Below are 56,386 nucleotides of genomic sequence, written 5' to 3'. Positions count from 1 at the left end.
CGGCCGGACGCGGTGCGCGGTGTCCACGCCCACCACCACGTCCTCCTGCCCGGTGTAGCGGTGCAGCAGCACCTGGAAGCCCGCGAGCAGCGCCACGAAGGGCGTGGTGCCTTCACGCGATGCGAGCGCCTTCACCCGCTCCCAGGCGGCCTTCTCCAGCCGGTGGGTCCGCTGCGCGCCCCGGTAGGACTGCACGCGGGGACGGCGACGGTCGCCGGGAAACTCCAGCACGGGCGGTGCTCCGGCCAGCTTCCGACGCCACCAGCCGAGCAGGTCTTCCTGGCGCTCACCGCGCAGCCACGAGCGCTGCCACGCCGCATGGTCGGCGTACTGGAGCGGCAGCTCCGGCAGGGTGGGGACGCGCCCGGTGGACAGCGCCGCGTAGGCCTCCGCCAGCTCGCGCAGCAGCACGCGCAGGGACCAGCCGTCCGCGACCAGGTGGTGCACCGTGAGCAGCAGCCAGTGCCGCGCGGGGTCCAGGCGCAGCAGCGTCACCCGGAGCAGGGGGCCCCGGACGAGGTCGAAGGGCCGTCGTGCCTCTTCGTCCGCGAGCCGCCGTGCCTCGGCTTCGCGCGCTTCGGCGGGTGTTGACGCGAGGTCCACCACGGGCAGTGACAGCGTGAGGTCCGGGAGGATGCGCTGGCCGGGCTCACCGCGCGTCTCCACGAACACCGTGCGCAGGGCTTCATGGCGCCGCACGAGGAACTGGAGGCCCTGCTCCAGCGCCGCCACGTCGAGCGTCCCGTCCAGCCGGGACACGATGGGGACGTTGTAGAAGGCGCTGCCCGGCTCCAGGCGGTCCAGGAACCACAGGCGCTCCTGCGCGAAGGACAGCGGCATGGATTCGGTGCGCGGCACGCGGACCGGCGCGGAGCGGGGAGCCGGCACGGAAGCCGTGGCCTCGCGCACCAGCTCCGCGACGCTCGCGCCGCGCAGCAGCGCCTCCATGGGGACGGGCGCGCCCAGGGTCTGCTCCAGCGCGTGCGCCAGCTCCACCGCCGCCAGCGAGTCCAGCCCGTAGCGCGTCAGCGGCGCATGGACATCCAGGTCCTCGACGCGGGCGCCCACCCGCGCCGCCACCCGCGCGAGCACGCGGGACTCCAGCTCCGAAGCGGGTGCCCCGGTCTTCTCCTCCTGCGCTTCCCGTCGCGAGGCCTCGACGCGCGGCTCCGGAGCCCTCACGTCGGAGGCCCGTCCCGGCGCAGGGGCGTGCGGCTCCGCGGGGGCCGTCTCGGGAGCACGCCACGCATGCAGCTCGCGCAGGCCGCCCGCGAGGAACGCCGTGCGCGTGGCCCGCCGCTGCACCTTGCCGCTGGACGTCTTCGGCAGGCTCCCGGGCTCGATGAGCACCACCGCGTGGGGCATCACCTCGTGCGCCTCCGCCAGCCGCTGCCGGATGGCGCCCAGCAAGCCCGCTGGCTCGCCATCCCACTTGCGCGGATCCACCTCCTGCACCACGACGAGCCGCTCCTCGCCGTCTACCTGGACGCCGAACGCCACGCCGCAGCCGGGCCGCAGCGCGGGGTGGCTCTCCTCCACCACGGCTTCCAGGTCCTGCGGATACAGGTTGCGGCCGCGCAGGATGATGAGGTCCTTGGCGCGGCCCGTGACGTACAGCTCCCCCGCGTCCAGGAACCCCAGGTCCCCGGTGCGCAGGAACGGCCCCTCTCCCGTGGCGATGCGCGCGCCGAAGACCCGCGCGGACTCCTCCGGCTGACGCCAGTAGCCCTGGGCCACGCTGGGCCCCTTCACCCAGACCTCCCCCACCTCGCCCGGCTCCATCACCCGGCCGGAGTCCGGCTCCACCACGAGCAGCTTCTGCGCCGCCACCGTCGTGCCGCAGCCCACCAGCGTCCGGGCCTGCCGTGACGGCTCCCGCGCGTGGCCTGCCTCCAGCGCGGAGGCGTCCACGTCGCGCAGGATGGGCGCGGCCTCCTTCGCGCCGCCGGAGACGATGAGCGTCGCCTCCGCCAGCCCGTAGCAGGGATAGAACGCCTCGCGGCGGAACCCCTGCGGCGCGAAGGCCTCCGCGAAGCGCGCCAGCGTGTCCGGGCGGATGGGCTCCGCGCCGCAGAACGCCACCTCCCAGCGGCTCAGGTCCAGGCCCTGCCGCTCCGCGGGGGGGATGCGCCGCACGCACAGCTCGAACGCGAAGTTGGGGCCGCCGCTGATGGTGCCGCCAAAGCGCGTCAGCGCCTCCAGCCAGGCGCGCGGACGCTTGAGGAACGACAGCGGTGACATCAGCGCCGTGTGGAAGCCCTGGGCCAGCGGCACCAGCACGCCGCCGATGAGCCCCATGTCGTGGTAGGGCGGCAGCCAGATGACGCCCACGCTGTCGTCACGCGTCTGGAAGGCGTGGCGGATGGCGTCCAGGTTGTGCAGCAGGTTGCCGTGGCTGAGCATCACGCCCCGGGGCGTGCCGGTGCTGCCCGACGTGTATTGCAGGAAGGCCAGCGTGTCGGCCGTCACGTCCGGGCGCTTCCACGCGGCCTCTGCGCCCGCCTCCAGCGCGTCCGTCGCCACCCACTTCAGCGCGCGCAGCTCCGGCGCGTCCGTGAAGAGGAACTCCGCCATCGACAGGATGACGGAGGTGGTGAGCACCACCGTGGCCCCCGAGTCCGCGATGAGCGCGCGCAGGCGGGGCAGGGTGCGCTCCAGCCGGGACGGATCCGGCGGGTACGCCGGCACCGCCACCAACCCTGAACACACGCAGCCGAAGAAGCCCGCGAGGTAGTCCGCACCCGGCGGGTAGAGCAGGACCGCGCGCGCGCCCTGGGGGGCGAGTGACTGGAGCGCGGCGGCGATGCGGTGGGCTCGCGAGGCCAGGTCGCCCCGCGTGAGGGGCACCTCCGCGTCGTCCTCCAGGAAGGTGTAGAGGCGCTGGTCCGGACGACGCGTGCTTCGCTCTTCGAGGAGATCGATCAGGGTCACGGGCATGGGAGCGGAGATGCGGGCGCATCGGGGGGAGCCCGCACCTGCTCGGACGATACCTCAAGACCTCCGGGCCTCCGCGAAGCCGGCCGCGGTCGTCAGGCCCTTCAGTAGCTGCCTCCAATGTGCAGCGTTCCCTGGTAGCGACCGTCCCCGGCGCCCAGGTCCTGCGCCCTCGCGAAGTCCTGCCCGAAGAGGAAGCTGTAGCTGCCGCGCAGCTCCGCCGTGAGCCGTGGGCTGAGCTGGTAGCGAAGGCCCGCGCCTACAGGTGCGTAGCCGCCCGTGTCGTCGAAGAACTGGAAGAAGTTTCCCATGCGCACGGAGTAGCGCTCCACGCCAATGCCCGCGAGCACGAAGGGCTGGAGCCGCGTGGAGGTGAACCCCAACGTGAGGGCCGCCTGCGCGCCGTTGCGCACGATGTCCGGGTTGCCGATGGACGGACTCTCGGAGACGGTGAGGCTGCTGGCGCCGCCGCTGTAGCCCACCTCCACGCCCAGGAAGTCGTTGGGGCGGTAGCCCAGGGTGACGCCGTAGGCCGGCCCCGGCTCCAGGTTGGGCGCGAGCTTCCCCGTGTAGCCCTCCACGCCCAGACCCAGCAGGAAGTAGGGACCCTTCCACTCCACCTGCCGCGACCGCAGCGGCGCGTCATCAGGAGGTGCCTGGGCCGCCGCGGCCCCACCCGTCAACCCCACCAGGCAGAGCGCCAGTCCAATGCCTCGCCTCATGTCCGCTCCCTTCGTTGTTGTCCGCGCGTCTTCAAGGTGGCCCTCCAGGGATGGGCGGACAACGAACGGGCAGGCGGTACCTTGAAGGCCCACGGCGCCCCCTGGGGCCGGGCGTGCGCCCTGCTCCCGCGAGCCCTCGCCCGCCTCCCTGCCCGGCACCTGTGTGGCGCCTCCGGGACTTCCACCTTGAGGACTGGCCGGCGCCATTTCCCCCACGTCTTCCCGGCCACGGAGCGCAAGCCATGGACGACACCGCCATCTCCCCATCTTCCGGACACGAAGCCTGGAGCGAGCACCCATCACCCGACCTGAAGGCCCGTGCCCGCCACGTCCTCCAGCACCTGGACGCGGTGCTGCCGGACGTGGACGCGCTCTACGGAGACCTGCATGAGCACCCGGAGCTGTCCGGCGACGAAGCCCGCACGGCGGACGAGGTGGCGCGGCGGCTGGAGGCCGTGGGCTACGAGGTGAGCCGGGGCGTCGGAGGCCACGGCGTGGTGGGGCTGCTGCGCAACGGAGAGGGGCCCACGGTGCTGCTGCGCGGGGACATGGACGCGCTGCCCGTGGAGGAGAAGACGGGGCTGCCGTACGCGAGCCGCGTGAGGACGGAGGACGGGCGGCCGGTGATGCACGCGTGCGGCCACGACGTCCACACCGCGTGCCTCGTGGGCACGGCGGCGCTGCTGGCCCGCTCGCGCGACGCCTGGCGCGGCACGGTGCTGGTGGTGGGACAGCCGGCGGAGGAGGCGTTGAGCGGTGCCCGCGCGATGCTGGAGGACGGGCTGTATGCGCGCTTCGGCACGCCGGACGCCGTGCTGGGCCAGCACACCGCCCCGCTGCCGGTGGGCACGTTCATGCACCGCGAGGGCGTGGCGATGATGGGGGCGGCGAGCGTGCGCATCCGCCTCTTCGGCAAGGGGGCCCACGGGGCGCAGCCCGAGCTGTCGGTGGATCCGGTGGTGCTGGGGGCCAGCGTGGTGATGCGGCTGCAGACCATCGTGTCGCGCGAGCTGTCGCCCCTGGAGGCGGCGGTGGTCACGGTGGGACACTTCCAGGCCGGCTCGCGCAGCAACGTGATTTCGGACGAAGCGCTGCTGGAGGTGACGGTGCGCACGGAGGACGACGCGGCGAAGGCCCGCGTCCTCGCCGCCATCGAGCGCATCGCGAAGGGCGAGTCCCTGGCCTCGGGCTCGCCGAAGCCGCCCCAGGTGGAGGTCATGGCGAGCACGCCGGTGAACCGCAACGACCCGGCCCTGCTGAGGCGCATCCGGGCCGCGCACGCGGAGTGGTTTGGACCGGATGCGCTGTTGCCCGGCGTGCTCGGCACCGCGAGCGAGGACTTCCCCTACTTCGCGCAGGGGCCGGAGCACCCGGTGCCCACGGCGTACTGGTTCGTGGGCGTCACGCCGCTGGAGACCTGGGCGCGGGCTCCCGGTACGACGCCGCTGGAGAAGGTGACGCACGTGCCAGGGCCGCACTCGGGGTTCTACGCGCCGGACCGGCAGGGCTCGCTGCGCAAGGGGTGCGAGTCGCTGACCGTGGCGGCCCTGGCCTGCCTGCCCGGGGGCACGACCTCCACCGACCATTGACCCGTGGGCGCAGGGGCACGTCCTGGAGCGGGGCCGCTGGCCCGGCCCCTTCCTGTCGCTTGCCCCCGCCATGAGGACCTCCACCTTGAGAGGCGGACGACACTTCTGGAGGAACCCCCGATGAAGCTTCCGCTCATGGCCACGCTGACCGCCCTCCTGCTCGGAGGCTGTGCGCACGAGGGCGCCTCTCGCGCAGCGGAGGACGCCGGTGGCACCGGAGGGTCGGGTTCGCAGGCGCAGCGCACGGAGCCTCCGGTGGGGGCCAGTGACGAGCTGTCCTGGGACGCGGAGGCCTCCCCGCGCACGCTGGCGATGCTCCGCGACCACGGGATGAACTTCTACGGGGACACCGCCCCCGACAGCGCCACGGGCGGCTCTGGCGCGCCGGGGCAGTCCCAGGCGTCCCCTCCGGACGAGTACGAGTGCGTGGACGTCGACCAGCCTGGCACGGGCGGCTCGGGTGAGGCCGCCACGGACGCGGTGCGCGCGACGCCGCTCATCCCGCTCGTCCCCTCGCAGAACCCCGGGGCGCGGTTCGACATCACCCCGGACGCCTGGAAGAAGAACAAGGGCATCGGTTCGAGCCCCGCCGCGCCCTCGACGGGCACGCCCCCGGTGGAGGGCAGCGGCGGCGCGAGCGGCCGGTAGGGCCTCGCTTCAGCCCTGCTGCTTCACCAGCCGGCTGAGCTCCCGGTCCAGCGTGGCGGCGAACTGCTGGCGGTCCTGCTGCGAGAAGCTGCTGGGGCCGCCGGTGGTGACGCCGCTGTCGCGCAGGTCCTGCATGAAGTTGCGCACCGACAACCGCTCATCAATGTTCTCCGGCGTGAAGAGCTCTCCGCGCGGGTCCATCACCACCACGCCCTTGGGCACGAGCAGCGCCGCCAGCGGGATGTCCTGCGTGACGGCCAGGTCGCCCGGTTGCGCGGAGGTGGCGATGTGCCGGTCCGCCACGTCCAGCCCCGCGCCCACCTGCACCGTGGAGACATAGGCCAGGCGGGGCAGGGCCAGCGGCTTGTTCGCCACGAAGACGATGGGGACCTTCAGGCGCTGCACGGCGCGCAGCAGGATGTCCCGCACGGGACCGGGGCAGGCATCGGCGTCGACCCAGATTTGCATGGGGCCCATCCTCGTTGATTCCAAGGCCAGGGGAAGGCGGATGTGCTTCACGGCCCCGCCAGCGCCCGGACGCCCCCGAAGCCGCGGGCGGCCTTCGCCTTGCGAGGACCGGGGTGCAGGCGCCAGGGGAGTCGGGGCGGAGGGGTTGTTTGCTGCTTTCCGGTCACGCGGCAGGCCTGCGGGACAGGGGGTGTCGGGCGCTTCGGGGGCGACCCTGTCCCCGGGGACAATGTGGTTTGATGCCGGGCACCCCATGTTCCCGCGCGTGACGACCCAGACCCCGGAAGTGGATGGAGAACTCGACGCCCCCCGGCTCGCCCGCGACGGCTTCGACGCGGCCAGCTTCCGGGGGCTGCTCGCCCGCTACCAGCGCGGGGAGCTGACGGAGTCCCGGTCGCTCACGGGCTCTCTTGAACCGCCGCGCCCTGGGGACGTCCAGCCCCTGCCCCGCGAGGGCACGCCTGCCCACGAGGCTTGCCGTGCGTTGGGTGAGCAGGCGTTCCGCGACGGCGCGGTGGCCGCCCTGGTGGTGGCCGGTGGGGCGGGGACGCGCTTTGGCGGGGGCGTGAAGGGGCTGGTCCCCGTCCTGGGCGAGCACACCTTCCTGGACCTCAAGCTCGCCGAGGCGCGCCGCCTGGGCGCGCGGCTGGGCCGCCCGGTGCCGGTGGCGGTGATGACGTCCTTCCTCACGCACGAGGCCATCGCCGCGCACCTGGAGGCGCGGGGGACGGGCCAGGACGTGTTCCTCTTCCGGCAGCAGATGCTCCCCCGGCTCACGCCGGACGGCGCCTTGTTCCGGGAGGCGGACGGGAAGCCGTCCTTCGCCCCGTCCGGCCACGGGGACGTGTTCCGGGCCCTGCGCGAGAGCGGGGTGGGGCAGACGCTGCGCCAGCGCGGCGTGCGCTGCGTGTACTTCTCCAACGTGGACAACCTGGCGGCGACGCTCGACCCGGTCGTCATCGGGATGCACCTGCAACGGGGCTGCGCGATGACGGTGGAGGTGACGCCCCGGGCCAATCCCAGTGGAGCGCTGGACGCGGGCGCCGCGCCGGTGCGCCTGGACGGCCAGCTCCAGCTCGTGGAGAAGGTGGACCCCACGCGGCATGCCCTCATCTCCACCAACAACATCACCTTCTCGCTGGAGGCGATGCTGGACGGAGCGCTCCCCATTCCCTACCGGGTGGTCCCCAAGAAGGTGGAGGGCGCGCCCGTACTCCAGTTCGAGCAGGTGACGGCGGAGGCCAGCAGCCTCACCCGGCCGGATGGCCAGCCGCTCCTGTCGGTCGCCTTCATCGAGGTGGGCCGCACGGACCCCGCGACGAGCCGCTTCGAGCCGGTGAAGGCCCCGGACGACCTCCCCCGGGTGGCGGAGCGCCTGCGGCCGCGGCTGGAGGCATTGCGTTAGGTTCTGCCCGCGCATCCACCGCGGGGATCCGCTAGAAGCGGCCCTGTGCAGACACCCTCTCTTCCGTCCCACCGTGACTTCGCTGCCTCCCGGCTCGCGCTCTGGCTGACGTGTCTGGCCTTGTTCGTCGTCTACTCCGGCAGCAAGGTAAAGATGCAGACGGACTCGCTGTGGTCCATTCCGTCCGCGGCCAGCATCCTCCATGAAGGCAACACCGACCTGGACGAGTTCCAACCCACGTTCTCGTCGGCGACGGACTACGCGCGCAACGAGGTCGGGGGGCGCACGTATTATGTCTATCCGCCGGGAGTGATGGTCTCGGCGCTGCCGCTCCTGGCCGCCGCCGAAGGCCTCTTCACCCTGCTGCGGCCGGTGCTGCCCTACCTGGGGGCCCCTGGCGCCGCGGCGCTGTCCTGGCTGCGGATGTTCCAGAGCACCGGGAAGATAGACCTGGGGGCCTACAACCGCACCGAGCAGCTCATCGCGTCGTTCTACGTCTGCGCGGCGGCGGGGGTGCTGCTGCTGCTGCTGCGCAAGCGGGTGTCTCCGCGCGCGGCGCTCATCACGGTCCTGCTCTTCGGGCTGTGCACCACGGCGTACTCCACCGCCAGCCGGGTGCTCTGGCAGCACGGCCCCGGCCTGCTCGCCATCGCCTGCCTCATGTTGCTGCTGGCCCGGCCCGCGCAGACCGCGCGCACCGCGTTCCTGCTGGGCCTCTCCGTCGCGGTCGCCTATGCCTGCCGGCCCACGCACTCCCTCAGCGTGCTCGTCGTCACCGGGTTCATGGCCCTGCGCTACCGGCGTCAGCTCCCGGCCTACTTCGCGGGCGCGGCGGTCATCGCGATTCCCTTCTGCGCGTACAACCTGTCCGTCTACGGCGCGCTGCTGTCGCCCTACTACCGGCACGCGTTGGATCCGCTCGCCAGCCGCTTCTTCATGGCCCTGGCCGCGAACCTCGTCAGCCCGTCACGGGGCCTGCTCATCTTCTCGCCATTCCTGGTGTTCAGCGTCGTGGGCTTCGTCCAGTTGTGGCGCGGCAAGCGCCTGGAGCCCTACGAGGTCGTCTTCGCCCTCATCCCGGTGCTGCACTGGGTGGCCATCTCCGCCTTCCCCATCTGGTGGGCCGGGCACTCCATTGGCCCGCGCTTCTTCACCGACGTGCTGCCGTACCTGGTCTATTTCCTCGCGTTCCCGGTGCAGACCGCGCTGGAGGCCCCCGCGAAGCACCGCGCCCTCATCGGCGTGTTCTCGGTGATGGCCGTGTTCAGCCTGTTCGTCCACTGGCGCTCCTCCGTCTCCTTCGACGTCCACTACTGGAACTCCTATCCGGTCAACGTGGACGGCGCCGCCACCGAGCGCGTCTGGGATTGGAAGGACGCGCAGTTCCTGCGGGCCATCCCCGCCCGCTTCCGCTGAGCGACATTCCCGGGCGGCAGGGGGCCAGTCCGCCCGCCTGCCCTCCGGATGCCCGCGCCTCCCCGCCCGCGCCGAACGCTTGGCGCCACGCCGCGTCGCCTCCAGCTTCAGGCGAAGGGAATATCCGACTGGGAGGCATCGCCATGGCGAAGTTGAAGCACAAGCTGCCGCGTGCATTGGGCTGGTTGAGCGTGGGATTGGGACTCACGGAGCTGCTGGGCGCGAAGCCGCTGCTGCGCTCCCTGGGCCTTTCCCGGGGGCACGGCCTGGTCCGGGGGTACGGTGTCCGCGAGCTGGCCGCGGGCGTGGGTCTGCTGGGCCCCGCGCGCAAGCGTCCCTGGCTCTGGGCCCGGGTGGCCGGTGACGTGCTGGACCTGGCCACGCTGGGCCGCGGCTTCCGCGAGCCGGGGGTGCGCAGGGGGCGCCTGATGGCCGCCACCGGCTTCGTCGCGGGCGCCACGCTGCTGGACGTCTACGCCGCCGCGCGCGCGTAGGCCGGGGCGGGACGTGCGATAGGCTTTGCCCGCCGCGCGCGGTGTCCCTCGCGGCGAAGAAGGAAGCCGCCCGTGCGCCCCGTCCTGCTCTGCCTGCTGCTGCTGTCCCCCTTCACCGCCGCCGCCGCGCCCAAGGCGGAAGACCCCTTCACCTTCCAGGGCGTGGAGCGCGTCGTCGCCGTCGGAGACGTGCACGGCGACGTGGAGGCGTTCAAGGAGGTGCTGCGGCTTGCGGGCCTCATCGACGCGAAGGACCGCTGGGTGGGCGGCAAGGCGCACCTGGTGCAGACCGGGGACATCCCGGACCGGGGCGACCACACCCGGGCGGCGCTGGAGCTGCTCATGCGGCTGGAGACGGAGGCGCGCAAGGCCGGTGGCCGCGTGCACGCGCTCCTGGGCAACCACGAGTGCATGAACATGCGCGGCGACCTGCGCTACGTCACGCCCGGGGAGCTGGCCTCCTTCGCCGACCAGTCCTCCACCGCCGACGGCCCCGGGCAGCCCAGGGGCCTCCACGGCCATTCCGCCGCCTACGCCCCGGACGGCCGCTATGGCAAGTGGCTGCGCACGCACCCCGCCGTCATCCGCGTCAACGACACGCTCTTCATGCACGGAGGGCTGGCGCCGGGCGTCCCGGGCGCGACGCTGGAGGCCGTCAACCGTTGGGTGTGGCAGGACCTGACGCCGGGCCAGCCGCCGGGCGGCGCCGTGGCCCAGGACGGCCCGGTGTGGTTTCGCGGCTACGCCCTGGACGACGAGGCGAAGTGGGACGCGGGCCTCACCCAGGTGCTGGAGCGCTTCGGCGCCCGGCGCATGGTGATGGGCCACACCCCCTCCAAGGATGGCCGCTTCTCCGTGCGCTTCGGCGGCCGGGTCATCGTCATCGACACCGGGCTCAGCACCCACTACGGCCGCCACCTGTCCGCGCTGGAGCTTCGCGGCGAGCGCGCCACCGCCCTCTACCCCGAAGGCCGCGTGCCCCTGCTGCCCGTCCCCCGGGACACCGCCGCCCCCCGACCCGCGGTGAAGACGGGCACGAAGTAGGCGCCACCCTTCAAGAACGCCGCCTTGCGGTGTTCACCGGAAGTCTTTTGACTTTGATAGTCAGTATCAATATCGTCTGGCCCCATCGAACGCAGGGAGCCGCGATGCACGAGGGATGCGGGCCGCAGGGAAGTGCCGGGGAGCTGCGCTGCATGTGCGGCAGCCTGCTGGCGCGGCTGGTGCCGGGCGGCGTGGAGCTGAAGTGCCGCCGGTGTCACCGGACGCAGGTGGTGCCGCTGGAGGGCGCCAGTCCGTCCCGCGACGTCCGCGGGGGCCGGGTGGTGCCCCGGGGCAAGGGCGGCTGAGGCGGTGGGCAGTGTCCGGCTCCGCGTGAGGGCCGGGGTGGTGGTGTGTTTCCTGCGGCCCGAGGCCCCTGAGCCCAGCGCCCGACAGGCTTCCCGTTCGCGGGAGGCCCCCGGCTTTCGTGCCGGGAGGACGTTGGATGTCCGGGCGTGGATGGCTTTGCGCACTGCTTTGCATGGGCCTGGCCGGCGTGGCCCGGGCGGAGGACGTGCCGTCCGTGGACGGAGGCGTGGCGGAGGAAGCGCCCGCGCTCCAGACGGTGGTGACGGGCTCGCGCAGCCAGGAGCGCGTGCGCGAATCCCCGGTGACGACGGAGGTCATCACCCGCGCTGAGATTGTCGCAAGCGGGGCGCGGGACGCCTCGGAGCTGCTCTCCGCGCGCCCGGGCCTCGTGGTGCAGCAGGGCTTCTCCGGCGCGGGGCTGTCCATGCAGGGCCTGGCGCCGGAGTACGTGCTGGTGCTGGTGGACGGCGAGCGCGTCACCGGCAAGGTGGACGGTGACGTGGACCTGTCACGCCTGTCGATGGAGGACATCGAACAGGTGGAGATCGTGAAGGGCCCCGGGTCGGTGATGTACGGCAGCGACGCGGTGGCGGGCGTGGTGAACTTCATCACCCGCAGGGCGCAGCGCCCCCTGGGCGCGGACCTGCGCGCCGCCTACGGCACGCTCAACCGGCTGGACCTGGACGCGACGGGCGAGACGCGCGGGGACGCGTGGGGGCTGCGCATGAGCGGGGGGCTCCAGCGCCGCGCCGCGTATGACCTGGACCCGACGGACATGGGCACCTCCGGCAGCAGCCTGGATGGGTACGACCTGTCCGCGCGCGGCGACTGGCGCGGCTCGGACACGCTGGCGCTGGAGGGCACGGCGTCCTTCTCCCACCGCGTCCAGCGCGGCGTGGACCTGGGCGCGGGCAACGCCGTGTTCGACCGCGCGACCCGCGACAACACCTTCGCCTCGCGCCTGTCGCCGTCCTGGAAGCTGGGGGGGAAGGCGACGCTGCGCACGGACCTGTCCTACGGGCACTACGAGCGGCGCTACCTGCGCGACCAGCGCAACGCCTCCGCGCTGGACTCCGTGGAGGACACGCGCGACCAGCAGGCCCGCCTGGGCGTGCAGCTGGACGCGCGGCCCGGCTCGCACGCGTTCGTGGTGGGCACGGAGTACCTGGGCGAGTGGCTGCGCTCGGACCGGCTGGAGGGCGGCAAGGGCCAACGCGGGCGCGGCTCCTTCTATGCGCAGGACACCTGGACGATCTGGGAGAAGCTGGGGCTGGTGGTGGTGCGGGGCGGACGGGTGGACCTGGATTCGCAGTTCGGGTTCGCGGTGACGCCCCGGGCGGCCTTGAAGGTGGACCCCCTGTCATGGCTCACGCTGCGGGGCGGCTACGGCTGGGGCTACCGCGCGCCCAGCTTCCAGGACCTGCTCATCGACTTCGAGAACCCCTCGGTGGGCTACACCGTGCGCGGCAACCCGGACCTGAAGCCGGAGCGCTCCCGCAGCTACAACATCAACGTGGAGGTGCGGCCCCTTCGCGACTCCCTGGTGTGGGCGGGCGTCTTCCAGCACTCGCTGCGCGACATGATCGCCGCGTCGCTCCAGGCCGAGGGCGAGGCGCTGCGCTACTCGTACATCAACATCGCCCGGGCGCGGGTGCGCGGCGGCGAGCTGGGCGTGCGTCAGTCGCTGCCCGGCCGCGTCCAGGTGGAGCTGGGCTACACGCTCACCGAAGGCACGGACCAGGACCTGGAGCGCGCGCTGGAAGGCCAGGCGCGCCACCGGCTCACCGCGCAGGCCACCTGGCGTCACCGCGCGTGGGGCCTGGAGGCCCTGGTGCGTGGCGCGCTCACGGGCGAGCGACCTTTCTATCCAGATACCAACGGAGACGGTGTGGCGGATTCCTACCGTGCCAGTCGCACCGTCTCCCTGGATGCCCGCGTCGCCTGGCTCATGCCAGCGGGTGGGCTCCAGCTTTTCGTCGTCGGCAGCAACCTCACCGACGCGGGCAATCCCAACGACCTGCCCATTTCACCCCGCACGCTCCAGGCCGGTGTGTCCACCCGGTTCTGAGCCTCCCCTTCCACCGTCTGTCCCTTCCGAAGGAGTCCGCATGTCCTCCATTCCGTTGCGCCCTGGTTTCCTGGGCCGCGCCTGCGCGGCGCTGCTCGTCGCGGGCCTGAGCTCCGCCTGCGGTGACGACCTCCAGCCCCAGCCGGGCCCCGGGGAAGAGGAGGACCCCATCATCCATCCGGAGGACAGCGCCAACCTCAAGCACCAGGACCACGGCGACGGGTCCTTCACGTCCGTCGTCAACGCCATGGAGCCCACGCTCTGGGTGGGCCTGGATTTGGATACGGGCAAGGAGGCGAGCGCGACCGAGGACGCGGCCTGGGACCTGGCCTTCCAGCGCTTCGTGGTGATGTCGCGTGGGGGCGTCAGCGGGACGGGCGACGTGCAGGTGGCCGTCCTCACGGACACGACCTTCGAACAGCTCACCCAGGCGCCGACGACGGGCTGGGCCTCGGATGCCGCGGACGGCGATGACGTGGACACCACCCCGGACACGGTCTTCAACGCGGCGGGGGGCTGGTACGCCTACGACATGAAGTTCCACACGCTCACGCCGCGCCCGCAGCTCTACGTCGTGCGCTCCGACCAGGGGGCGTACTTCAAGGTGGAGCTGCTGTCGTACTACGACGACGCCGGCACGCCCGCGAACGTGAAGCTGCGGTGGGCGAAGGTCACCGCGCCGGCCGGGGGGCAGCCGTGATGACGACCCCGGTGGAGGCGTCCGCGAGCACGACCGCCGCGCTGCGAGAGCGCTGGCGGGCCCTGAAGGAATCCCAGCCCCGCGTGCGCATCCGCGACGCGGCGGAGCACCTGGGGGTGAGCGAGGCGGAGCTGCTCGTCACCGGCCTGGGCGGCGAGGTGGTGCGGCTGGAGCCGCGCTTCGACGTGCTCCTGCCCCGGCTGGAGTCGCTGGGCCGGGTGATGGCCCTGACGCGCAACGCGTCCGCAGTGCACGAGAAGAAGGGCGTCTACCACAAGGTGGAGGTGCACGGCGCGATGGCGCTGGTGCTGGACGAGGACATCGACCTGCGGCTGTTCCTGTCGCGCTGGTGCTTCGTGTTCGCGCTGCGCGAGGACGTCTCCGGCGAGGTGCGCCGCAGCCTCCAGGTGTTCGACGCGGCGGGCACCGCCGTGCACAAGATCTACCTCCAGCCCGAAGCCGACGTCGCCGCCTACGAGGCGCTGGTGCGGGAGCTGACGCACGCGGACCCGTCGCCCGTGTTGAGCGTGGCGCCGGTGGCCGCGCCGCCCGCGCCGCTGCCGGATTCGGAGATCGACGCCGCGGGCCTGGTGGACGGCTGGCGCGCGCTCCAGGACACGCACGAGTTCTTCGCGCTGCTCAAGCGCTTCAAGGTGGCGCGCACGCAGGCGCTGCGGCTCGCGGGCCCGGAGCTGGCGCTGCCGGTGGCGCCGGACGCGCTGGGCTGGACGCTGGAGCGCGCCGCGTCGTCGGCGCTGCCCATCATGATCTTCGTGGGCAACCCGGGGGCCATCCAGATCCACACCGGGCCGGTGCGCACGGTGCGGCCCATGGGGCCATGGATGAACGTGCTGGACCCGGGCTTCAACCTCCACGTCCGCGCGGATCACGTCCACTCCGCCTGGGTGGTGCGCAAGCCCACGCGCGACGGCACCGTCACCTCGCTGGAGCTGTTCGACCGGGCGGGGGAGAACATCGGGTTGCTGTTCGGCAAGCGCAAGCCGGGGGAGCTGGAGTCGCCCGCGTGGCGGGCGCTGATGGAAGAGCTGGGCCGGGCGCTGCCCGCGGTGGAGGTGGCGTCATGAGGCCGCTGGCTTCGAAGTGGGGGCTGTTCGCGGCCCTGTTCGCCCTGGCCTCGCACGCGGCGCCGCCCGCTCCGAAGGCCGCGCCGAAGCTCGTCACGGTGGGGCCGGCCGTGACGCAGACGGTGTTCGCGCTGGGCGCGGGCGACCGGGTGGTGGGCGTGGACGACTCCAGCGCGGCGCTGCCGGAGGCGGCGAAGGTGCGCACGGTGGGCTACCAGCGGGCGCTGTCGGCCGAAGGGGTGCTGTCGCTGGGGGCGGGCCTGTTGCTGGGGTCGGCGGAGGCCGGGCCTCCGGCGGTGCTGGAGCAGTTGAAGCAGACGGGCATGCGCGTGGAGACGTTCGCCAACGAGCCCACGGTGGAGGCGGCGCGCGCGCGCATCCAGGCCATCGCGGAGCGGCTGGGCACGCCCGACCAGGGGCGGGCGCTGGTGGCGAAGCTGGATGAGGACCTCGCGAAGGCGGCCGGACGCGCGGCCTCCGTGAAGGGCACGAAGCCGCCGCGCATCCTCGCGGTGTACGCGCGGGGCGCGGGCGCGATGATGGTGGCGGGGACGGGCACCGTGGCGGACACGCTCATCCGCCTGTCGGGCGCGGTGAACGCCGTGGCGGGCCTGCAGGGCTACAAGCCGCTCAGCTCGGAGGCGGTGGTGGCGGCGGCGCCGGACTTCGTGCTGCTGCCCGCGGGCTCCGTGGCGACGGTGGGTGGCGCGGAGGGGCTGGCGAAGCAGCCCGGCCTGTCGCAGGTGAAGGGCTGGCGCCTCGTCACCGTGGACGACGTGGACTTCATGGGCCTGGGGCCGGGCCTGGGCCGGGCCGTGGGGCGCCTCCAGGACGGGGCGGCGCCGGCGGGGAAGGGCGGCGCCAAATGAGCGCGTCGGAGGCCGTGCGCGTGCCCGCCGCGCGTCCGGCGCCCGTGCGGCTTCCGGGCGCGGGGCCCTGGGTGACGCTGGGGCTGGTGCTGGCGCTGGCGGCGCTCGCGTCCCTGGCCATCGGCACCGTGTCGGTGCCGCCGTCCGCCATCCTCGGCAGCCTCTGGGAGGCGCTGGGGCTGGGCGAGGCCTCCCAGCGGCTGGAGCCGATGCAGCGCGCGGTGCTGCTCAACCTCCGCCTGCCGCGCGTGGTGCTGGGCGTGATGGTGGGCGCGGTGCTGGCGACGACGGGGGCCGCGCTCCAGGCGCTCTTCCGCAATCCGCTGGTGGAGCCGGGCCTGCTGGGCACCTCCAGCGGCGCGGCGCTGGGCGCGGTGCTGGCCATCGTGCTGGACGTGACGCTGGGCACGCACGCGGGGCCGCTGCGCATGCTGGTGGTGCCGGGCGCGGCCTTCCTGGGCGCGCTGGGCGCGACGCTCCTGGCCCAGCGGCTGGGCACGGGCGGAGGCCGCACGGACACGCCGCGCATGCTGCTGGCGGGCGTGGCGGTGAGCGCGGGGGCGTTCGCGGGCATGGGCCTGCTGACGCACGCGGCGTCGGACGCGCAGCTGCGCTCCATCACCTTCTGGAGCCTGGGCAGCCTGGGCGGCGCGTCGTGGGAGACGGTGGGCGTCGCGACGGCGCCGCTGCTGTTGACGCTGGGCCTGCTGCTGCGCGAGGCGCGCGCGCTCAACCTGATGCTCCTGGGCGAGCGCGAGGCGTGGCACCTGGGCGTGGACGTGGAGCGGCTCAAGCGCAGGCTCATCCTCGCCGCCGCGCTGGGAGTGGGGGCGGCGGTGTCCTTCACGGGCATGATTGGCTTCGTGGGCCTGATGGTGCCCGCGTTGCTGCGCATCGCGCTGGGGCCGGACCACCGGCGGCTGCTGGCGGCGTCCGCGCTCACGGGCGCGTCGCTGTTGCTGGTGGCGGACCTGCTCGCGCGCACCCTGACGCCTCCTTCGGAGCTGCCGATAGGGGCGCTCACCTCCGTGCTGGGCGTGCCGGCCTTCATCGCGCTCCTGGCGCGCAAGGGGGCGGCATGAGCCTGGAGGCGCGCGACGTGGAGGTGTGGCGCGGGCGTGGGCGCGTGGCGGGCCCCCTGTCGCTGGAGGTGCGGCCCGGCGAAGTGCTGGCCGTGGTGGGCCCCAACGGCGCGGGCAAGTCGTCGCTGGTGGCCGCGCTGTCGGGCGAGCTTCGCTGCAAGACGGGAGACGTGTTCCTGGAGGGCCGCGCGCTGCATGCGTGGCCCCTGGTGGAGCGCGCGCAGCGGCTGGGCGTGCTGCCCCAGGAGTCCTCGCTGGGCTTCGGCTTCACCGCGCTGGAGGTGGCGCTGCTGGGGCGCAGTCCGCACGCGCGGCGCGGCGGCGCGGAGTCCGACCTGGAGGTGGCCCGCGCCGCGCTGGATGCCACCGACACGCAGCACCTGGCCTCGCGCGCGTACACCACGCTGTCGGGCGGCGAGCGGCAGCGCGTGCAACTGGCGCGCGTGCTGGCCCAGCTGTGGACGCCCCCCGCGCAGGGGCACCGCTACCTGCTCCTGGACGAACCCACGGCGAGCCTGGACCTGTCTCACCAGCACCTGGTGCTGGAGCGGGCGCACGCCTTCGCGCGTGAGGGCGGCGCGGTGCTCGCGGTGTTGCACGACCTGAACCTGGCCGCGCGCTACGCGGATCGCATCGCGGTGCTGGACCAGGGCCGCTGCGTGGAGCTGGGCACCCCCACGGGCGTCCTCACCCCGGACCTCATCGCCAACACCTTCGGGTTGCGCGTGGAGGTGCTGTCGCGGCCGGACCTGCCCGGACCGCTGGTGATTCCCATGGGCCGCGCGTCGCCGCCGCCCTGAAAGCCCAGGCATTCCCGTGAACGCCCCTCCAAGGCCGCGCGTCGGACCCTCCTCGCGGCGGGGTGTTGCTCTCCGCTCACGTCCGGATGCTGGCGGACACCTGCCACCTGTTGCTGCCGGACATGGCGACGATGAAGCCGCCCGCGGCGTCAGGCATGAAGGCGGCGTCGTCGCGGGCTCAGGGGGCCGGGCGCCGGGGCACCGGCGGCGTGGGCGAATCCAGCGCGGCGGCGATCTGCTCGTCGGTGAGCTGGAAGAACACGGCGCCGCGCGGGGCCCACTCGCCGGTGAAGACGAAGTTGGGACGCGTCGTGGGGGCTGGCTGCGGCACCTTGCCGCCCTGCGAGGTGAAGGGCGGCGGACGGACGAAGCCCTCCAGCTCCGCGGGGGTGATGCCGCAGAAGGCGACCACGGCCGGGTCGATCCACTGCTCCACGTCGATGGCGCCTTCGGCGGTGGCGAACTCCAGGATGAGCCCTTCCGGGGCCTGGACGTACATCGACTTGCACATGTTGTGATTGACGGGTCCCGCGACCCAGTACCCGTGCGAGCGCAGCCGGTCGCGCAGCGCCAGCAGCTCCGCTTCCGTGGGCACGCTCAGCGCCAGGTGCTGCATCGCGCCGGGGGCCACCGAACCCGCGCTGAAGCCCGGGTGCGAGACGCCAATCACCGGCTCGATGGTCGCCATGTCCGGCGCCTGCACGAAGCTCAGGGAGCAGGTGTCGCCCAGGCGCAGGAACGCGTGCACGGTGTTCTCCACGCCGTGCATCCAGTACAGCGCCTCCAACTCCATGCCGACGACCTGGGTGAAGAACGCAAGCTGCGCCTTCATGTCCCGGGTCGCGAGTGCCAGATGATGCACGCCAGTGGGAAGACCCATCGAATGCCTCCACGGTGGAGAAAGGGGCCGTCCCGGAACGGAACGGCGAGCCGGATTTCTATCCCTTTTCCCACGCGCGGGCACCCGCCGCCCGCCGCCCTGCCCGCCGTGGGGGAGGGCCCCGCTGCTCAAGGCGTGGGCGCGAAGTGCAGGCGCAGCACCTGGGGGGACAGCGAGCGGTAGATGTTGTCGTGGCGCAGGTCCGGCCGGGGCTCGTACCGCCACTTCAATCCGGCGGGCGCGTTGGCGCGGAGGACCTCCGCCAGGCGCGCGGACTGCGGGGCGATGTTGCCCTCCTCGGCGGACGCCACATACAGCGTGGCGCGCAGGTCCGGCCGTGCCTGGAGGCGCTCCGCGGCCTTGCGCACCAGCTCCTCGTCGTTCCACCAGAGGCTGGGGCTCAGGGCGATGGACGTGGTGAACAGCTCCGGTTGCAGGAAGAACGTCTCCACGATGAACAGGCCCGCCAGGGACTCGCCGATGATGGCCGTCTCATCCGTGACGCGGTAGCGACGGCGCACCTCGGGCATCAGCTCATCCCGGATGAAGGCGAGGAACGCGGCCGAGCCTCCGACGCGCGCGGCGATCTTCCGGTCCTCGTCCACCTGCGTCGGGCCGGTCATGTCGCGCCGCCGCTCCGTGTTCTCGATGCCCACCAGGATGAAGGGCCGCACCTCTCCGGCGCGGATCGCGGTGTCCAGCGTCGCGGCGACGTGCGGGAAGTCCTCCTGTTCGCCGCCGTCAGGCATGTACAGCACGGGGTAGCGCATGGCCTCCGCCGTGTCGTAGCCCGGGGGCGTGTAGACGTTGAGCCGCCGGGTCTCCTGGAGCGCGGCGGACGCGAGCGTGAAGGACGCGCGCACGGGCCCCGCCTCCGGGGGCACGGTGTTCCCGTGGCCCCTGCAAGCCGCCAGGAGCGCCACGAACAGGCACAGGCTGAGTCGCGTCATCGAGCGGCGCATGCGCTCAACCCCGCCCCGGACGCTTGCCCGAGCGGGACGGGACCGAGGCCGGACCCTTGCCGATGCGCTGCGCGAAGAAGAGCGTGTGGCGCGAACCCTTCGTCCCGTGCGCGGCGGCATGGATGAGCTGGACGGTGAAGCCCACCTCCTCCAGGCGCTTCACGAACGCGGGCGATGGGCCGGCGCTCCACACCACCAGCGTGCCCTTGGGGCGCAGGGCGCTGTAGGCGGCGGACACGCCGGCGTAGTCGTAGAGGCTCTCGTTGTCCGGGTGGGTGAGGGCGGAGGGGCCGTTGTCCACGTCGAGCAGGATGGCGTCGAACGCGCCGCTCTGCTTGCGCATCAGCCGGCCCACGTCACCCTCCACCACGGTGACGCGCTTGTCCTCCAGCGGGGCCTTGGCCAGGGGCGCGAGGATGCCCCGGTTCCACGCCACCACGGAAGGCAGCAGCTCCGCCACGACGACGCGCGCGGAGGGCTCCATGCGGTCCAGCACCGCGCGCAGCGTGAAGCCGAAGCCCAGGCCGCCCACCAATATCCGGGCCTTCTCCACGCCCACCAGGTGCGCGCAGCCCGCCTCGGCCATGACCGCTTCGGAGCCGTGCTGCCGGCTGGACATCAGCGTCTGGCCGCGCACGCGCAGCACGTATTCACTGTCACGCCGGGCAAGGACGACCTCTCCCACCTCCGGCACCTGCTCGCGCTCGACTGTCTCCCAGGGCTTCATGTCGCGCTCTTCGCGCGACCGGGGCCGCAGGTCAAGGGGGCGCCCACCCTGCCTTGACACCCCGGGACGTGCCTGCGAAATCGCCGCGAGGCGCCCTGCGGCTCCCAGCCCCGAGGACGCGGCCCCCACCCATGGAACGCAACGGACGTCAGGCGTGGCCCCCGGAGTTGTCCGAACCGCTCCGCGAGGTGGACCGCCTGCGCCGGGGGGGCCGCTACACGTCGGCCCTGGCGCTGGCCAGGGAGCTGGCGGACGCCCACCCGGAGCAGGTGCGCGTGCTCGTGGAGGTGGGCCTGACGCTGGGCGTGTGGGGCCGGCAGCCGGAGCAGGCGCTGCCGTGGTTCGACCGCGTGCTCGCGCTGGCCCCGGGCCACGTGGCCACGCGCTACCACCGCTCGCTGGCGCTGGCGCGGCTGGGGCGTCACGCGGAGGCGGTGGAGGGCTTCACGCAGGTGGAGGCCGCGGGCTTCCGCAAGGCGCTGGTGGTGCACATGAAGCGCGCGGAGTCGCTCATCGCCCTGGGCCGCTGGACGGAGGCCGAAGCGGACTGGACGGCCGCGCTGGCGGAGGACCCCGGCAACCCGTGGCTGCTCGAACAGCGCGCCCGGACCCGGGTGCGCGCGGGGCGGACGGACGCGGCCGAGCAGGACCTCACGACCGCGCTGGATGCCCAGGTGGGCGAAGCGGTGGACCCGGAGCTGCTCCACGCGCGGGGCGTGCTGCGGCTGGCGCGGGGAGACGTGCCGGGCGCGCGCGCGGACTTCGACGCGGGGCTCGCGGCGTTGCGCGTGGGAGATCCCCCAGCGTTGCTGGAGGCGCTCCGCCAGGGGCTCCGGGACGCGCGCTAGCGTTCGCGGGGGATGGGCTCGAACTCGACGGTCTTGCCCTTGGGCCGCGCGAAGTAGAGGTGGATGCGCAGGTGCGGGTACGCGGTCTGGAGCTCCTTCGCGCCGAAGTGCAGGTCCCGCATCTGCTGCTCCGCCATGATGTCCGGGCCCAGGGCGCTGTGCCGGGACTGGTAGTAACCGCAGCCCGCGTGCGCCAGCAGCAGCACGTCCTCGATGTGGTGGCCCTCGATGAGGAACTTCGCGGCGCGGGTGATGCCCTCGCTCTCCAGGTAGTCGGACGCCCAGCGGTTGAGGAGGGCGGGGCCGCCGGGCAGCGTGAGCGTGTCGATGCGCTCATGGCCCAGGTGGTGGGCCAGGTCCTCCACGGCTTCGGTGAAGCGCCCGTCCGAGCAGTACACGGCCAGGGCCTTCGGGTGGGTGGACTCGAAGGGGACGCGGGAGACGAAGGGCGCGGGGTCGGACATGGACCCCAGGTTAACGGCTCCCGTCTCCCGCGAAAGTGACTTCGCGTCTTTCAGCCCTGTCGTGCGTGGGTCAGTTGTGCTCGGGGAACGCTGCGGGCTGGCCCGTGCCGCCGTTGCCTTCGGGCTTCGGCCCCGCGTGCTTGTCCGCTTCGGCCTCGCGACCGCCCCCCTTGTGACGGAGGTCCTCGTTCTCGCTCGCGCCCTGGTGAACGACCTGCTTCTCCTCGGGTTTCTTCGCGGCCATGTCGTGCCCCCTGTCGTTGGAAGTGATGCCTTCCAATCTGGGGCCGGGTTCGGGGAGTGCCAGTGGAGGCGGCCTTCCGGGGCTTGCCCGGTCGGTCGCTGACCCACGGGCAATGCTGCCCAGGCGCTTCAGCCTTCGTGACGGGCGCGGGCTTCGAGCACCGCGCGGGCCTCTTCCGCGAGGCGCAGGCTGTCGGGAAGCGCTTGGCCCAGCAGGTGGGGCACGCCCACGGCCAGCGCCACCGCGTTGCTGAAGAAGCACGCCTGGGCCCGTGAGAGTTCCGCGAGCGGGAGGGGCCGCTCCGCCACCGGTAGCCCGCCCACGTGGCCCGCGTCCAGCAGCACCGCGCGCGCGATGCCTGGCAGGCACGGGGCCGCGAGCGGCGGGGTGACGAGCGCGCCGCCCAACTGGACGAAGACGTTCGCGGTGGGTAGCTCGCAGACCTCGTCCGCCTCGTTGGTGATCAGCGGCAGTCGCGGCAGGAGCGCATGCTGGCGGAACCACGCGAGCCCCTTGTGGTTCACCGTGCGCTCCGCGCGCCGGTACGCCCCGGGCTCCACGCTGTCGAGCACTCGGCCATCAAGGCGCAGGGACTCGAAGTCCGGGGCGAGCGGGCGGAAGGTGCAGAGCACCCGGCCATCGCTGACCGCGAGCTTGCCCACGCCGGTGAAGCTCTGCCCGAGTAGCGGATCCGCCTCCAGACACCGGCGAAGCGAGTCGCGCACGGCGTCCTCCTGGAGGATCGACGGCGGCGGAGCGCGCACGGCGGTGGGGAACGCGGCGAGGCTTCCGCGCAGGCGCGCGAGGTGCCGGGCGAGGAACAGCGGCCGGCCAGCATCAATGCGGAACGTGGTGAAGAAGCCCGCGCCAAAGAAGAAGCCCTGGGCGAAGTCCTGGAGCCGCAGGTCCTCCCAACGTTGGACGACGCCATCGACGGAGACGATGGGGATGCTCACGGAGATGTGGGAGGCGACGCGGCTATGGGCGTTCCATGACTTGGAGGAACACGCCCCTGGCGGCGCAGTTCCCGTGCAAGGAACGGCGCACGGCGCTCAAGATATGAGAATGGAATCGGCTGGCCGCTCTTGGGGCGGAAAAACTCGTTGAACCAATTTTCATGCGTCTTGCTGATGTCTCGCGAATCCAGCTGCAGGCGGGAAATGGTGGCCTGCACCCGTGAGCGCAAAGGCTCGTCAAGTCCCGGGGCGGGCTCGACCTTGAATGTCGCCAAGTTGAGGGTGAACCAGCCGTCACGAATGAGGAACGGGTCGAGCACGTCCGCGTATTTGTTCTTGAGCGTGTTCATGAGGGAGCACGCCAAGCGGTAGTTGTTCCAGTCGTAGGCCTTGTCGAACCCTGGCGCCGCCAATGCGACGAAATGATCGACTGTGGGCCCGCAGATAGGCTCGATATAGAAACAGGAGTATGCGCAAATGCCATCGTAGGCTTCGTGGAGCGCATCCAAAGCCCGCGTCCAGTAGTCGTAGTCGCGGAGGACCGCAGGTGTGAGGTCTTCGATGCGAGTCGCCCTCGGCTGGATACGACGTCCCGAGCGTGTCAAAGTCGCAGGGTTTCCCGTCAGTTCAGCGAGTGCGCTGAGCCCAGGCTGGCGGACCCTCTGGTCGAAGTCGAAATCAGGAGGACGGGGCTCCGGCCTTTCCACGACTGGGATCATTTATTGAATCCAGATTCCTGTGCCCAGAAGCCCCAGCGGAGCCAGAAGGAGTCGACGTCAGGAAGACTGCTACGTAGGTCTCGTTGAACGCGCAGGAACTCAGCGGGCTGCACGTCCTTTCGATTCATGAGGGCCTCCGCGCTCTGGATGGCCTGCTCGGCTTCCAGGGAGCGGGGCTCCGCGAGATCGAAGACATCCGACGTCAGCCATGCGTTCGCATCTCCCCTCCTGCGCCACGCTTCGCGCCGGAGTTCAACCTGCTGCCCGATGAGGTCAAGGTTCCAGAGCGCGTCCTTCTTCTCGTCGAAGAGTGGCTCTACCGAGGCCAGCAGGAGCGGCGAGTGCGTGACCGTGAGGAGCTGGACGTCGACCTGCTGGCCCGTCAGCGCCGCCATGACGTCCAGGATCGAGCGGAGGATGGTTCGCTGCCAGCGTGGATGGAGATGCGCTTCGATTTCATCAATCAGGAAGATGATCTGGTTTGTCGTGCCCTGATTGAGGAGGCGACTGGCTTGGACATGCTCCTGCCAGGTCCAGACAAGCAGATATGCGAGCGAGATGATGCGTTTGACACCAGCAGAGGCGTGGATGACAGCGACCTGCTGCCCATAAGGTGCCTTGATCGTTGGCATGTCACGGACGTCCTCAATGCTGATCCGGGTTAGCTCACCAGGAACGAGAGGTTCATCCTTGGAGGGCGACAGCGTCTGAAGTGCCAAGAGCAGTTGATGGAAGGCTTCGCCATTCCGGCCCTGCCAGGTGGCCCAGTCACGGATGAGACCGTTGCAGTAGATCTTCCCCTGAGGCTCCAGCCCGTTCCAGACGTCTTGCGGCGCGAACTGGTAGGCCACGGGCCGGTCCGGTTCATCGATTCCGAGAGAGGGTGCCTGTCTCCAGTAGTTCCTCGCCGGGTCCCAGACGGAGAACGAGCCATCGATGCGGGCATAGAGGACCATCCCAGGGTTGGCGGGACGCCCCCCTCTGCGAGTCCAGGACTGACTGGGGAAGTCGTAGGTGCTGGTGTACTCGATAGAACTGCTCTTGCCGCTGAACTTGAAGTCAATGGTGGGTTCAACGCTCGCACCCCGTTGCGGCATGGCCGGAGCATCGGGCCATGAACGGGTCAGGACCCACCATGCGACGTCCAGGATGAAGGTCTTCCCCAGCCCGTTGTCGCCCGTCAGAAGGTTCAGGCGTGGAGCGAAGTCGAACGCGAGCTGCGGGGCAGGTCCGACATCCTTGAGCGCCAGTTTTTCGAGCATGTTCTTCCGAAGGGGGAGGCCTGTTCGTGGGTATAGGTCAGGTCTGTAGCAGGGCCAAGATGTTGGAGCCCTGGAGTGTCCTGCCCACGCGCTTCAGTGTTCCAGGAAGTTCGCGAGCAGGCGGGGGCCTTCGCGCGTGAGGAAGGATTCGGGGTGGAACTGCACGCCCTCCAGGCCCGGCAGCTCGCGATGGCGCAGGCCCATCACCAGGTCGCCGGACCAGGCCGTCACCTCCAGACACGCGGGCAGGCTGTCGCGGTCCACCACCAGCGAATGGTAGCGCGCGGCGGTGAAGGGCTGGGGCAGGCCGCGAAAGACGCCCTGTCCCCGGTGTTGGACGTCGGCCGTCTTGCCGTGCACCGGCACGGGGGCGCGCACCACCTTCGCGCCGAACACCTGCCCGATGCCCTGGTGTCCCAGGCACACGCCCAGCAGGGGCACGCGGCCCGCGAAGGCGCGGATGACGTCCAGGGACACGCCGGCCGCGTCGGGTGTCTTCGGCCCGGGCGAGATGACCACATGGCTGGGCCGGAGCGCCTCCGCCTGCGCGACGGTGATGGCGTCGTTGCGCACGACGTGGAGCGTGGCCCCGAGCGCACCCAGGGCCTGGACCAGGTTGAAGGTGAACGAGTCGAAGTTGTCGATGAGGAGGATCATCGCGGCCTCGTGCTCGCGGCCAGGGCGAGCAGCTGGGAGCGGGCCTTGTTGAGCGTTTCCTTGTATTCGCGCCGGGGCTCCGAGTCGTGGACGATGCCGCCGCCGACCTGCGCGTACGCGCGGCCGTCCTTCACCACCACGGTGCGGATGACGATGTTCAGGTCCAGCCCTCCCGCGAAGCTGAAGTAGCCGAGCGAGCCCGTGTAGAGCCCGCGCGGGTGGGGCTCCAACTCGGTGATGATCTCCATGGTGCGCAGCTTCGGCACGCCGGTGATGGTGCCGCCCGGGAACAGCGCCCCCACCACGTCGAGCGGCTCCACGCCGGGCGCGAGCTGCCCGACGACCTCCGACTCGATGTGGAGGACGTGCGCGTATTCGATGATCTCCATCAACCGGGTGACCTCCACGGTGCCGTACGCGCAGACGCGGCCCAGGTCGTTGCGCTCCAGGTCCACGAGCATGGCGTGCTCGGCCTGCTCCTTCTCGCTGGTGCGCAGCTCGTGCACGAAGCGCGCGTCCTCCTCGGGCGTGCCCCGGCGGCGGGTGCCGGCGATGGGGCGCGTGGTGGCGCGGCCGTCCTCCACGCGCACCAGCCGCTCTGGCGAAGCGCTGACGACCTGGAAGCCCTCCGCTTCGAAGTAGCTGGCGAAGTGGACGGGGCTCGTCGCGGACAGCGTCTCGTAGAGGGCCAGCGGGTCGCCCGGGAAGTCCACCTCCAGGCGCTGGGAGAGGTTGACCTGATACGTGTCGCCCGCGCGGATGTACTCGCGCACGCGCTCCACCGCGAGCAGGTAGGCCTCCTGCGTGAAGTTGGAGCGCCAGGCCGGAAGCGGCAGGTCCGGAGGCGGGGGCGCGGGGGGCGGCGTGACGACGGCGGCGCGCACCTGCGACGCCAGGAGGTCCAGGCGGCGTGAGCAGTCCTCCCAGTCCGCCCCCGTGGCCACGGCGTGCACGGTGTGCTCCAGGTGATCCACCACGAGGAACGTGTCCACGAAGTGCAGCGCGATGTCGGGCACGCGCAGGTCGTCGTGGGGGTGGTGGGGGAGGGCTTCGAAGAGGTGGCTGGCCTCGTAGGAGAAGAAGCCCACCGCGCCGCCGCAGAACAGGGGCAGGCCCGGGAGGCGGAGGCCCTTCCACCGGCGGAGCAGGCCGCGCAGGACGGTGAGGGGCGCGCCGTCCTGGAGAACGCCGTCGACCTGGCACTGCGCTCCCCGGGCGGTGAAGCGCAGGAAGGGACGGGCGCCGAGGAGGGAGTAGCGGCCCTCGCTGCTCGTGCGGGTGCTCTCCAGGAGGAAGCGGTCGCCCGCGGGCAGGGCGCGCAGCAGGTCCACGGGCCGCGCTGCGCCCACGTCCAGGGGCCGCGCCAGGGGCACCTGGGTGTAGCCCTGGGCCACGAGCGCGTCGAAGCGGGCGCGGTCCAGCGGGGGGAGGGGGGAAGCGGGAACGGCCATGCGAAATCCGTTCCTAGCAGGAACCGCTCCCGTCCCGAACTACAGCGCCTCGTCCTTGCAGAGCTCGTCCTGTAGCTCGGTCAGGGCCTTCCGGGCGCGCATGGGCTGGCAGGTGTTCGCCAGGAAGTACGACGACGCGCCCACGGTGGCCGCCTTGAGCTTCGGGCCCAGCGCGGACCAGCACCCCTCGAAGGCCACCTTGCTCGCCTGGACCGCGCGAGGGTCCTCCTTGGGAAGGCCGAGCGCCGCGATGACCGCCTCGGCGAGCGCCGCGTCCTTGCAGGCGCTGACGTCCCTTCCACCCCCCACCGCCATCGCGAAGAGCGGCATCGCCACGTAGGCGAAGTGCCCCTGCTTCACGAGGTGCGCGGCCTGGAGCGCCGCTTCGGGCCCCATGTCCGGTGTCAGCTCCAGGAAGGTGTCGATGCAACCGCGCCGGTCGAGTCCGAGGCAGCGCTGGAGATCCTTGCGCGCACCCTGGTCGCGAGCGGTAGCGAAGCGCGGCGCCTTGGAGAGGAAGGCATACCGCTGGCCCAGCGCGCGCGCCCGCCGGGAGGCGGCGAACGGCTCCTTGTCGTCAGGAGGAAGGGCCTCGACGTCGGCCGCCGCCGCGTCGGTGACCAGGGCCCGCCACGCGTCGGTGCGCTGGGGGGCGGGGAGGCCCTCCGCGCGCTCCAGCAGCTCCGCCCAGGCCTTCTGTGAAGCCAGGGTCTGGAGCTCCTCCAGCGTCACCGGCTCCCGGGCCCCCGCCTCCGCCGCGAAGAGACAGGCGGCCACCACGAGTCGACGGATCATCGGGAGAGGTTCCTGTCCAGGAACGCCGGCCCTTCGGCCGCGCCCTTCTGGGTGGTGGTGAAGGTGAGCGTGTCGCCGCCGCGCTCCAGCCCGAGCGTCGGACCGAAGCGGCAGACCAGCGCCGTGACGGTCTTCACCGAGGCGCAGCGGGCCTGGGCGCGGCTCACGAGCGGAGCACAGGCTGCCCACACGTCCAGCTCCGCCATCACCTCGTCGCTGAAGCTCTTCCAGTCGAACGCGAAGGTGGACGCGGTGCCGCAGGCCTTGTTCAACGCGGTGACGGCGTCGCCAGCGCGGGCCGTGTATTTCTTCTCCAGGTGGGGCCAGGCCTTCTTCTGGAAGGCGGCGATCCGTCCCGACTCCAGCTGCTGCTGGTGCGCGGCGAGCACCTCCGCGGTGGAGGCCTTGTCCGTCGCGTCCTGGTTGAACTTGACGGGGAACGCCTGCGCTCCGGGCAGGACGGCCTCGTAGCGACCGTCGCGCTGGAGGAGGAGCACGTAGTCGCCTCCCCGGTGGCGCGTCACGTAGTCCGCGCCGCGCGAGTGCTTCTTCAGGGTGGCGCGCAGGGCGATGCCGTCCTCTTCGGAGTCGGTGCCGCGCACGCGGATCAAGACCTCTGATGCCGTGCGCGGCTCCAACGTGACGACCTCCACGCTCTGGCCGTCGGTGCCCCGGTAGACCTTGCCCGCCACCGCTTCCAGGGAGTGCGCCGCCGTCGTCGCGAGGATCGCCGCCAGCATGAGCGCGGGTGCAAGGGGCCGGGGCATGCTCAGTTGAACGCCTTCTCGAGCGTGGCCTTGGTGTTGTCGCCGAGGTTCGCGTGGTCCTTGGCGGACATGTGGTACGTGAACACGCCCTTGTCGAGCGACATGTTGCGCAGCGTCGCGTCGTTGGAGCCGTCCTTCTTCTCGGCGGGCTTCACGCCGCCGAACAGGCACGCCACGCCGGTCACCTTCTTGGCGATGGCCTTCTTGTACGCGGGGCGTTCACACATGGACTCGATGCCCTGGATGACCGACTCACAGTAGGAGCTGAAGCTCGTACCGGACCAGTCGTCGGCCTTGAAGTTCTGGAAGTCGGTCTTCACCGCGAGCTTGGTGCCGCACTTGTCGTTGGCCGCCTTCAGGGCGTCCTCGATCTCTGCCTCCAGCTTGGCCTTGGCTTCTTCCTGGGCGGGCTTGAGGTCTTCTTCGGCGAAGGCGGACGTCGACAGCAGGGTCACGATCGCGAACACATGCTTCAGGGACATGGAGGACTTCCTCATGGAATGGACGGCAATCCTGGAGTCTCCAGGTGGGCAGCTCTTGAAGCAAGGCGGCGCGGTATGCTGGCCTGCGTCAAACAGACCTCCGAAATCCGCATGGGCGGTCCGTGAACCGGTTAGACCTCCGGTGCGATGTCCTTTCCCACGCGCTTCCAGGGCCACTTCCGTCTCATCGTGGGCGTCGTCGTCACGGTCGTCCAACTGCCCACGGTGCTCTGGCTTTGCGTCTGGACGCGCACGCTGCTCCCCGTGCTCGTCGCGCTGGGGCTCTCCTGGCCGTACCTGAAGCGGCTCACGACGCCGTGGAACACCCCCGCGCCCTCCCGGTCCACCTTCCTGGCGCTGGGATGGTGGTCCTCCTGCATGGTGTTCGACCTGCTCATGCTCCCCGCCGTGCTGGCCGTCCGGGCAGGTCTGCCGGACGCGGCGGCGTGGGGGCTGGCGGCGGTGGTCGCGCTGGCGGTGGGGGCTGACGCGGCGCTGGCCCGGCCCAGGCTGCGCAGGCGGACGGTGCGCATCGCGGGGCTGGCGCCAGCGCTGGACGGCTACCGCATCGGGCAGCTCTCCGACGTGCACTGCGGCCCCCAGGTGCCGGAGGCGCGCGTGGCCGCCTGGGTGAAGCGCTTCAATGGGCTCGACCTGGACCTGATGACGGTGACGGGCGACCTCATCACCCAGGGCTCCTCCCACGTGGAGGCCATCGCGCGGGCGCTCGGGGGCCTGCGCGCGAAGGACGGCGCCTTCGTCAGCCTGGGCAACCACGACTACTACACGGATGCCGAGCACCTGGTCCGCGAACTGGAGCGCCACGGCCTGGGCGTGCTGCGCAACCGGGGCGTGGTGGCGGAGCGGGGCGGGGCCCGCCTCTACGTCGCGGGCGTCGATGACACCTGGACGTCGCGCGCGGACCTGAAGCGGGCGCTCGCGGCGCGGCCGGAGGGGGTTCCCACGGTGCTGCTCGCGCATGACCCCGACCTGTTTCCCCAGGCACGGGCGCGCGGCGTGGAGCTGACGCTCTCGGGGCACACCCACGGCGGGCAGCTTGGGGTTCCGGGCGTGCGCCGCCTGTCGCTGGCGCGGTTCCTCACGCAGTGGACCGCCGGGCTGTATCGGGAGGGCCGCTCCTGGCTGTATGTGAACCGGGGCGCTGGCACCACCGGCCCTCCCGTGCGGCTGGGCGCCCCCGCGGAGCTGGCCGTCATCACGCTGCGGCGGGAGTGATTCCACGCAACCTGAAGGCTTCAGGGTTGCCGGGGGCCCTCCACGGCTCCGGACGCTACGGTGAGCGCGGGCAGCGTGAAGAAGAACGCGGCGCCCCGCCCCGGTGGGCTCTCCACCCAGACGCGGCCCCCGTGCGCATCCACCACGCCCTTGACGATGGCGAGCCCCAGCCCGACGCCCGCCTTGTGCGCGTGGATCGCCTGCCAGAAGCGATTGAACACGTGGGGCAGCGCTGTCGCGTCGATGCCCGGCCCCGTGTCCTCCACGCAGAAGCACACCTCAGCCTCCCGGCGCTCCGCCTTCAGGAGGATGCGTCCCCCCGGGGGCGTGAACTTGATGGCGTTGCCCACCAGGTTCTGGAAGACGCGCAGCACCCTCGCGCGGTCCGCGCACACCCGCGGCAGGTCCGGCCCGAGCGACACCTCCAGCCGCAGGGACTTGTCCGCCGCCAGCGGCTCGTTGAAGCCCTGCACCTGCCCGAGCAGCGCGGGCGCGTCCAGCGTCTCCAGGTCCAACCCCGGCTGCCCCGACTCCACCCGCGCCACCTCCAGGAGGTCGTCGATGAGCCGGTCCATGTTGCCCACCACGAGGCGCACCTTGCGCAGCGCCTCCGTGACGCCAGGGCCGTTGTCTCCGCGGGCCAGCCGCCGCTCCGCGCCATTGCACAGCAGGGAGATGGTGTTCAGCGGCGCGCGCAGGTCGTGCGAGACGATGCCCAGGGTCTCGTCGCGCGTGGTGACGGCCTGCCGCGCGGTGCGGTACAGCCGCGCGTTCTCGAGCACCAGCGCCGCCCGCCGCGCCAGCTCCTGCACCAGGGACAGGTCCTGCGCTTCGTAGCGCAGGTCCGGACGCAGGGACACCAGCACCAGCACGCCCAGGGGACGCGCCTGGGTCATCAGGGGTACGGCCACCGCGGATTGCACGCAAGGCGCGTCCCGGGAAGGCCCATGCAGGTGCACCACCGCCTCCGTGCGCAGGGCCTCCTCCACCATCCGCCCCAGCGCGCTCGCGGATCCCGCGCGGAACACCGCGTGCAGTGCGCCCTCCAGGTAGGGCGTCACCGCGGCGACCACGGTGGAGGGCTCCTCCCCATGGGGCCCGACCGGCGTGGCGATGGCGCAGCCGTCCGCGAGCGTGGGCACCGTGAGCTTCGCCACGGCGCGCGACACGTCCCCCCAGTCCAGGGAGCTCGCGCTGGCGGCGCTCACCTCGGAGAGGAAGTGGCTCCACAGCTCGGACCTGCGCTGCTCGGTGACGTCGCGGAAGTAGACGGTGAGCCCCTCGGGTGAGGGGTACGCGACGACGCGCAGCCACCGGTCCGCCAGGGCCGACGGCTGGTCCTCCTCCACCGGGGTGCCTGCCTGCGTCGCCCGGAGCAGCAGGGACTCCATCACCGCGCCGCGGGACTCGGAGAGGACCTCCGCCGGGCGCCAGCCCAGCAGGGCCTCGCGCATCCGCCCGAAGTGCGCCTCCGCGTGCCGGTTCACGTAGGTGAACCGGCCGTCCCGGTCGAACGCGGCGAAGCCGTCGGTGATGCGCTCGAGCACCGCGTTCAGCCGCTCGCGCGCGGTCTCCGCCTGCTCGCGCGCCGCCTCCTCGCGCGCCAGTCGCCACAGGGCCTCGCCGGCTTCATGGCGCCCGGTGATGTCCTCGTGGGCCACCACCAGGCGCAGCGGACCCTGGCCGACGAAGCGGGTGACGCGCATCAGGAACCAGCGCCGCCTGCCCCCGGGCTCATGGCACGGGTACTCCTGCAGGAACGACTCCGCGCGGCCGGTGATGATGTCGCGGATGCCCGCCGCGACGAAGGCGGCCTCCTCGGAGAACGCGCCCCGCGCGGCGTCCGTCACGCCCAGGTAGTCCGCGCCCACGCCGCACGTGCCCGAGTCCTCCGGGCAGCCGTTCTCCCGCGCGAAGCGCCGCCACGCGGCGTTGACGGCGAGGATGGTGCCCTGTCCGTCGAGGATGGCGATGTGCGTGGACAGCGAGTCGAGCGTGGAGCGCAGGAACTGCTCCGACTCATGCAGTGCCTGTTCAGCCTGCTTGCGCGCGCTGATGTCCCGGCAGAAGACGAGGAGCCCCTGCTTGGAGGGGTAGGCCCGCACGCCCACCCAGGCCTCGAGCGGCGCGTAGAACGCCTCGAACGCGACGTCGACCCGCTTCGCGAGCGCCCGCTGGTACTCCTGCTCGAACACGGTGCCGCGCGCCTGGGGGAACTCCTTCCAGACCTTGCGTCCGATGAGCTCCGAGCGCGGGCGCTTGAGCAGCCACTCGGCCCGCGTGTTGACGTAGGTGAAGCGCCAGGTGCGGTCGAGCGAGAAGACCGCATCCGAAATGTGCTCCAGGATGTCGAGGGCGTGGCTGGGCCCTTCCTCGATGGCCGCCGTCCCCCTGCCCGAAATACGTCCCTGGCCCGGTCGCAAGATCATCCACCACCCCGTCCATCCACCACCCTGGCCGACGGCGGGCACCGTGCCCGCTTCCCCATGAGGACCTCCCGAGAGAAGACGTCCTGATGAAGTATGCGCCCTGTGGCTTCAGTGCAGCCCCGCCTGAGCGCCCCCGCTGACCCCTCGGCTGGAGGGTCGGCCCGGGATGCGCCGCCACATCGCTCCGCAGGCCGTGACTCCAGGGGGCCCGGAAGGGGAGCGGAAGCAGGGCTGGCGCGCGGTGGGCACCTCCGGGGAGCTCAGCCCCGGAGCGCCTCCGCGAACGGCCGGCTCCACGAAGCGGCCGAAGCCGCGCGGGCGGCCTTCAATGCGGCGAGCTGCTGGGGCATGAACGCGCGGGTCGGCACCTGGACCGCGCCCCGGCTGCGCAGCGCCAGCTCCAGGGCCAGCGCATGGCGTCGCCGCATGGGCGAGGTGAGGAGCGCCTCAAGCAGGGCCTGGACGGTGAAGGGCTGACCGGAGAGGTAGCGCTGCTTCGCGTCCATCCGCTTGCGTGCCTCGCTCCACCACTCCGACACGGCCTGGGGCTGGGGCAGGGGCAGGGCATCCTCGGGCTTCGACGTCAGGTCCGCGTCGAGGTCCTCCTCCTCGATGGGAGGAAGCGCCGTGTCCTCTTCGTCGCGTGCGACCGCGTACTGCTCCGTGAGGCCCAGCCCGGTGATGGCGCTGAAGGCCTCGCCCGCGAGCGCCGCGACGGGCGGATGCCGCATCAACTCCACACAGGCATCGGCGGCGGCGACGCGGCCGGAGAAGCCGAGCGCCCACAGCACGTCCGGCTGGCGCTTCGTGTCGGAGAGCAACTCCAGCAGTCGCTTCGTGTCCCGCTCCTCCCCGCTCATGCCCAGGAGCAGGAGGGGCAGCCGGTCGCCGGGCGCGCGCGCGCTGGCCAGGGTCTGACAGGCGGCCCAGGCGCCGCGATGGCCTTCCATCAGCCCCGCGACGAGGGCGGCCTCCCGCAGCGCGGGCTCGCTGGAGTCGAGCGAGCGCTGGAGCACCGCGGGCTCCAGCGGCAGCCGGGCGCGGCTGGCGGCGCGCAGGGCGGCGGCGGCAACCCCAGGCTCCGGGTGCGTGAGGAACGGCGTGCACAGCGGGGCCGTGGCGAGCCCCTGGGCGCCCAGCGTGTCGAGCACCAGGGCGAGCCGCACGGGGACGGCGTCCTCCTTCAGGAGCGAAGGCAGGGCGGCGGGAATGCACGCGGCGGGGGACAGCTCCAGGGCGCGCTGGAGGGCCGCGAGCGCCGGGGGCTCCGCCGAGGACAGGGCGGCGAGCATCGCGGCGGGGCCGTCCGTTGTTTCGGCCAGGAGCAGCGCCAGGGCCGCCGCGACGATGTGCTCGTGCTCTCCGCTCAGCGCGGGCACCAGGAGGCGTGTCGCGACGGGCCCACCGCCCAGCACCAGCCCGTCGACGTGCGCGGCGACGGGCTCCTCCAGCTCCGCGACCTCCTCCAGCGTGAAGTCGGGTGCGTCGAGCGCCTTCTCCCACTGGCTCCACCGGAACGCGGCTTCGTCGAGGTGGGTCTCGTAGATGTCCCAGCGCATGGGTCTAGTTGATCTCCACGGAGCCGCCCTTGATGCGGTGGGTGCCGGTGGCGCGGGACTCCAGGTAGGTGCCCTTCACGATGACCTTGCCGTTGCGCCGCAGGGTGATGCTGGCCTCGCCGCACTTGAGGACGATCTCGTCCTGCCCTTCGATGACCACGCGCTTGCCGTCCACATGGGCCTCGGTGGGAACCCGGGCTGGCTCGGGAGCGGCCGGGGCCTCCAGCAGCGCATCCAGCAGGGGCGTGGCGCTGGGCTCCTGGATGAGCCCCATGATGAAGGGCAGCCCCGGGTCGCCGTTCTCGAAGAGGAGGACGACCTTCTGCTTCCGGGCCACGGCCTCCCGCAGTGCCTGGGCGTCCACCACCACGGCGAGCCGGGCGGGCACGGGGCCGGCGGTGTTGCCCGGGAAGTCGACGAGGACGGCGCCCGAGGCCTCCAGCCCGGAGAGCTGACCCGCGCGGCTGCCAAGGATGGGCGCGGGGGCGTCCCGCTCCGGGGGGAGGGGCTTCCTGTCAGGCGGCGTGCTCATGGGGTGGCCTCCGGCGGGGGACTAGATGTCGTGATCGCAGACGAGGCACTTGGGTGGGGCTTCGCTGCCCGCCATGGCCATGACAGGCCCTTGCATGACGGGGAAGGGAGGCGTGTTCTTGTCGTTGTGGAGCATGAGGTCGAAGGCGCGCGCCACGTTCTTGCCTTCGAACTTCACGTCGAAGGAGTAGTTGACGAACTCGGCCTTGCCCTTGGTCTTGTTGGAAGCCACGCCGCCGCCGGCGGTCCCTGCCTCGTCGCCGGTGCTCATCTTGAAGTTGGAGTCCTTCACGCACACCGGGTTGCCGGCCACGGACACCTTCTTGGTGCCCTTGTCGGTGTCGGAGGACTTCGCCACGTTGGGGTAGGGAATGGGCACGGGCCCGGCGGGGCTGGGCGTCTTGCACACGTCCGGGAAGGCCATGGTGACACCGCCACTGTCCTTGGTGACGACAGACATCTTGTTCACACCGGTATTGACGGGCATGGCCAATTCCTCCAGGGCGCATGATAGCGCGTGGAAGGGCTGAACGCTCACGGGGCGTGGATTTGGCTGGCACGGGGGCCACATTCAGCGTTGGCCACATCCAACCACCCTGCATTGCGTGGGCTGGGCATCGAGAAGCAGGTGTCCAGGAAGGTCATGGACAGGACGCCAGAGGAGGCCCAGACTTCGCCGGGGGCCAGGGGCCTTGAATGGGCTTCCAGGGAACGTTGAACGCGAACCGCCATGGCCTGATGAAGGATGGACGCGTTGGACCTCGTCATCACCAGCCTGGGGATGGTCTCGTCTGTGGGACGGGATGTCGTGATGGCCTGCGCGGCCATTCGTGCTGGAATTGCCTGTGCCCAACCGCTCACCTACTTCGAGGTGCTCGACGAAGCCTCAGAGGAGATGGAGCCAGTCACCGGCCATCCCATACGTGGGCTCACCGAGGGCTTCACCCTCATCGGCCGCTGGCTGCTGCTCGCCCGTGCTTGTGTGGCCGACTTGATCCATCAGGGCGCGCTTCCGGATGCCACCCATGCCTCCTTCTGGCACGCGACGGGAATACGAGTCGTCACGCCGTACCATGGGGATGAGCGGTTTGGCGTCGAAGCAAGCGATGCTGCCCCCTCCAGGGAGCCCATCCGGAGGGCCTACCTTCAGCCGCTTCTCGAAGCACTGCGGCTGCCCATTGACGAGCGCAACGCCGACCTCCTCTGTCAAGGTCCCTCGGGGGCGATCCAGTCCATCCATGAGGCCAGCGGATGGATGGAGGCGCGTGGGCTGGAGCGGATGCTCGTCATCGCAGCCGATTCCTATTGTGACCCACTGACGCTGGAGTGGCTCGCAGGATACCGAAGGCTCAAGGCGCCGGAAAATCCTCAGGGCCTGATGCCAGGTGAGGCAGGTGCCTGCTTCCTGCTGGAATCGGCAGCGAGTGCTCGTCGGAGGAGTCCCTCAATGTGTTTTGCCATCGCCAGCGCGGCGATTCGGGTGGAACAGAATCACTTCTTCAGCCGAAAACCCAATACCGGAATCGCGCTGGCGGAGGCCCTGGAGGAGACCCTGGCTGGCGCCATGCCCAGGGCGCCCTTCGCGGGCTGCATGGTGTCAGACCTGAATGGCGAGAACTGGCGTGCGAATGAGTGGGGCTACGCCCGGATTCGGCTGGCTCAGTGGTTCGCGGAGGGACCTTCTTTGATGCTACCAGCGGTTTCCCTGGGGGATACGGGGGCGGCCAGCGGTGCTGGCAGCGTGTGCGTGGCCGCCAGGGCCCTCGCGCGAGGATATGCGAGAGGTGCGCAGATCCTGGTGGTTTCCAGTTCGGAGCGTGGGCACGTCGGCGCGATGTGCCTGTCCATGAAAGGATGAACCGTGTCGGATCCTTCCGCGCAGCAGCATGAAGAGGACGTAGCACACAGGATTCATGTCAGCGTCAAGAACACGACCGAAGGCGGAAGATGTCTCAACCGCCACATCGCCGCGTGGGAGCCCATGACCTGCTCCCACCGCTGGCAGGCCTTCAAGCATGCCCTGGAGGACGCCCACCTCTACAACTGGCCGGCCTACAAGAAGCTCGCTCGGGGCAAGGAGATCCGCACAGACGCGATGCGGAATCACACCAGCAAGAGCGGGACCCTCTACCCCATCTTTCCCGAAGGGTATCGGTTCCTGCTCAAAGCTCCGAAACAAGGTGACTGGGACGTCTCCGAGTCCGTGACCAGCAAGAATTTCAAGTGGGACTACCGGAATCCATACATCCACAATGGCCACCATGTCGTCACCAACAGCCAACTCCGAGGTGCCGCCAACAAGCTTGAGAAGAAGTTCCCGAACGCCACCCTCATCGTTCGCCGAGGGCTGGCAAGGGCCGGCTACAATTTGAACCACAAGCTCAACATGGTCATCCTGCCAATGGATAGGAAGGTGGCGGGTGCGCTGAATCTTCCTCGTCACCTCATCACGTTCCTGTATCGGGATCACCGCTCGTACAGCGACTTCGTGGGGAAGCGCCTGGACAAGATCATGCGCTCCTACGAAGGCGAGCTGCGCAAGTATGTTCGCAAGGACAAGGAACACACGAAGCTGGCCCATGAACTGGCCAAGGAGCAACTCGAGATGCTCTCCGCGGAACTCTATTCGCAGATTGTCGCACGCCAGAACAAGGAGGAGCGCGAGGGAGGTACTCCAGGATATACGGGGACGCTGGATACCCTCATCAATGGGGTGCCATGAAATTCTTCGAGCTGGAGACACTGGGCGATCTCAACGACGCCGAGTTGCTGTTCTTGGACCAGGAGCCGGAGGTGATGGGGCTGGACGGGTATTGCCTGGCTGCGGGTGAGCGCCTTGGGGACAGCTATCCCGAGGAGGTGAAGCTCCAGTCAGGCGAGGATCGCCCAGGTATCCAACTCTCCTCGGTGCTGGGAAACAACTTCAACTACCTCATCGTGTGCAGCGCGATGAAGGACGTCATCGCCGCGACCTGTCCGAAGGATACCCTCGAATGCCTGCCCTTCACCCTCCTGGACCCCCGGGGGCGCGTTCGCAGTCAGGAGTACTTCTTCATCAATCCAATCGGCGGCGTGGACGGCGTGGATGCCAAGGCCAGTGACATCAAGTACCACCGTAGCGGTGCCATCGTCGGCATCCGTAAGCTGGTTCTGGATCCGGAGAAACTACGCGGCGCTCCCTCGCTCTTCCGCCTCCAGCAAGACCTGCAACTCTACGTGGTGAGTGAACCTCTGGCCCGGACGTTCCAGGAGCGGGGCTTCAGCAACGTGGTGCTGCGGGAACTGGCGGTTTCCACGACATCCTGAATGCACTGCCTGGAAGGGGATCCCGTGGCGTCGAAGTTCCTATCTGTCTTCATTGACAATGCGCTTGGCGAAAACGAAGAGCTGCTTCCGGCCTTTCTTGCAGGCAAGGGCGGAATGAAGGAGGCCCTCCGATTCAGCCAGAACTTTCGGGTCGCGGGCATTGGCTCGTTATTGATGTCTGGCAGCCCTACTCACTTTCATGAGTGTCTGCATGCCAGCGCACGCGCCTTCGCTCACTTCGCCCGTTCCTCCCCCGGAGCAAACCTGACCAGCCGTTCGCAGCCGTTCTTCGACGCGGTCGCCTGTGGAGACACCGAAGCTGCGCGTGTGATCGCACGCCTCGCTCCTCGGGCTTGCGATAGGAATCGCGAGTACGAGGAGGACTTCCTCTTCGTCCGCTTCCTCATGGACCATTGCTTCTTGGATATGGATTGGCGTGATGGGAAGGCCCAGCTTGAGCGCTACGAGGAGGTCCTTGCAGGCTCGCTGGATGTGCGGCTCGATGTGTGTCAAGCCCTGGCGGCGGCGGATGGAGCCCGTTTCGACGAAGCACTCACACGGATGATGAAGGCGCGGGAGCTCCGTTTCCAGAGGTTCGGTGAGAAGCAAACGGTCGCCGAGGAGGTGCTCGCGACGGAGGGCTACGTCTCCGTGGAGGGGCTCGCGCTGGTCCGTCTTGCTTTTTCGAAGGGGCTGCATCCGCAGGAGGACTTCCTGTTCATTCCCTCTGTGGCGCTCGACGAGGTTCACCTTCGCTACCGCCCAGACTCCTGGAAGCACTTCTTTACATAGGAGATGCCGGTAGGCCGGAGCCAATGTATCCCAATGCTTGCCCCAAGATGCGCAAGCGCCTCCGCGGGCACGGGGCTGTCCCCGCGCCCAGAAGGCCGCGAGAACGCTCCGTGCATGGAAGACCCGCTTCAGTGCCCCTGTTCGCGTGAGCGGTGCGCGAGCTGGAGGATTTCATCCTCGGAGAGTTGATCCGTCTTGATGATGTTCCGGTCCGCCTTGAGCTGTTCCACCTGTCCGTCGCGCAGGACGTGGAACTGCCCTTGCTTCTGCGCAGGGAGCTTCGCGGCGGCATCGACGCGTGCATCCGCGAACATGGGCCGGAGCTTCCGGATGGCCGTATCTTCCTTCACCCGACCGACGCACCAGGTGCGCACGTTGTCCCTGCACTTGTAGTCCAGGTCTCCCGGGCTCTGGGTCGCGAGCATCACCCCGATGCCCGCCGAGCGGGCGCGCTTCAGCAGGTTCTCCATGGGCTGCTTGGTGGCGGGCATGCTCATCGCGGGGAGGTACAGGTCGGCCTCGTCGAACAGGAGCACCGCCTGGAGCCGGGACGAGGGGTGTTGGCTTGCCCAGCGATTGGCTTCCACGAGCAGCTGCGACACCCAGAAGAGCGAGCCCTGCGTTCCGCCCAGGAACTTGGTGCTGATGATGCTCAGCCGGGTCCGTCCGGGAACCTTCGCGGTTCCGCGACCCAGCAGTTCTTCCATGTCCAGCTTCTCCCCCTGGGCTGCCAGCAGGTTGCGTGCGTTGAGCCGCAGCGTCGCCAGGTCCTGCGCGAGCCTGGGGAACACCCTGAGGTCCAGGCCGCTCACCTCCTGGACGAGCGTGATGTCCTGGGAGGCGATGAACTTCTGGAGCAGGTCCAGGGTCAACTCCTGCCCCAAGGGACGTTCCACCAGGAGGCGCAATGCCTGGGCCAGCAGCGCCTTCGCCGCCTTGTCCTTGGGACTGTTCTTGTACTCCAGCATGCTCGCGATGGCCTCCGCGGCCTGCTGCACGCTCTGGTCGCGCTCTTCGGGCGGCAGGGCCTCCAGCCCCCGCGGCACGAGCGGGATGGCCAGCGGCCGTCCGTCAGAGCGTCCCGGGGTGTAGAGCGCCACGTCCACGCGCTCGCGCAGCAGGCGACGGCGCTCGTTCAGGACGGGGTCCTTCAGCTCCTCCTCCCAGGCCTCGTCACGCGCATACGCCGCGAGGTCTCCCTTGCGGTCGACGAGCAGCGCCGGGATGCCCTGCAGGAGCAATTGCTCGATGATGTTCAGCGCGAGCGTCGTCTTGCCGCTTCCGGAGCCGCCGAGGAACGCGCTGTGCTTCGTCAACTCCTCCGCCTGGATGAAGACAGGCTGGGTGAAGACGCTCTCGGAGATGCCCAGGCGCATCGCTTCCGGCTTCGTGTCGATCGCGGGCCTGGAGGGGATGCCCTTCTGCTGCGAAACCTCCACGGGGGTCTTCGTGCGCCCAGGCACCTTGCTTACCAACGGTGGACCGAGGGCGGTGAGTTGATGCCCGTCCAGCCCGGTCTCCTCGGTGCGCGAGTCCGCCCTGGACGGCGTGGGCTCCCGTGCCGCTGCCGGCTCCTCGTCGGCCCGGGTGTCCACTCGACGTGGGCTCTCAGAGGAGGCTCCGCGAAGCTCCCCCTGGACTGGCTTCGTGACACTCGAAGTGGAGCTTCCCCCTGGGGAGGCTGACGCCGCAGGTTGCTCGCGCGTGGGCTCCGGAGGCGGAGGGCTCTTCTCCAATGCCAGCAGGTCCGAGATGGCCTTGAGCCGGGTGATGGGGTGCGTGGAGCGACTCCACTCGATGAACGCGGAGGCCGGGTGCTCCTTCTGGAAGGACTGCAAGGCCACGAGCTCTCGCAGGTCGCTGTTGCCGAGGACCGCCCGGCGACCGCCCTTCTTCAGCAGCAGCGTGGTCTGGTCCGCGACCAGCGTTCCCAGTGTCCCCGGAAAATCCGTCGTGCGCACGATAACAGGCAGCTTGCCCGCAGCGGCCCTCAAGGCATCCGCCATCTGCCGGCCCAGCCCGCCGCCCCGCGGGGACCGGTTGCAGAGGGCCACGAACATCTGGGTGTTGCCGGGCTGGAGCGTGACGTTCAGCGACTCCTCATCCAGGGGCTTGACCTTGAAGCGCGTGGCGCCGCCAAGTTCTTCTCCGCCCACTTCGATGGCCCAGGCCAGGAGCGCGGCGACGTCCGAGTCGTCCTCAGGAATCGCGCCCTTGAACCTGGCCCGGAAATCAATCCAGGCTTGGTCGGTCTTCTGGATGGGACTGATTTCCGGCTGGAGCGTGTGCGTGCTTCCGCTCTTGCCAGCCGTGGGGAGGGGGAAGTCCTTGGGGAGGCTTCCATCCTGGATGGCGCGCTCCCGGTAGCGGCGGCATTGATTGAGGACGTCGCGCGTTCGCTGCCCGCTGAGCAGTTCGAAGCCCTTTGCTGGAATAGGGTAGGTGGGGTCGGACGGGTGGGGCGCGATGCCGGATTGCGCGAACAGGACGCTCAGCCGCCGCGCAGCGATGTCTCTCGCGGTCTGCGCCGTGACTGAAACCTCCAGCGAGACGGGCTCGGGATCGTGCTCAATGCGGTCCCGCATGGCCAGGTTGAGCTGGTTGCGCATCTTCGACCAGAAGTCCTCCAGGCAGCAGACCACCACGATGGCCGTGGGCACCTGTGCCGCGAGCGCGGCGAAGCTGTTCATCGCCCGGCGGAAGGAGGGCTCCATCCGAGGACTCTGTTCGAAGTCGCTGATGTCCTCGACTTGATCCACGCAGAGGACCAGGGCTTGGTTCATCACGCCCATGAGCCGTCCCAGGTGGGTCATCATCCGGATGGGATCGTCGTCCGCGGTGCGCGGCACCAGGTCGCCAATCACCGTGCGATCCGCTGGCGCGAGGTCCTCACACCGCAACCACTGGAGGATCCGGTGGTGGAAGCGCGCTTCACGGCGTTGAAGACAGATGAGCGCACGCAGCAATTGCACATCGATGTGCCGGAAGTCATCGAGCGCGTGGAGATCATCCGCGACCGAGCGGATCATGTCGTGCAGTTCATGGTCTTCGAGGATGCGCTCTTCCGGGATGAGCGGGGCAAAGGCGCTCATGCAGCGCGCCATGACCGCGTCGGACAAGCGCATCAACCCGGAGTCCTCTCCCGCGTCCGAGTCATACGGCCGATCCAGGGAGTCGATGAAGTAGGACAGGATGTGCCGGTCATAGTGGGTCGCGTCGACGGTCATCGGCATGTAGCCGACGTAGCCGGCCCCTCGACTGTGGACGCTGTTTCGAAAGGCCCGCACGAGGTGGGTCTTCCCACTGCCGGACTCGCCCAACAGCAGCAGCAGCCTGCCTGCGTCGGGCGCTGGTGTGCGGGTTGCACGCTTCACGAGGCGTTCAAAGGAGGAACGCGCGGGAGCATTGAGGGATTCAACATCGAAGGGGTCCCGCTTCCAGAGCGTCTGTCCCTGCTGGACGCTGCTGAAGATCTCGGGACCATCCGTGAGGAACGCGACAAGTCGTGCGTCGGTGGTCATGGTGGCTCCTGGAGGACTCTGACTAGACGACGACGAAGTGGTAGGTGGCGCCGTAGGACTGGATCTCTGAATCAGCGACGTCCATGGCGTTCATGTGCTGGACGAGATCCGCGCGGCTCAGCAAGAGGCGTCGCTGACGGTTGGCGTCAATCAATGCGGCATCGAAAGCCTCCCGGTTCGACCACTCGGGCTGCATGCCCTTCCAGACATGCGAAATGAAGACCTTGTTGTCTCCAAAGCGGCCCGTGGGTGATGCCCTGGCGACGTCGAGCACCCGTTGCGCGAAGGCGTCTCCACCCGTTGCTAGGGAGGCGTTCGGTTTCGGTCGCGGGGCTTCCATGTGTATCGGGAGGGAGGCTGTCTTCTTCGGCTCCGGCGCGTCCTCCGCCAGCACCCACTCCCGCATCACCGCCAGCCGCACCACCTCCGCGTCCACCCGCGCCGCGCTCACGGTCCTCGCGGCCAGTTGCTCCACGCCGCGCTTCGGGTCGCTGACGTCCTGCTCCAGCAGCTGGCCCAGCAGGTGCGCCTGCACCGCGCGCAGGGAGAACTTCTCCGCCGTCTCCACGCCCAGCTGACGCCACAACAGCCGGTCCCGCACCTGCTCCAGCGTCGGCGTCTCCGGCCCCTCCACCTTGTGCGCCCGCTTGAGCAGCAACGCGCGCACACCATTCGCATCCACCAGCCTCCCGAACACCGCCTTGGAGTTCGGCAGGCCCAGGCCCCTGGCCAGCAGGTGCTGCTGCTTCACCCGCTTCCACGTCAGCCCCTTGGGCGAATCCACCCGCAGGAACTTCAGCGCCCGCTGCCGGCCCTGGCCCGTCAGCGCCAGCGCCGTGCGCGAGCGCTTCTCCACCAGCCTTGCCTCCTGCAACCCTTCCAGCAGCGCGTCGAACCGCTCGGTCCACTCGCCCCGGCTCCAGCGGTGCTCCACGAAGGCATGCAGCGTCTTCGCCAGCTCGTTGCGCGTGCCCGGCTTCTTCTCCGAACGGGTTGCCAGCCAGGCCAGGGCCAGGCCCTGGAGTCGGGTATCAGGGGTGTCGGTGCTGTCCATGGTCATGGCTCCCGCCCGGCGAGCTCTCGCCTCCGGGCTGCAATCAACGTGTCGAGGGTGTGGAGGATGTGCTCCAACTGGGACAGCACGTCCGTCGCGAGCAGCCGGTACACCCAGTAGCCCGCGCGCTGGAGGTCCAGGTCCTTGCGCCGGTCGCGGCGGAACCGCTCCGGATCCTGGAAGTGGAAATAGCCGTCGACCTCCACCGCGAGCCGCAGCTCCCGGCTCAGGAAGTCCACCTCCCAGGAGCGCTTGTCCTCGGGGTGCAGCCGGACGTTGTGTTCGAAGACCCCCGCCGTGGCCGCGTGCTCCTCCAGCCGGTCGCGCAGGTAGGCCTCCGCCTTGCTCCGGGACTTGTCCGGGGCCGGGTCCCCCGCGCCCGTGAGCACCTCCAGCGCCACCTCCGCGGCGCTCACCCGCTGCGCTTCGGGCGCCCCGGCGCGCTCCAGCTTCCGGAGCGTCTCCACCGCCCCCTCCACCCCCGCCGCCCGGGGCACCTCCAGCCGCCCCTCGCGCACCAGCGCCTTCAGCCGGGACTCCCCGCCGCCCAGGAACGCCTCCAGCGCCTCGGCCGTCACCCCGCACGCCACCGCCAGCGCCGGCACCGCGTTGCTCAGCGCCCCGGCCACCTGGAGCCCCCGGAACGACGGCGCCACGCCCGCCGGCACGCGCACCACCGGCGCGCACCCGGGCGGCACCAGCGCGTGCAGGGCCCGGAGCCCCGCGCCCACGCTCTTCGCCAGCGCCGCGCTCACCGCGTCCGGCAGCGCCCCCGGCGCCGTCGCCTCCCTGCCGACGACGAGCGCACGGCACAGCGCCCACGTCGCCTCCGGCAACCGCGCGGGCGGCGACAGCCCGTCCAGCAACACGCGCCGCTCGTGCGCCGTCTTGCCCGTGAACACCGGCGTGTGTCTGGGATTCGCGGCCGTCAGGCTGAACGTCGCCAGCGCCTCCGCGTCCGCCCCCAGGTCCCTGCTGGCCGCCAGCGCCCGGGCCCAGCCCAGCGCCGCCGCGTGCAGGTCCTCACCGGAGACCTCCACCACCCCCAGGCCGTGACGGGCGGCCCAGCGGGCCCAGAGCGCGCTCGCGGCGTCCGCCGGGCCCTCCAGGACGCTCAGCGTCGCGATGCCCTCCCTCCGGCGTCGGGCCTGCCGATCCAACGCATCCAGCAGCCCGACTTCTCCCGCCAATGGCAAGCCTGCCCCCCCGGGAGTGGTATCGCTTCACCACCGCCTGTGCATGCAAAGCCTGCTCTCCCAGGTCGGGTGCTGACAAGATCCCCAAAGGAGGTATGGACTTCCGGGGAGGGATTGACCCGGGTGGGTCTGGAGACACGCTACCGCGACTTCTCCTCCAGCGATTCCCGACTCAGGAGCAGCCCCAGCCCCGCCGCCGCGAGCGCGGAGGCCATGCCCGTCAGGAAGGGGGTCTGGGTGCCCAGTGACGCATACATCCAGCCGGTCGCCACCGGCCCTACCGTGCGCGCGAGCCCCCCGCACGACTGCGCCAGACCCAGCACGGCGCCCTGCTGCGTGGGCGCGGCCACCTGGGAGGCGAGGCTCGAAATCAGCGGCTGGACGAACCCCATCCCCACGCCCACCAGCACCACGGCGGCCATCATCGGCGGCGCGTGCTGGGACACCGCGAGCCCGCCCATTCCCGCCGCCAGCAGGAGCGCCCCGATGATGAGCAGCCGGAACTCACCCACCCTGCGCGCCAGGGGGCCAATCAAGCCACCCTGGATGATGAGCCCCAGTCCGCCCACCACCGCGAACGTGTAGCCCACCTCCTTGGAGCCCCAGTCCAGCCGCGCCTGCACCACCAGCGCGAACGCCACCTGGAGCGTGGTCATGGACAGGAACACCGCGAAGAACAACACCAGCACCATCCCCAGGGCCTTGCGCCGGGGGGAGTCCTGCAACGCGGACCAGCGCGTCTGGGATTTCGCGTGGACGCGCGCCTCGGGAGGGTGCGTCTCCGGCATGGCCACCAGCGCGCCCACGAAGCCCACCAGCGCCAGCCCTCCGGCGAGCAGCGGCGGCACCCACGGCCCCAGGCCGGAGAACACCCCGCCCAGCGTCGGCCCCAGCACCATGCCCAGTCCAATGCCCGCGCCGATGCGGCCCATGGCCTTCGCGCGCGTCTGCTTCGTCGTCACGTCCGCGATGGCCGCCTGACACGCGGAGATGTTCCCGGACGTCGCCCCCGCGAGGATGCGCGAGGCGAAGAGCAGGGGGAGCATCTTCTCGTAGCTGGCCAGCGCGAACAGCACCATCGCCACCGCGTTCGCCAGCAGGCTCAGCAGGATGACGGCGCGCCGCCCGTGCCGGTCCGAGTAGCGCCCCAACAGCGGCGTCGCCAGCAACTGCGTGAGGGAGAAGCACCCCAGCAGGACGCCCACCATCCGCGCCGAGCCGCCCATGGACTGCACGTAGAAGGGCAGCATCGGGATGACGATGCCGAAGCCCACCAGGTCCAGGAACACGGTGAGGAACACCACCGCCTCCACCCGGCGCAGCAGGCCCGGGGAGGTTGCCTGGGGCTGACCCACGCTCACGCTCTCCGCCACCATGTCAGTCGTGCCCCGGGCCCACCGGCAGCGAGTCCGCGTAGGCCCTCAGGATGCGGCCCTCGTCGTAGGTGGCCTGGAAGCCGGTGGCCGCGAGGAAGCGCTTGTTGTCCACCACGATGGGGTACCTCAGGTGGTCCGTCGCGCCCACCGACAGCCGGGGGAAGCCCGCCCGTCCCATCAGCAGCGACAGGAGCGGCGAGGGCAGCGGCACCGGCGTGCGGCCCGTGCCCTTGATGATGACCGACAGCGGCACGGGCGAAGGGCCCGCCACGTTGAAGATGCCGCGCACGCGCTTCTCCAGCGCCAGCTGGAGCGCCGTCACCACGTCCTCCTCCTGCAGGACGTGGAAGAGCGGGTCGTAGCCCAGCACCATGGGCACGCGCCGGCCGCGAATCAGGTTCGCGAGCGTGCCCGTCCCTGGCGTGCCCAGCGTGTACACCAGCCGCAGCACCGCGGTGGTGATGTCCGGCAGGCGCCACAGCGCCGTCGCGGCGTACAGGTCCGCGGCCACCAGGTCCGCCAGCTCCGGGATGGCCTCCAGCGCGCGCGGCGGCTCGTCCTCGGAGTGGTACAGCGGCGAGTCCGGCGCGGCGCCGTAGAACGTGTGCCGGCCCACGAAGAGCACCTGCTTCACGCCGTGCGCGGCGCAGTGGTCGAACACCGCCTTGGTGCCGTCCAGGTTGATGCGGCCCCGCTCGCCGCCCGGCACCGTGAAGGCCGTCACCGTGGCCATGTGCACCACCGCGTCCGGCTTCCAGCGGCGGAAGACGTCCTCGGCGGCGCGCTTGCGCACGTCCACCGGGTGCACCTGGATGTCCTTGGGGCCGTCGCGCCACGGGCGGACGTCGATGCCCGCCACCTGATGCCCGCTGTCGCGCAGGCGCAGGGCCAGCCTGCGCGCGATGCCGCCGGAGATGCCCAGGATCAAGACCTTCATGGCAAAAGCCTCCGGGTGCGGCGCAGGTTGCGCTCGGCGCGGTGCTCCTCGATGAGCCGCGTGATGCTGTCCTTCACCTGGTTCACGTACCCTTCGATGACGTGGTCCTCCTCGTCGCCGGTGCCTTCGAAGAAGAGCGGCTCGCCGTAGTGGATCTCCAGCCCCACCGGCAGGGGCAGGGGCAGCAGGTACGGCGTGAGCGGCACGTACGGCACGCCCAGCAGCTTGCCCAGCGCGTACGCGTTGGTCACCGTGGGGATGGCCGCGCCGCCGCCCAGGAAGGCGAAGGGGATGACGGGCGAGCGCGTCTGGAGCGCCAGCCGGATGAAGCCCGTGCCGAAGTCCACCAGCGAGTAGCGCTCCGTGTAGAGCTTCGCGGTGCCCCGGGCGCCCTCCGGGAAGATCATCAGGAGCCGGTCGTCCTCCAGCAGGCGCACGGCGTGCTCGGGCAGGCCGGTGAACTGGCCGGTGCGGCTGGCCCACAGGGAGGCCACCGGGAACTTGTGGATGAAGCGCTCCACCATGCCCTGCGCGAGCCTTGGCGGGTCCATCTCCAGCATCGTGGAGGTGAGCACCATCATCCCGTCCACCGCGACGCCGCCGGAGTGGTTGCCCACCAGCATGCCCCGGCCCTTCTTCGGGATGTGTTGCACGCCGGTGCAGCGCACGCGGAAGTAGTTCCGGTAGAGGAAGGCGAAGAACTCCAGCGCCAGCTTCAGGTGCTTCTTGGAGATGCCGTACGGGTCGACGCCGTACTCGTTGAAGGGCAGCTCCAACCGCTCCACCCGGGCTGACAGGGACTCGCTCTGGGGCACGGGCGCACCGTAGCACCGCGCGTGCGCTTTGCACGGGGGCCCCGCGTACCCCATTGTGCTCCCGACAGGTGCCCCGCATGGCGGGGCGCCCCTGGGAGGCGCGCACGATGGCGGGGCCGTGGACGGGAATGCTGGAGGGCGCGCTCGCGTGGGCCCGGGCGCTGCCGGAGCAGCTCTCCTCGGAGGTCGCGGTGGACGTGGCCGGCCGGCGGGTGCGGCTGTCGCACGCGCGCGTGGAGGCGCTGTCGCGCCAGGTGCTCCAGGGCGTGAAGGGGCTGGAGCTGCGCTCCTGGGCGTCGGGCCTCGCCGTGTACGACCTGCGGCTGTCCGTGCGAGGCTGGAAGCTGCGGGTGGAGACCACCCCGGAGCGCGTGGAGCTGGCCCAGGGGCGCTACACGCTGTGGCTGGCCACGCCGGGCCGGGTGGAGCTGGAGGAGTCCCCCGGCGCGTCGTCGCTGCTGATGGGGGCGCTGCGCACGGGCGCCGGCAGGGCCGCGCTCAAGGCCCTGGCCCAGAAGCTGCTGCCGCCGGAGCTGCGCTGGGACGGGCAGGTGCTGCGGGTGGAGGGCCGCCTGCCGGAGGACGGCGCGCTGGCGGCCCGGCTCTTCGAGGCGTCTTCCCTGCACCTGTCCTCGGTGCACGCCCCGGAGGGCCTGTGGCTGTCCGCCGAGGCGTGGCCGGGGCTGCTGGACCTGCTCCAGGCGGCCCTGGGCGCCCGCGCGGACGCTTCCTAGCGCCCCTCGCCGTCCCACACGTTGGCGCGCCCCTCCAGGGGGCCGCGCTGCGGGCGGACGATGCAGAAGCGCTGTCCGGTGGGCGCCTCCATGACCCACCAGCGCTTCACGTAGGCGACGCGCCTGGCGCCCAGCGCCTCCAGGCGCTCCAGCTCCGCGTCCAGGTCATCCGATTCGATGTCCAGGTGGATGCGGCTTTCGTGCTCCACCTGCTGGAGGAGGAGGGAGGGCTCGTCGGCCGTCGCCTCCAGCTCGCGGTAGTTGGGCGAGTCCGGATCCACCGGCTTCAGCTTCCGCCCCAGCGCCGCGCTCCAGAAGCGTGCGGACGCGTCGAAGTCGTCCCCCTTGCAGTCGATGACGAAGGTGCTGAGTCGGCTGTGATGCATGGCTTCTCCTGGAGTCCGCGCAGGGGTGCGCCTTGGGGGTGGGGGAGCCCGGAATACACCGAAAAGCGGGGTGTGGGGCGGCAAATTGAAGCGGGGGTGTCTAGGCGCAGGCCTCGCAGAGGCAATTCATGAGGGGGATGACACTGCGGGGCTCGTGGGGCTTGAGGGCCCAGAGCTCCGGCTGGCACAGCCTGCCGTCACAGACGTACCCGGCGGGGCCCCGGCACTTGCCACACGCCAGGGACTTGAGGGCGGGGCGGTCGCAGATGGCGCACCGGCGGGCGCCCTGCGTCCCCTGGAGGCTGGACAGCTGGGGCTTCTTCGACTCCGCCACCTCCTGTTCAAAGGCCTCCATGCCTTCGCGGACGGCGGTGACGAGGTCGTACATCCGGAGGGCTCCGCCGAAGATGGCGGTGTCGTGGAGGATGACGGGGTTGAAGCCCTCCTGGAGCAGCAGGTAGTTCAGGAGCAGCATGGTGTTCAGACGCCCGTTGGCGTCCGCGTAGAAGTGCCCCACGTGCAGGGCCCGGATGGCCCGCACGATGGCGCGCAGCTTCAGCTCCACCCGGGCCTTCTTCAAGGACTGCTGCTGCGCCTGGTCGCGCTCGCGGTAGTAGCGCTCGAAGAGGCCGTTGACCTTGCCCTTGACCTCGGACTGTTCGTAGGCGGTGCCCCAGAGCAGCTGGTTGCTCAGGGTGCTGGTGAGCAGGGACGTGGCCCAGTCCCGCTCCACCCAGTGGTCCAGCACGTCCTTGGGGGCGTGCAGGTTGGCCATCAGGGTCTTGTAGGTCCCGATGTCCCCGTCGTCGTTCATCTCCTTGAGGCTCTCCCAGGAGATGTCGTGTCCCGTCACCGCGATGGGGAAGTTCGTGTAGTGGCTGAGCTCGTGGGGCACCGGGATGAAGCGCCGGGTGGTGCGCTCGGAGATCTTGTCATTGAGCTTGAACACGCACTTCGTCACCGCCGCGTGCATGGCGTGGTAGCGCTTGAAGTCCACCTGGTCCGCCGGTGATGGGCGCGTGCTCAGCCACGCGTCGAACGCCTTCATCATGGCGTTGTAGAAGCCCGGGGACTGCTCCAGGTCGAAGATCATCTCCCGGTGCCTGTTGCCGCTGCCGTGGTAGCGCCCTTCGATGAAGAGCTTCCACCACCGGTCGCGCGGCAGCTGGGTGACGGGGGAGCCCCCCAGGGCCGGAGCGTGCGGCGTCAGCTTGTCCAGGACGCTGCGGACCTTGCTCGCCGCGATGGCGACGTCGAAGGTCGGCCGGGTCGCCAGCCCCTTCTCCAGGAAGAAGGTGGAGATGATCTTCAGGTCGCTGACGGCGCGCTTGGCGTGGAGCGTGTCGATCCACTGGATGAAGGCGGGGGTGTCCCCGGTGTCATGCGTCCCTCCGTCGGAGTCGTAGACCTCCATGCGTGGCCTCCTGGCGCGACTGCGGCGTCGGGGGGGGGCTAGCAAACCGGCCGCGGGCGCCCAACGACCTGGGGGGCCGCGAACCGCGGCCCACCGCCCTGGGCCACCCGGTTGCCGTGCCCCCTGCGACGCCCGTAGCTTGGCGTCCGGCGGTGCAGTCCGCACCGCGTCCTCCAGGAGCGGCCATGCCCAGGCGAGTCACCGTTCAGGTCATCGATGCCCACGATGATCCGGTGCCGGGCCTGCGGGTCCGCCTGGCGCAGACGGGGCAGCTCCTCCCGGACGTGGTCGCTCCGGAGACTTCGCACCGGGCGCTCCTGGAGGCGCACGGCGGAAGCCGACCGGGGCATGTGGAGGCCCCGGCTGGCTTGCCTTGCCCCTACCGACCGCTCATCCCCGGGCCCGGCTTCCAGACCTTCACGTAGTCGATGGAGGCGGTCCAGGCCGTGGCGTTCGTGGCGTTCGCATCGCCGTACCAGAACGCCGAGGCCGAACCGGTGACGGCCCAGTTCGAGGCGACGAAGTTCGACATGCCCACCAGCATCCGCTTGTAGTCCGGGTTGTTGGAGAACGCGGCGGGCAGCGGGATTTCGGTGATGACATTCGTGGAGGGATTGCCAATCCACATGCGGATGTCATTGCCCACGCGCCGCGCGGTGTAGACCCACTGCTTGCCTCCCGTGCGGTCCACCGCCGGCCGGACCGACGACTGCTTGTTGTCCGGGTCCCAGTGCCAGGTCGTCATGACGTCGCTGCCGTCGTTGAAGGGCAGCTCCACGAGGTCCAGCTCCGGCGGCCACGGCGTCCCGCCCCAGCTCTCCGCCACGGGCCACATCAGGAAGTACATGCCCGTGCCCATGCCGGGAGGCAGGTCCCCCTTGAACGACACCTGGTAGTCCGCGTACCCGGGATGCGCGGGCTTGTTGGCGTTGGCGTCCCACCACGTGCCCTGGTCCAGGTAGCAGCCGTCCCAGACGCCCGAGCCGTCATTGCGCTTGCGCGCGCGCATCTCCAGGTAGCCATTGACCGGCACGCAGTGGCTCCGCGTGTTCATGTACATGACGGTGTGGTACAGCGGCACGTTGGTCTGCTGCTGCTTCCACTTGTTCCCGTCGAGCGAGTTGAAGTCGTCCTGCATGTCGAGCACCCAGCCGGACGGCGGGGTGGGGATGCCGCCCGTGCCCGGGACGGTGCTCGAGCGCAGGGTCCAGCCGATGGTGGCGGACGCGCCGCCCGTGGCCTCGTAGTACTCGACCTTCACGCGGTGCACGCCGGCCGTGAGGGTGACGTCACCCGTCAACGTCGTCGCGCCGTGGTCGCTCCAGTGGTCGACGACGAGGTCGCCGTCGACGTAGATGCGGCTGCCGTCGTCGGACGTCGTGGAGAACCGGTAGGTGCCCGCGCTGGCGAAGTTCCAGTCGCCCTCCCAGCGGACGCTGAAGTTGTCAACGCCCACGCCCGTGCCGGGGCTGCCCGTGCCCCAGTTGAACTGGATGGCGGCGTCCCGGCGCTGGAACGCCTGCAGCGTCAGGTTCTTGTCGCTGAAGTACGTGCCGCGGAAGGCCCCTGTCGGGATGCCCAGGCCACTGCCGGCGGCGTCGCCACGCAGGTCGAGCTCCTGCACCCACGAGCCCCCCGTGTGGGTGCGGTAGCGGACGTAGACGAAGCGCGCGTTGGTGTCCGGGATGTCGCAGCCCTGCCACGTGAGGCTGCCGCCATCGAGCGTGCACTCATGCCAGCCCGTCTGGGACCAGTTGGCGTCGAACAGCTGCACGGCGAAGCCATGCGCCTGGTCGCCGTAGCTGCGCACCTCCTGGACCTGCTTCAGCGCCCCCAGGTCGTAGCCGACGTAGGCGAGATCGCCCGCACCCCATGCGCCGGAGGCGTCGTCGTCGTCGTTGACCTGCCAGTCATGGTTGAAGCCTCCCGAGTCGATCAGCTCCGCCGCCAACGAGGCGGTGAGCGCGCCCTTCGCGACGCCGGCCCGCGGCACTTCGGTCCCGGTTTCGCGGACCTCACACGCCAGCGTGAGGAGGGTGGGAATGACAAGACACGTTCGGGCGAACGCGCGGCAACGGGCACGAGCGAGGTGGAACATCGCTGTCTCCATGGGGTGAAACATCGGGGGCCTGGAGGCTCGCCCGAACTCTCCATGCTTAAAAGTATTTCTGCTATTGCGCGTTTCAGGTTCAACAGGGACGCGATGCCCTCCGTGCCCGCTCCGACACGGGCTCGTGCGCGGAGAGCCGCGGGTGCTGGCGGGCCTGCTCGAACACCTGCGACAGGGATTGTTGGGGAGACCTGGGCGACGACCGCGAAGTCTCCGGACCGCGCGGCATGGCCATCAAGGAGCGCTGGCGCACGCACGGCGGGCGCCGCTCCTGGTGTGCTCACCCCTGGCGCAGGAGGCGCTGGAGGTCGTCGGGGATGGGCATCGGGGTGAAGATGCCCACGTCCGCGCCGCCGGTGTTGCCCCGGGGTGCGCGCCCCAGGAGCGAACCCGGGCCCGCCAGCAGGAGCCGGGGCACCTGGCCCAGCAGCTCGCGCCAGTCCCGGGCCCGCCCGGCGAAGGCGAACATCGCTCCGTGGACCCGCAGGTGGGGCAGGGCATGGGCCTGACTGAGGATGTGGGCCCGCTCCAGGTGGTTCCAGGCGGCGTCCGGCGCTCCTCGCGCCTCGGCTTCACGGGCGTGGAGCAGCTCCTGCTCGAACGCTCCACTGAGGTGGGGACTCATGGCCATGCGCGTGGCTCCTGGACCGGCGGGGGCCCGTGGCGGTTGCGACGGAAGGGACGTCCGCGCCCGCCGGAATCTACACCCGGGGCTTCCGGACGGGAGCCGGGAACAGGCCCTTCGCGAGGCTACGGCTTGCGCGGCGTGCCCGCGTCCTTCGACAGGGAGCGGACGAACACGGAGTCGATGCCGTGGATGCGCAGCTGCATCAGGTCCTCCGCGGTGGCGTTCGTGTAGCCCAGGCCGCGCATCTCCTGGACGAACGCGGGGGTGACGCCGTGGATGCGCAGGCCCACGAGCGCTTCGGCCGTCAGGTCCTTGAAGCCCAGGCCGCGCATCTCCCGGATGAAGTCCGGCGTCACGCCGTGGATGCTCATGGACAGCAGCGAGTCCAGGGCCAGCCCCTTGAAGCCCACGGCGGCCAGGGCCTGGATGCGCTCGGGCGTCACGCCGTGGATGCGGCACTGGATGAGCTCCTCCAGCGACAGCTTGGGGTAGCCCGCGGCGGCGAGCGCCCGCACGTACTCCGGGGTGACGTTGAAGATGCCGACCTGGAGCAGGTCCTCCACCGTGCCCACGCGATGGCCCGCGGCGGCCAGCGCCTTGACGCGCGCGGGCCCCACTCCGACCGCGGCCAGCGTGAGCTGCTCGTGGGCATCCGGCGCGGGGATGCCCAGGTCCGACAGGGCCTTCACGTAGGCCGCGTCGGGGGTGAAGCGCCAGGTGCCCGTGCCCTGCTGGGCCGTGAAGCGGCCCTCGAAGGCGAAGGTGCCTGCTTCGCGCACCAGCTTGAACGGGGCGCTGCTTGCTTCCTTCGTGGACAGCCCCTGGAAGGCGGTGAGCGGGGTGGAGAACCCGTGCTGGGACTCAGGACGGTCCTTCGGGTGAAGGGACAGGTGCAGCTCCTGCTCCCGCACCGTGCCCACCCATGCGCCGGAATCCCAGGCACCTGCGGCGAGGACGGGGAGGGCGAAGAGCACCACGAACACGGTGAGCCACGGCGACAGGCGCGACGTCATGACGGCGACTCCTTTCGGGCAAGGCGCGGCCCGCCAACGCGCTCCGGATGGGAGCGCGCGGGTGGGCCGCGCGGTGAAGGGGGAGAAGGGGGTTACTTCCGGGGCTGCTGCATGCGGCGGATGAAGTCCGCGTCGACGCCGCCCGTGCGCAGGCGGCGCAGCTCGTCCACGGTGGCGGGCTTCAGGCCCGCCGCTTCCAGCTCACGGACGTACTGGGAGGTGACGCCCAGGGCGCGCAGCTCCACGGCGGTGTCCAGGTCCAGGCCGCCGAAGCCAGCGGACTTCAGGTCGTTCAGCCAGGCCGCGTCGATGCCCAGCGCCTTCGCCGCGAGCAGCTGCTCGGGGTCCGTCTTCGCGAAGCCCAGGCCCGCCATCTGCTCCAGCCACTGTGGCGTGACGCCCAGGTGTTTCATGCCCACCAGCAGCTCGGACGGGAGGGGCTTGCCGAAGCGGGCCGCCATGTCCTTCGCGTACTCCGGTGTGATGCCCGCGTGGCCGAACTGGACCAGCGTCTGCACCGTGGGCGCGTAGCCCATGGCCTTGACCTGGGCGACGACGTCCGGGGTGACGCCGGCGATCTTCAGCGAGACGAGCTGATCCACCGTGAGGGGGCCTTCGCCCACGCGGGTGGTGGCGTCATCCGCCTCCGGGGCATCCTTCCTTCCGGCACCCGGCGCCTTCGGGGCGGAGGGGCGCGCGGGCGGAGCCGCCGCGACGAGGACCGGGTGGGGCAGCGCCGCGGGAGCGCCCAGGGCCGGCAGGGGCGCCACGACCGGGGCGGGGATGGGCGGAACGACCGGAGCGGCGCCAGCGAACGGGAGCGGTGCGCTCATCGGGGTGGGGATGGCCGGCGCGGCCTTCACATCCGACACCTTCACCGGCTGCACGGCGAGCGCGGTGAGGGGCACCGCCACCGCGAGGCTGCTGGCCAGGGTGACGACGGAGACGCCCGCCGCCAGCCGTGAGGAGCACCGCGACGCGGGCGCCACCACCAGCCGCTGCACGCGGTCCTTCAACGAACCGCCCAGCGCGGACAGCGCGGGACCGCCCGCGTCCATGCCCTGCAGGCGCAGCGCTTCCAGCGCGGTGAGCGCCCGGGCGTAGGGCAGGGCGCCGGAGCCGTGCCGCACGGCGAGGTCGTCACAGCAGTTCTCCCGCTCCACGCGGATGACCCGGGACGTCCACCACACGGCCGGATGGTAGAAGAGCAGCGTCTCCACCAGCGTCTGCGCCACGTTCACCACGAAGTCGTGCCGGCGGATGTGGGCCAGCTCATGGGCCAGCACCAGCTCCAGCTCCCGCACGGAGAGCCCCGTGAGCGTGGCGGCGGGCACCAGCACCACGGGCTTCAACCAGCCCAGCGTGGACGGCACCTCCAGCTTCGACGACACCAGCAGGCGCACCGGCCGCGAGAGCTTCAGCCGCCGGGCCATCGCCTCCAGCCGCTCCTGCCATTCACGCGAAGCCTGCACCGCCTCGTCCACCTGCCGCCGCAGCGCCAGCCAGCCCTTGAACAGCCGCAGCGATGAGGCCGCCACCCCCATCCCCCACACCAGCACCAGCCAGGGCAGGCGCGCGTCCACGGTCCGCACGGCCTGCTCAAGCGGCGGCAGGGACGCGGCCCCGGAGGTGGCACCCACCGGCGCGGCCTGCGTGCGCGGGAGCGTCCTCGTGGCCACGAGCGGGGACGCGAACGCGGTGCGCTCTGGGGGCAGCGTCCTCGCCGCGCGCGCCTCCAGGGTGCGGACGGCGTGCCGCCACGCGGTGGCCACCGGCAGCACGAGCAGGATGCCCAGCGCGCCACACGCCAGCGCGTAGCGCAGGTTCGCGGACCGCACCCACCGCAGCGCCAGCGCCAGCGCCACCGCGACGAGCGTGCCCTGCCACAGCAGGTGCAGCAGCGCCCAGCCCACCGACTCCAGGATGAGACCGTTCATGACTCCGCCTCCTTCTCCAGCGAGTCCAGCAACTGGCGCAGCTCCGCCAGCTCCTCCGGGGACGTCTTCTTGGTGGACAGGGCCTGCAACGCGAGCCGCGCCGGGGACCCGCCGAACACGCGGTCCACCAGGTCGGTGACCAGCTGCCGCTGGGTGTTCTCCCGGGGGACGCGGGCGCTGTAGACGTGCGCGCGCTGGGCCTCGTCACGCATGACGAGCCCCTTCTCCGTCATGATCTGCATCGTCTTCAGCACCGTGGTGTAGCCGCTCCCATCCTGGAGCGTCTCGTGCACCTCGCGCACCGTGCTGGCACCCCGGTCCCACAGCACCCGCAGGATGGCCAGCTCCGCATCCGTGGGGCGTGGCAGCTTGGTTCGGCTCATGGCTCCCTCACTCCTCCATCGATACCGGGTAGATATACGAACGACTTCGTAGATGTCAACGAAGGTCTTCGTAGTTCATGGGGAGGGCGGGCAGGGAAGCGCCGCGGGCTTCACCTGCTTCGGCCTCGGTCGCGGCTGAAACCCGGCGCGGGCGCTGGCATCGGAAGGGGGCATGGCTCCTCCCT

Annotated in this window: 53 protein-coding genes (1 of these 53 cut by a window edge); 20 read left to right on the top strand and 33 right to left on the bottom strand. The window is 70.7% G+C overall.

What is annotated here, in order from left to right; genetic code table 11:
* Positions 1–2,937, bottom strand: the 5' end (the start) of a protein-coding gene (locus OV207_RS21000; RefSeq protein WP_267556904.1) for a non-ribosomal peptide synthase/polyketide synthase. The gene continues 19,635 nt to the left of window position 1, outside the view; 2,937 of the gene's 22,572 nt are visible here — the first part of the coding sequence; it begins with the start codon at positions 2,935–2,937; the stop codon falls past the left edge of the window.
* Between the two features lie 101 nt (positions 2,938–3,038).
* Positions 3,039–3,656 (bottom strand): outer membrane beta-barrel protein, encoded by a 618-nt coding sequence (locus tag OV207_RS20995; protein ID WP_267556903.1) that lies wholly within the window; start codon positions 3,654–3,656, stop codon positions 3,039–3,041.
* Between the two features lie 242 nt (positions 3,657–3,898).
* Here OV207_RS20995 and OV207_RS20990 point away from each other — a divergent pair, with 242 nt between their 5' ends.
* A complete protein-coding gene (locus OV207_RS20990; RefSeq protein ID WP_267556902.1) occupies positions 3,899–5,245 on the top strand; it encodes an amidohydrolase in 1,347 nt (448 codons plus the stop codon).
* 120 nt (positions 5,246–5,365) lie between these two features.
* Complete coding sequence (locus tag OV207_RS20985) at positions 5,366–5,893, top strand: hypothetical protein (protein ID WP_267556901.1); 528 nt, start codon at positions 5,366–5,368, stop codon at positions 5,891–5,893.
* A gap of 9 nt (positions 5,894–5,902) precedes the next feature.
* On the opposite strand, the gene OV207_RS20980 is transcribed toward OV207_RS20985, so the two are convergent.
* Positions 5,903–6,361: a YaiI/YqxD family protein gene (locus OV207_RS20980; protein ID WP_267556900.1), complete on the bottom strand. Its 459-nt coding sequence runs from the start codon at positions 6,359–6,361 to the stop codon at positions 5,903–5,905.
* A 265-nt stretch (positions 6,362–6,626) separates the two neighbouring features.
* Here OV207_RS20980 and OV207_RS20975 point away from each other — a divergent pair, with 265 nt between their 5' ends.
* From OV207_RS20975 to OV207_RS20925, 11 genes are all read left to right on the top strand, one after another.
* Complete coding sequence (locus OV207_RS20975) at positions 6,627–7,766, top strand: UTP--glucose-1-phosphate uridylyltransferase (protein WP_267556899.1); 1,140 nt, start codon at positions 6,627–6,629, stop codon at positions 7,764–7,766.
* A 45-nt stretch (positions 7,767–7,811) separates the two neighbouring features.
* Positions 7,812–9,182, top strand: coding sequence for a hypothetical protein (locus OV207_RS20970; RefSeq protein WP_267556898.1), 1,371 nt, complete (start codon positions 7,812–7,814; stop codon positions 9,180–9,182).
* A 143-nt stretch (positions 9,183–9,325) separates the two neighbouring features.
* Positions 9,326–9,676 (top strand): hypothetical protein, encoded by a 351-nt coding sequence (locus OV207_RS20965; RefSeq protein WP_267556897.1) that lies wholly within the window; start codon positions 9,326–9,328, stop codon positions 9,674–9,676.
* 72 nt (positions 9,677–9,748) lie between these two features.
* On the top strand, positions 9,749–10,720 hold the full coding sequence (locus OV207_RS20960) for a shewanella-like protein phosphatase (RefSeq protein WP_267556896.1): 972 nt from the start codon (positions 9,749–9,751) through the stop codon (positions 10,718–10,720).
* A 104-nt stretch (positions 10,721–10,824) separates the two neighbouring features.
* On the top strand, positions 10,825–11,025 hold the full coding sequence (locus OV207_RS20955) for a hypothetical protein (protein ID WP_193348247.1): 201 nt from the start codon (positions 10,825–10,827) through the stop codon (positions 11,023–11,025).
* Positions 11,026–11,198: 173 nt separating this feature from the next.
* Positions 11,199–13,094 (top strand): TonB-dependent receptor plug domain-containing protein, encoded by a 1,896-nt coding sequence (locus OV207_RS20950; protein ID WP_420715249.1) that lies wholly within the window; start codon positions 11,199–11,201, stop codon positions 13,092–13,094.
* A 40-nt stretch (positions 13,095–13,134) separates the two neighbouring features.
* Entirely contained in the window at positions 13,135–13,794 is a 660-nt protein-coding gene (locus tag OV207_RS20945; RefSeq protein ID WP_267556894.1) for an HmuY family protein, read from the top strand.
* Positions 13,794–14,879 (top strand): hemin-degrading factor, encoded by a 1,086-nt coding sequence (locus tag OV207_RS20940; RefSeq protein WP_267556944.1) that lies wholly within the window; start codon positions 13,794–13,796, stop codon positions 14,877–14,879. Before OV207_RS20945 ends, OV207_RS20940 begins: the two co-directional genes overlap by 1 nt.
* Positions 14,876–15,748, top strand: a complete 873-nt coding sequence (locus OV207_RS20935; protein WP_267556892.1) for a heme/hemin ABC transporter substrate-binding protein — start codon at positions 14,876–14,878, stop codon at positions 15,746–15,748. The genes OV207_RS20940 and OV207_RS20935 overlap by 4 nt, the downstream gene beginning before the upstream one ends.
* Positions 15,745–16,830, top strand: coding sequence for a FecCD family ABC transporter permease (locus tag OV207_RS20930; protein ID WP_267556891.1), 1,086 nt, complete (start codon positions 15,745–15,747; stop codon positions 16,828–16,830). Before OV207_RS20935 ends, OV207_RS20930 begins: the two co-directional genes overlap by 4 nt.
* Entirely contained in the window at positions 16,827–17,630 is an 804-nt protein-coding gene (locus tag OV207_RS20925) for a heme ABC transporter ATP-binding protein (protein ID WP_267556890.1), read from the top strand. Before OV207_RS20930 ends, OV207_RS20925 begins: the two co-directional genes overlap by 4 nt.
* Before the next feature lie 178 nt (positions 17,631–17,808).
* Here OV207_RS20925 and OV207_RS20920 read toward each other — a convergent pair whose 3' ends face one another.
* From OV207_RS20920 to OV207_RS20910, 3 genes are all read right to left on the bottom strand, one after another.
* Positions 17,809–18,510, bottom strand: a complete 702-nt coding sequence (locus tag OV207_RS20920) for a VOC family protein (RefSeq protein WP_267556888.1) — start codon at positions 18,508–18,510, stop codon at positions 17,809–17,811.
* A gap of 128 nt (positions 18,511–18,638) precedes the next feature.
* Positions 18,639–19,460, bottom strand: a complete 822-nt coding sequence (locus OV207_RS20915; protein WP_267556887.1) for an alpha/beta hydrolase — start codon at positions 19,458–19,460, stop codon at positions 18,639–18,641.
* Between the two features lie 16 nt (positions 19,461–19,476).
* Positions 19,477–20,199 (bottom strand): spermidine synthase, encoded by a 723-nt coding sequence (locus tag OV207_RS20910; RefSeq protein WP_267556885.1) that lies wholly within the window; start codon positions 20,197–20,199, stop codon positions 19,477–19,479.
* A gap of 131 nt (positions 20,200–20,330) precedes the next feature.
* On the opposite strand from OV207_RS20910, the gene OV207_RS20905 reads away from it, so the two are divergent.
* On the top strand, positions 20,331–21,047 hold the full coding sequence (locus tag OV207_RS20905; RefSeq protein ID WP_267556884.1) for a tetratricopeptide repeat protein: 717 nt from the start codon (positions 20,331–20,333) through the stop codon (positions 21,045–21,047).
* On the opposite strand, the gene OV207_RS20900 is transcribed toward OV207_RS20905, so the two are convergent.
* From OV207_RS20900 to OV207_RS20855, 10 genes are all read right to left on the bottom strand, one after another.
* Complete coding sequence (locus OV207_RS20900) at positions 21,044–21,511, bottom strand: carbonic anhydrase (protein WP_193347505.1); 468 nt, start codon at positions 21,509–21,511, stop codon at positions 21,044–21,046. The two genes, OV207_RS20905 and OV207_RS20900, sit on opposite strands and share 4 nt — an antisense overlap.
* Before the next feature lie 70 nt (positions 21,512–21,581).
* Positions 21,582–21,755 (bottom strand): hypothetical protein, encoded by a 174-nt coding sequence (locus OV207_RS20895; protein ID WP_193347506.1) that lies wholly within the window; start codon positions 21,753–21,755, stop codon positions 21,582–21,584.
* A 128-nt stretch (positions 21,756–21,883) separates the two neighbouring features.
* Positions 21,884–22,711, bottom strand: coding sequence for an aminotransferase class IV (locus OV207_RS20890; RefSeq protein WP_267556883.1), 828 nt, complete (start codon positions 22,709–22,711; stop codon positions 21,884–21,886).
* Positions 22,708–23,430, bottom strand: coding sequence for a hypothetical protein (locus OV207_RS20885; RefSeq protein WP_267556882.1), 723 nt, complete (start codon positions 23,428–23,430; stop codon positions 22,708–22,710). Before OV207_RS20885 ends, OV207_RS20890 begins: the two co-directional genes overlap by 4 nt.
* Positions 23,427–24,692, bottom strand: a complete 1,266-nt coding sequence (locus tag OV207_RS20880; RefSeq protein WP_267556880.1) for an AAA family ATPase — start codon at positions 24,690–24,692, stop codon at positions 23,427–23,429. The genes OV207_RS20885 and OV207_RS20880 overlap by 4 nt, the downstream gene beginning before the upstream one ends.
* Positions 24,693–24,785: 93 nt before the next feature.
* Positions 24,786–25,349, bottom strand: coding sequence for an anthranilate synthase component II (locus tag OV207_RS20875; RefSeq protein WP_267556878.1), 564 nt, complete (start codon positions 25,347–25,349; stop codon positions 24,786–24,788).
* Positions 25,346–26,800 carry an anthranilate synthase component I family protein gene (locus tag OV207_RS20870; RefSeq protein WP_267556877.1) on the bottom strand — a complete coding sequence of 485 codons (1,455 nt, stop codon included), beginning with the start codon at positions 26,798–26,800 and terminating at the stop codon, positions 25,346–25,348. Before OV207_RS20870 ends, OV207_RS20875 begins: the two co-directional genes overlap by 4 nt.
* Before the next feature lie 39 nt (positions 26,801–26,839).
* Positions 26,840–27,595 carry a hypothetical protein gene (locus OV207_RS20865; RefSeq protein WP_267556876.1) on the bottom strand — a complete coding sequence of 252 codons (756 nt, stop codon included), beginning with the start codon at positions 27,593–27,595 and terminating at the stop codon, positions 26,840–26,842.
* Positions 27,592–28,362, bottom strand: a complete 771-nt coding sequence (locus tag OV207_RS20860; RefSeq protein ID WP_267556875.1) for a hypothetical protein — start codon at positions 28,360–28,362, stop codon at positions 27,592–27,594. Before OV207_RS20860 ends, OV207_RS20865 begins: the two co-directional genes overlap by 4 nt.
* Before the next feature lie 2 nt (positions 28,363–28,364).
* Entirely contained in the window at positions 28,365–28,844 is a 480-nt protein-coding gene (locus OV207_RS20855; protein WP_193347511.1) for a hypothetical protein, read from the bottom strand.
* A 147-nt stretch (positions 28,845–28,991) separates the two neighbouring features.
* Here OV207_RS20855 and OV207_RS20850 point away from each other — a divergent pair, with 147 nt between their 5' ends.
* Positions 28,992–30,080 carry a metallophosphoesterase gene (locus OV207_RS20850; RefSeq protein ID WP_267556874.1) on the top strand — a complete coding sequence of 363 codons (1,089 nt, stop codon included), beginning with the start codon at positions 28,992–28,994 and terminating at the stop codon, positions 30,078–30,080.
* Positions 30,081–30,100: 20 nt separating this feature from the next.
* On the opposite strand, the gene OV207_RS20845 is transcribed toward OV207_RS20850, so the two are convergent.
* The 4 genes from OV207_RS20845 to OV207_RS20830 form a co-directional block, all read right to left on the bottom strand.
* Positions 30,101–32,509, bottom strand: a complete 2,409-nt coding sequence (locus OV207_RS20845) for a PAS domain-containing protein (protein ID WP_267556873.1) — start codon at positions 32,507–32,509, stop codon at positions 30,101–30,103.
* 260 nt (positions 32,510–32,769) lie between these two features.
* Positions 32,770–34,068 carry a TIGR02270 family protein gene (locus tag OV207_RS20840; protein WP_267556872.1) on the bottom strand — a complete coding sequence of 433 codons (1,299 nt, stop codon included), beginning with the start codon at positions 34,066–34,068 and terminating at the stop codon, positions 32,770–32,772.
* Between the two features lie 4 nt (positions 34,069–34,072).
* Positions 34,073–34,600: a DUF6484 domain-containing protein gene (locus OV207_RS20835; RefSeq protein ID WP_267556871.1), complete on the bottom strand. Its 528-nt coding sequence runs from the start codon at positions 34,598–34,600 to the stop codon at positions 34,073–34,075.
* Between the two features lie 21 nt (positions 34,601–34,621).
* Positions 34,622–35,086: a DUF4150 domain-containing protein gene (locus OV207_RS20830; RefSeq protein WP_193347516.1), complete on the bottom strand. Its 465-nt coding sequence runs from the start codon at positions 35,084–35,086 to the stop codon at positions 34,622–34,624.
* A gap of 267 nt (positions 35,087–35,353) precedes the next feature.
* On the opposite strand from OV207_RS20830, the gene OV207_RS20825 reads away from it, so the two are divergent.
* Genes OV207_RS20825 through OV207_RS20810 form a run of 4 tightly spaced genes read left to right on the top strand, consistent with a single transcriptional unit; the run spans position 35,354 to position 38,697 of the window.
* A complete protein-coding gene (locus tag OV207_RS20825; RefSeq protein WP_267556870.1) occupies positions 35,354–36,457 on the top strand; it encodes a hypothetical protein in 1,104 nt (367 codons plus the stop codon).
* 3 nt (positions 36,458–36,460) lie between these two features.
* Positions 36,461–37,321, top strand: a complete 861-nt coding sequence (locus tag OV207_RS20820; protein ID WP_267556869.1) for an AHH domain-containing protein — start codon at positions 36,461–36,463, stop codon at positions 37,319–37,321.
* Complete coding sequence (locus OV207_RS20815; RefSeq protein WP_267556868.1) at positions 37,318–37,905, top strand: imm11 family protein; 588 nt, start codon at positions 37,318–37,320, stop codon at positions 37,903–37,905. Before OV207_RS20820 ends, OV207_RS20815 begins: the two co-directional genes overlap by 4 nt.
* A gap of 24 nt (positions 37,906–37,929) precedes the next feature.
* Positions 37,930–38,697, top strand: a complete 768-nt coding sequence (locus tag OV207_RS20810; protein WP_267556867.1) for an Imm49 family immunity protein — start codon at positions 37,930–37,932, stop codon at positions 38,695–38,697.
* A 128-nt stretch (positions 38,698–38,825) separates the two neighbouring features.
* Here OV207_RS20810 and OV207_RS20805 read toward each other — a convergent pair whose 3' ends face one another.
* The 6 genes from OV207_RS20805 to OV207_RS20780 form a co-directional block, all read right to left on the bottom strand.
* Positions 38,826–42,218 carry a helicase HerA domain-containing protein gene (locus tag OV207_RS20805; protein WP_267556866.1) on the bottom strand — a complete coding sequence of 1,131 codons (3,393 nt, stop codon included), beginning with the start codon at positions 42,216–42,218 and terminating at the stop codon, positions 38,826–38,828.
* A 22-nt stretch (positions 42,219–42,240) separates the two neighbouring features.
* Positions 42,241–43,272, bottom strand: coding sequence for a hypothetical protein (locus OV207_RS20800; RefSeq protein WP_267556865.1), 1,032 nt, complete (start codon positions 43,270–43,272; stop codon positions 42,241–42,243).
* A gap of 2 nt (positions 43,273–43,274) precedes the next feature.
* Positions 43,275–44,462, bottom strand: coding sequence for an endonuclease domain-containing protein (locus tag OV207_RS20795; protein WP_267556864.1), 1,188 nt, complete (start codon positions 44,460–44,462; stop codon positions 43,275–43,277).
* Between the two features lie 146 nt (positions 44,463–44,608).
* Positions 44,609–45,829, bottom strand: coding sequence for an MFS transporter (locus OV207_RS20790; RefSeq protein ID WP_267556863.1), 1,221 nt, complete (start codon positions 45,827–45,829; stop codon positions 44,609–44,611).
* 16 nt (positions 45,830–45,845) lie between these two features.
* Entirely contained in the window at positions 45,846–46,781 is a 936-nt protein-coding gene (locus OV207_RS20785) for an SDR family oxidoreductase (protein ID WP_193347525.1), read from the bottom strand.
* Positions 46,778–47,650 carry a lysophospholipid acyltransferase family protein gene (locus tag OV207_RS20780; RefSeq protein ID WP_420715248.1) on the bottom strand — a complete coding sequence of 291 codons (873 nt, stop codon included), beginning with the start codon at positions 47,648–47,650 and terminating at the stop codon, positions 46,778–46,780. Before OV207_RS20780 ends, OV207_RS20785 begins: the two co-directional genes overlap by 4 nt.
* Positions 47,651–47,673: 23 nt before the next feature.
* Between OV207_RS20780 and OV207_RS20775 the strand changes: the two genes are divergently transcribed.
* Entirely contained in the window at positions 47,674–48,330 is a 657-nt protein-coding gene (locus tag OV207_RS20775) for a hypothetical protein (protein ID WP_227026974.1), read from the top strand.
* On the opposite strand, the gene OV207_RS20770 is transcribed toward OV207_RS20775, so the two are convergent.
* The 7 genes from OV207_RS20770 to OV207_RS20740 all read right to left on the bottom strand — a co-directional run bounded on the left by OV207_RS20770 (position 48,327) and on the right by OV207_RS20740 (position 56,201).
* Positions 48,327–48,716 (bottom strand): VOC family protein, encoded by a 390-nt coding sequence (locus OV207_RS20770; RefSeq protein ID WP_193347527.1) that lies wholly within the window; start codon positions 48,714–48,716, stop codon positions 48,327–48,329. The two genes, OV207_RS20775 and OV207_RS20770, sit on opposite strands and share 4 nt — an antisense overlap.
* A 100-nt stretch (positions 48,717–48,816) precedes the next feature.
* Positions 48,817–50,130, bottom strand: a complete 1,314-nt coding sequence (locus tag OV207_RS20765; protein ID WP_267556861.1) for a hypothetical protein — start codon at positions 50,128–50,130, stop codon at positions 48,817–48,819.
* A 379-nt stretch (positions 50,131–50,509) separates the two neighbouring features.
* Complete coding sequence (locus OV207_RS20760; RefSeq protein ID WP_267556860.1) at positions 50,510–52,123, bottom strand: PA14 domain-containing protein; 1,614 nt, start codon at positions 52,121–52,123, stop codon at positions 50,510–50,512.
* Positions 52,124–52,520: 397 nt separating this feature from the next.
* A complete protein-coding gene (locus tag OV207_RS20755) occupies positions 52,521–52,871 on the bottom strand; it encodes a DUF3703 domain-containing protein (protein WP_267556859.1) in 351 nt (116 codons plus the stop codon).
* Positions 52,872–52,990: 119 nt separating this feature from the next.
* A complete protein-coding gene (locus tag OV207_RS20750) occupies positions 52,991–53,881 on the bottom strand; it encodes a 4-hydroxy-3-methylbut-2-enyl diphosphate reductase (RefSeq protein ID WP_267556858.1) in 891 nt (296 codons plus the stop codon).
* Between the two features lie 92 nt (positions 53,882–53,973).
* The gene (locus OV207_RS20745; protein WP_267556857.1) at positions 53,974–55,818 is read right to left on the bottom strand and encodes a M56 family metallopeptidase; all 1,845 of its coding nucleotides are present in this window, start codon (positions 55,816–55,818) and stop codon (positions 53,974–53,976) included.
* Positions 55,815–56,201 (bottom strand): BlaI/MecI/CopY family transcriptional regulator, encoded by a 387-nt coding sequence (locus OV207_RS20740; protein ID WP_267556856.1) that lies wholly within the window; start codon positions 56,199–56,201, stop codon positions 55,815–55,817. The genes OV207_RS20745 and OV207_RS20740 overlap by 4 nt, the downstream gene beginning before the upstream one ends.
* Positions 56,202–56,386 lie beyond the last annotated feature (185 nt).

Source organism: Corallococcus sp. BB11-1, assembly GCF_026626625.1.
Classification (GTDB): Bacteria; Myxococcota; Myxococcia; order Myxococcales; family Myxococcaceae; genus Corallococcus; species Corallococcus soli.
This window is presented reverse-complemented; position numbering and strand designations above follow the sequence as displayed.

Coding starts and splice junctions, on each gene's coding strand:
- OV207_RS20920 (WP_267556888.1), bottom strand. CDS start 18,510: ATGGGTCTTCCCACTGGCGTGCATCATCTGGCACTCGCGACCCGGGAC.
- OV207_RS20765 (WP_267556861.1), bottom strand. CDS start 50,130: ATGGAGGTCTACGACTCCGACGGAGGGACGCATGACACCGGGGACACC.
- OV207_RS20885 (WP_267556882.1), bottom strand. CDS start 23,430: ATGATCCCAGTCGTGGAAAGGCCGGAGCCCCGTCCTCCTGATTTCGAC.
- OV207_RS20965 (WP_267556897.1), top strand. CDS start 9,326: ATGGCGAAGTTGAAGCACAAGCTGCCGCGTGCATTGGGCTGGTTGAGC.
- OV207_RS20995 (WP_267556903.1), bottom strand. CDS start 3,656: ATGAGGCGAGGCATTGGACTGGCGCTCTGCCTGGTGGGGTTGACGGGT.
- OV207_RS20915 (WP_267556887.1), bottom strand. CDS start 19,460: ATGACGCGACTCAGCCTGTGCCTGTTCGTGGCGCTCCTGGCGGCTTGC.
- OV207_RS20980 (WP_267556900.1), bottom strand. CDS start 6,361: ATGCAAATCTGGGTCGACGCCGATGCCTGCCCCGGTCCCGTGCGGGAC.
- OV207_RS20945 (WP_267556894.1), top strand. CDS start 13,135: ATGTCCTCCATTCCGTTGCGCCCTGGTTTCCTGGGCCGCGCCTGCGCG.
- OV207_RS20900 (WP_193347505.1), bottom strand. CDS start 21,511: ATGTCCGACCCCGCGCCCTTCGTCTCCCGCGTCCCCTTCGAGTCCACC.
- OV207_RS20865 (WP_267556876.1), bottom strand. CDS start 27,595: ATGATCCGTCGACTCGTGGTGGCCGCCTGTCTCTTCGCGGCGGAGGCG.
- OV207_RS20910 (WP_267556885.1), bottom strand. CDS start 20,199: ATGAAGCCCTGGGAGACAGTCGAGCGCGAGCAGGTGCCGGAGGTGGGA.
- OV207_RS20950 (WP_420715249.1), top strand. CDS start 11,199: ATGGGCCTGGCCGGCGTGGCCCGGGCGGAGGACGTGCCGTCCGTGGAC.
- OV207_RS20805 (WP_267556866.1), bottom strand. CDS start 42,218: ATGACCACCGACGCACGACTTGTCGCGTTCCTCACGGATGGTCCCGAG.
- OV207_RS20870 (WP_267556877.1), bottom strand. CDS start 26,800: ATGGCCGTTCCCGCTTCCCCCCTCCCCCCGCTGGACCGCGCCCGCTTC.
- OV207_RS20860 (WP_267556875.1), bottom strand. CDS start 28,362: ATGCCCCGGCCCCTTGCACCCGCGCTCATGCTGGCGGCGATCCTCGCG.
- OV207_RS20930 (WP_267556891.1), top strand. CDS start 15,745: ATGAGCGCGTCGGAGGCCGTGCGCGTGCCCGCCGCGCGTCCGGCGCCC.
- OV207_RS20875 (WP_267556878.1), bottom strand. CDS start 25,349: ATGATCCTCCTCATCGACAACTTCGACTCGTTCACCTTCAACCTGGTC.
- OV207_RS20840 (WP_267556872.1), bottom strand. CDS start 34,068: ATGCGCTGGGACATCTACGAGACCCACCTCGACGAAGCCGCGTTCCGG.
- OV207_RS20835 (WP_267556871.1), bottom strand. CDS start 34,600: ATGAGCACGCCGCCTGACAGGAAGCCCCTCCCCCCGGAGCGGGACGCC.
- OV207_RS20935 (WP_267556892.1), top strand. CDS start 14,876: ATGAGGCCGCTGGCTTCGAAGTGGGGGCTGTTCGCGGCCCTGTTCGCC.
- OV207_RS20905 (WP_267556884.1), top strand. CDS start 20,331: ATGGAACGCAACGGACGTCAGGCGTGGCCCCCGGAGTTGTCCGAACCG.
- OV207_RS20830 (WP_193347516.1), bottom strand. CDS start 35,086: ATGCCCGTCAATACCGGTGTGAACAAGATGTCTGTCGTCACCAAGGAC.
- OV207_RS20855 (WP_193347511.1), bottom strand. CDS start 28,844: ATGTCCCTGAAGCATGTGTTCGCGATCGTGACCCTGCTGTCGACGTCC.
- OV207_RS20845 (WP_267556873.1), bottom strand. CDS start 32,509: ATGATCTTGCGACCGGGCCAGGGACGTATTTCGGGCAGGGGGACGGCG.
- OV207_RS20770 (WP_193347527.1), bottom strand. CDS start 48,716: ATGCATCACAGCCGACTCAGCACCTTCGTCATCGACTGCAAGGGGGAC.
- OV207_RS20895 (WP_193347506.1), bottom strand. CDS start 21,755: ATGGCCGCGAAGAAACCCGAGGAGAAGCAGGTCGTTCACCAGGGCGCG.
- OV207_RS20850 (WP_267556874.1), top strand. CDS start 28,992: ATGTCCTTTCCCACGCGCTTCCAGGGCCACTTCCGTCTCATCGTGGGC.
- OV207_RS20750 (WP_267556858.1), bottom strand. CDS start 53,881: ATGACGTCGCGCCTGTCGCCGTGGCTCACCGTGTTCGTGGTGCTCTTC.
- OV207_RS20775 (WP_227026974.1), top strand. CDS start 47,674: ATGGCGGGGCGCCCCTGGGAGGCGCGCACGATGGCGGGGCCGTGGACG.
- OV207_RS20940 (WP_267556944.1), top strand. CDS start 13,794: ATGACGACCCCGGTGGAGGCGTCCGCGAGCACGACCGCCGCGCTGCGA.
- OV207_RS20740 (WP_267556856.1), bottom strand. CDS start 56,201: ATGAGCCGAACCAAGCTGCCACGCCCCACGGATGCGGAGCTGGCCATC.
- OV207_RS20985 (WP_267556901.1), top strand. CDS start 5,366: ATGAAGCTTCCGCTCATGGCCACGCTGACCGCCCTCCTGCTCGGAGGC.
- OV207_RS20780 (WP_420715248.1), bottom strand. CDS start 47,650: ATGGGGTACGCGGGGCCCCCGTGCAAAGCGCACGCGCGGTGCTACGGT.
- OV207_RS20755 (WP_267556859.1), bottom strand. CDS start 52,871: ATGGCCATGAGTCCCCACCTCAGTGGAGCGTTCGAGCAGGAGCTGCTC.
- OV207_RS20815 (WP_267556868.1), top strand. CDS start 37,318: ATGAAATTCTTCGAGCTGGAGACACTGGGCGATCTCAACGACGCCGAG.
- OV207_RS20955 (WP_193348247.1), top strand. CDS start 10,825: ATGCACGAGGGATGCGGGCCGCAGGGAAGTGCCGGGGAGCTGCGCTGC.
- OV207_RS20800 (WP_267556865.1), bottom strand. CDS start 43,272: ATGGACAGCACCGACACCCCTGATACCCGACTCCAGGGCCTGGCCCTG.
- OV207_RS20745 (WP_267556857.1), bottom strand. CDS start 55,818: ATGAACGGTCTCATCCTGGAGTCGGTGGGCTGGGCGCTGCTGCACCTG.
- OV207_RS20880 (WP_267556880.1), bottom strand. CDS start 24,692: ATGCTCGAAAAACTGGCGCTCAAGGATGTCGGACCTGCCCCGCAGCTC.
- OV207_RS20990 (WP_267556902.1), top strand. CDS start 3,899: ATGGACGACACCGCCATCTCCCCATCTTCCGGACACGAAGCCTGGAGC.
- OV207_RS20785 (WP_193347525.1), bottom strand. CDS start 46,781: ATGAAGGTCTTGATCCTGGGCATCTCCGGCGGCATCGCGCGCAGGCTG.
- OV207_RS20925 (WP_267556890.1), top strand. CDS start 16,827: ATGAGCCTGGAGGCGCGCGACGTGGAGGTGTGGCGCGGGCGTGGGCGC.